Below are 57,671 nucleotides of genomic sequence, written 5' to 3' on the forward strand. Positions count from 1 at the left end.
GCCGAGGCCGAGCTGCTCCGCGGCCGCTTCCTGCAGCGCGGCCTCCGCCGTCTTCAGCCGCTGGCTGAGCTTCAGCGCCAGCCCGTCGCCGAACCGCTCGAGGCGGAACAGGCGCTGCAGCATGGAGCGGCGGTCCTTGCCCGTCAGCGACAGAAACTCCGCGAACTTCCCTTGCGGAAGCACGACCGCCCGCGTGAAGTCCTGCATGTTGAGCCCGATCCGCTCCTCGACGCAGCGGGTCACGTCCGCGAGCTTGTCCGCCACGACGACGTCGCCGCCGTCCGTCACTTCCACGAAGCGGCTCAGCGTATTGCTGACGGACACGTCCCCGCCGCGCTTGAACTGCCGCTCGACGCGGTACCGCTTGCGCTCCCCGCCTCCGGCCAGATCGAAGGTGAACGCGACGGCCAGCGTCTTCTCCGCCTGGTTCATGATGCCCTGCGTGCCGCCCGCGGCGCGCTCCACTTTGCCGTAGAGCGCCAGCGTCACGGCGTCCAATATGCTCGACTTGCCGCTGCCCGTCGGCCCGAAGATGCCGAACACGCCCGCTTCGCACAGCCGTTCGAAATCGACCTCCTGCGCTTCGCGGTAGCTCTGCAGGCCGCTTAATTTCAACAAGATCGGCTTCATGCCCGCTCACCTCCCGCTTGTACCGCGCCGGCCGCTTCCCCGTCGCCGGCATCCGGCGCGTCTTCCTCTTCGGCAATCAGCTCCAGGAACAACCGCACCGTCTCCGCGTCCGGTTCCGCGCCCCCGGTTTGGCGCGAGAAGAAGCGGCGGAACAACTCCTCGGCCGGCAGCTGCTCCCGCGCGCGCGCGTCGAGCGCCATCGCCTCCGCCGTCTCCGGATACACCGGCCGGATATGTACGAGTCCGTCGTGCATGCGGCGCAGCTGCTGGATATGCTGCAGCGTCATGGCATCCGTCATGTGAATGCTGAGATCGATCCAAGCCCGGGCGTCCCGGCCTTCCTCGAGCCAGCCGGTCACCTCGGCGATGCCGCCCTTGGCGTTCCACTTGACGACCGGGCGGCCGCAGCCGAGCAGCACCTCCCGCGGCTCGACGGCCAAGCCGGGCTTCGCGTCGAAGACGACGACCGATTTGGCCTGTCCCGCTTCCGAGAAGCTGTACGCGAGCGGCGAGCCGCTGTAGCGCATCGTCTCGTCCCCCGCCACGCGCTGCGGACGGTGCAGGTGGCCGAGGGCCACGTACTGCGCGCCGATCCGCAGCGCGGAGGGATCTACCGTATACGCGCCGCCGATCTGGATCGGGCGCTCCGAGTCCGTTTCCAAGCCTCCGAGCACGTAAATATGGCTCATCGCCAAATTAACGGTATCGGGGCGAAACGCCGAGCCGAGCCCGGTCATCAGCCGGCCGACCCGCTCCGAATAGGCGCTGCGGAGCAGCCCTTCGTCGGTCTCTTCGCTCAGCAGCTCCCGCAAGCGGGATTCCGACGGGTACGGCAGCGCGGCGATGACCGCCCGTTCCCCGGTGCGGGCGACGTCGACGGCGAGCGGCCGGTCCGTCGGCATGCCGACGAGCCGGATGCCGCTGCGCGCGGCGAGCGGCGCGGACGCCGCCACCCGGTCGGGATGGTCGTGGTTGCCGGCGATGACGGCGATCGTCCGCCTGCCGCCGTCCGCGAGCCGCGCGACGGCCTCGTAAAACAACGCTTCCGCCGCCGCGGGCGGATTGACGGTGTCGTACACGTCGCCGGCAAGCAGAATAAGGTCGATCGCTTCGTCGTTCGCCAGCGCCGCCAGCTCGTCGACGAAGGCCGCCTGTTCCTCCAGCCGGCTCCGGCCTTCGAGCGTCCGCCCGAAGTGCCAGTCGGCCGTATGCAATATCCGCATGATTGTTCGTTCCCCCGTCCCATGAATTAAAACAGCTTGACGGTCTTGCCTCCGTCCAAGAAAAACACGTAGCACTCGTCGACCTTGCCGCCGATGGCGGACGCGATCGCCTCCGCGTAGAGCGTCAGCTGAAAGCGGTGGCGTTCCGCCGCTTCTTCCCACCTGCCGAGACGGACGCGGTCCGTCTTGTAATCGAGCAGCACGAGCCCGCGGTCGTCCCGGAACAGGCAGTCGATCACGCCTTGAATGAGCACCGGCTCGCGCTCGACGCCGGACGGCAGGTCCGGGTAGACGCGGGCAGCCGGCAGCGTGCAGCTGAACGGGGTCTCCCGGCGCACCCACGGCGCGGCCAGCAGCCGGCGGCCGACTTCTTCCCCGAAGAAGGCCGCCGCGCCCGCCGCGTCCACGGCCTCGGCCTGCTGCGCCGTCAGCATGCGCCGCTCCACGAGATTCGCGATCGTGGCGGCGACCGTCGCCTCCGTCACGCCGCCTTCCCCGTCCAGCGGAAGATGCTGCATGACGAGGTGGCTGACCGTCCCCCGTTCCGCGGCCGTGAGCGACGCTTCCTCCATGAACCGCGGCCGGCGCAGCCGGAAGGTCATTTCCCCGCCTGCCGCCCGTTCGGCCGCCGCGCCGGCCGGCTTCCCGATCGCCGCGCGGCCGCTCGCCGGTCCGTGCGCCGCCTCGCCCGTCGCGGCTTCCGAAGAAGCGTCGAAGTCGAAGCTGAGCTGCTCCGGACCGTCGGCATCGTTCGCTGCGGGCGGTGCTTCGTCCGCGGCGCTTTCCCCTAACCGATCGGCTGCTCGGATATCCCCGAACGGCGCATCCCCGTCAGAGTCCGTGGACGACGGTGCCGCGTTCTCCAAACCGGCCATGCCGTCCTCGCCGGCCGCTTCGGGAAGCAGAAGCGCATCCTCGTCCCTGTTCAATTCGGCGTGGAGCCGCTTCATTTCCGTCACCGACGTTTTGGCGGCCGTGGCCGCCGCCGCGGCGAACGGGTACGTCCAGCCGAGCCGCCGGCCGATCTCGGCCGCCTCGGCGGGATCGGCCTCGTCGTCGACCGGCGCGAGATGCTGAACGGCGAGCATGCGCGCCTCGAAAGCGGCCTGCGCCGCGTCGCCGGCCTCCGCTCCCGCAGCGGCTTCCAAGCCGAGCAATCCCGCGGGAACGACCGACGTGCGCCAAGTGCCGAACGGCACGACGACGCAGCGCGCGTCGCCGGCCGGATCCCTTCTATCATCGCTATCCGGCATGGCATGCGACGATTCGGCGTCCGGCATGCGCGAGGACTTGTCCGCAGCCGCGGCTTCAGCCCCCGCAGGCATGTTTTCCGCGCCGTCCGGCTTCGCTGCCGCCGCGATGCCGGACGATTCATTCCCATGTCCGGTCGGCGCGTCCGTCGGCGCGTCCGATCCCGCCTCGCAACCGGCTTCCGTCTCCGCCGCTTTCGCGACCGACATCGGAAGGCCCGCGCTCAGGGCGAGCGGACCGAGCCAGTCCAGGAACCGGGCCGCGCCCGCGATGCGAAAATCCGGCAGCCGCCCGTCCGCGTCCAGCGCGGACTGCCAGCGCTGCAGCTGCTTGGCCGCGTCGCCGACCGTCCCGACGAGGAACATTTTTTCCTTCGGCCGCGTGAGCGCGACGTACAGAATCCGCATCTCCTCCGCCAGCGATTCCATGCCGAGCCGGTGGCGGATCGCCAAGTACGGCAAGGTCGGGTAGGTTACCCGCAGTTCCGTGTCCACGTAGCGGGGACCGAAGCCCAGCTGTTTGTGCATAAGGAACGGGCTGTTCAAATCTCTCCGGTTGAACGACTTGCCGAGGCCGGCCGCGAACACGACCGGAAACTCCAGCCCTTTGCTCTTGTGGATGGACATGATGCGCACGACGTCCTCCTGCTCGCCGAGCGCCCGCGCGGTGCCGAGATCGCCGCCGCTGTCCCGCATCCGGTCGATGAAGCGAAGGAAGCGGAACAGCCCCCGCAGCGTCGTCGCCTCGTACTGGCGGGCGCGGTCGTGCAGCGCGCGCAGGTTGGCCTGCCGCTGCAGCCCGCCGGTCATCCCGCCGACGAGATCGTAATAGCCTGTCTCCCGGTAGATCCGCCACAGCAGGTCCGCGAGCGAGCCCTGGCGGGCTTCGCCGCGCCACGTCTCGAGCGCCTCCAGGAAGCGGCCGAGCTTCGCCCGCGTCTCATCCGGAACGGACGAATCGGCCTCCGCCGACCGGACCGCCTCGAAATACGAGACGCGTCCGCCGGCGATGCGGACGAGCGCCAGCTCTTCTCCCGAAAGGCCGACGATCGGCGAACGCAGCGCGCCCGCGAGCGGAATGTCCTGGTACGGATTGTCGACGACGCGCAGCAGCGACAGCATCGTCTCCACCTCGGTCGCTTCGAAATACCCGCTGCTCAGCTCGGCGTAAGCCGGTATGCCGTGCTGCTGCAGCTCCTCGATGATGACCGGCGCCCACTGCTTGTCCGCGCGCAGCAGAATGACGATATCCCGACATTCGAGCGGCCGCTTGCGGCCCTTCCTGCCGTCGTAGACGAGGAACGGTTCCTCCGTCATGCCGCTGTCCGCCGCCGCTCCTTTCAGCCGGAGAATCCGGCTTGCGATCCAGCGCGCTTCCAGCTGAACCGTCTGGAGATCCTCCGCGCTTTCGGCCGGCGGCTCGCCCGCTTCCGCGGCTTCGCCTTCGGACGCCGCGCCGCTTCGCTCCTCGCCGTCGTCGCCTCCGCGGTCCAGCACGGCGAATTCCACCGCGTACCGCTTCGGCGGACCGCCTTCGTCGGACGGCGGATACGAGGCGCCGCAGACGAGCTCCGCGCGCGCGTCGTAATCCATCTCCGCCGCCTTCTCGCGCATGATGGCCCGGAACACTTCGTTGACGCCGTCCACGACCTCCTGCCGGCTGCGGAAATTCCGCGCCAGGTCGATGCGCACGCCGTACGCCGGTTCGTCCCCGTCCGGCTCCTCCCCGGCGGCGATTTCCGCGAGCGCCGGCAGCAGCGCCTCGCCGTACGGTTCGACGGCCGGTTCCTCCGCTCGGGCCGGCAGCAGGATCGCTTCGCGGTTGCGGGGCGTCTTGGCTCCGGGCAAACCGTCCGCGCCGCCGGCATCCGGCAGCACGGGCGCTTCCTCGGCCGGAACGAACGACTTGTATTTGCGCAGGAATAAGCCCGGCTCCGCCAAACGGAACCGGTAAATGCTCTGCTTCACGTCCCCGACCATGAACCGGTTGCCTCGGCCCGAACGGCCGATCAGCGAGACGATCGCTTCCTGCACCATGTTCGTGTCCTGATACTCGTCGAGCAGAATCTCCTCGAACTGCTGGCGGTACTCCAAGGCCGCCGGCGACGGCAGCAGCCGCTCCGGCGTCGAAGCCGGGTCGCGCAGGATGCGCAGGCAATAATGCTCCATGTCGCCGAAGTCGATCAGGCCTTTCTCCAGCTTGGCCGCTTCGAACCGTTCGCCGAACTGCTCCACGAGGCCGGCGAGCGTCTCCATGTAAGGCGCCGATTCCCGCAGCTCCGCCGCGAACTGGTCCGGCGTCCGCACGAACAGCTCGTCGTTCAAGCTCCCGATCATGTCCTTGGCCCGTTCCCGCAGGTCCTTAGCCTGCTCCTGCAGCCCCTTGTCCGCGTCGCCGCGCTGGCTCTTCAGCTTGCCGAAGCCCGCTGCCGCGAACGCCTCGTGCCATGTTTCCCAGGGCTCGTTATCCACGCGGGCAAGCAGCGCGCGTACGACCGCCAGATCGTCATCGAACGTGGCGGCGTACGCGTCCGGCCCCGCCGGCTGCCGCGCGATGTCGAGCGCCTGCCCCAGCAGGCTCTGCGCGCCCTGCAGCGTCAACGCGACGACGGCGCCGAGGCTCGCCACCCATTCCGAGCGTCCCAGCTCCGCCGCGTCCCCGACGCGGAAGGAAGCCGCCGTCTGCCGCAGCCACGCGTTCGGCCACGGATGGCTCCGGGCGAAGTCGTACAGCTTCAGCACGAGGGCGTACAGCGGCTCGTCGCCGCGTTCGCCGCCGAACCGGTCCGCGAGCGCGAGGAAATCCGCGCCTTCCGCGCCTTCCGCGCCTTCCGCGCCGTTCCCTTCCGCCGCCGCGTACCGTTCCTCGAACAGCTCGTCCAGCACGTCCATGCGCAGCAGCTCCGCTTCCGTCTCGTTGGCGATCCGAAAGCCGGGATCGAGGCCGATCAGCGAATAGTACCGCCGGATGACGTCGAGGCAGAAGGAGTGAAGCGTCGTGATCGACGCCCGGCCCATCAAGGCGAGCTGCCTGCGGAGATGATCGGAATCCGGGCGCTTGTCCAGCTCCTTCTCGAGCGCGATCCGGATCCGCTCCTTCATCTCGGCTGCGGCCGCCTTGGTGAACGTCGCGACGAGCAGCCGGTCGACGTCCGTGTCGTTCGCGATTTTGCGGATGATCCGCTCGACGAGCACGGCGGTCTTGCCGGAGCCCGCCGCCGCGGCGACGAGAATATTGCTGCCGCCCGTCACGATGGCGCGCCATTGATCGTCCGTCCATGTGCTTCCGGCCGGTTTGGCCGGCATTGTTTGCGCCGTCGTCATGCCTCGTCATCCTCCTTTCCTTCCGGTTTCGCGTTGCCCGCGGCATCGTTCGTAACCCGTTCCGTCTCTTGATCCGACTGCTCGTCCCCGGCCGACAGCAGCTTCCATACGTCGTCCTTGCCGGTCTTCTGCAGCTTGTTGTAGTCGTTGCCCTCGATCAGCGGATCGAATTGGCACACCGGCTTATAGTCGCAAAACTCGCACGGCGTCTTGCCGCCGAGCCGGTAAGGCGCGATCGACACGTCGCCGCTCGCGATCCGGTCGCCGATCTTGCGCAGCGTGCCGCGAACGGAACGGCGCAGCGTGCCCCACTGCTCGTCCGAGACGACGGAAGAGCTGCTGTAGAACCCGCCGTCCCGCTTCAAGGCGATCGGAAGCAAATCGGAGTAACCCGTCGACAGCGCGCCGTCCATCAGGCGGACCGTCTCTTCGTCCGCCAGCACGAGCCCTTTGAGCTTGAACCGTTTCAGCATCTCCGCCCGCGCCTTCGCCGGCGGCAGGCCGTTGGACGAAGCCAGCATCGGGTTATGCACGTGGAAATAAAGCGCGCCCGCCGCCTTCGCCGGCTGGCCGAGCCATTCCGGCGCGTGCGTGAGCAGCACGTCCAGATACGTCAGCATCTGCAGCGCCATGCCGTACGCCACTTCTTCGAGCCGCAGCTGCTTCGCGCTCGACTTATAGTCGATGACGCGCAGCAGCAGGCCGTCGGCCGTCTGCGCGGCGTCCACACGATCGATCCGGCCGGCCATCTCCAGCGTCCGCCCGTCCGACAGCGGAATCGTGACCGGCGGCAGCGGCCCGTCCGGCCCGAAGCCGATTTCAAGCCCGACCGGACGGAACTGCGCCCGCCGCGCATGCTCGCCGAGAATGACCGCGGCCTGGCCGATGATGTCGCGCAGCTTGCGCGCCACGAATTGGTGGCGGCTGCTGCTGAACAGGATTTGCGACTGCAGCCTCGTCGCCAGCTCGCCGACGATCGCCGCGCAATGCTCGCGCAGCTCCTCCGGCGTCAGCGACCCCCAGCGGTCGCCGAGCGTCTCCGTCAGCCGGCTGAGCGCGGCATGGAACAGCTGCCCGATGTCCGGCGCGGCCAGCTTGTACTGCGCCCGTTCGCGCAGCCGCAGCCCGTGGATGGCGAAATGCTGGAACGGGCACGAGACGAAGCGCTCCATCCGGGAGACGCTGCCGCGCAGCAGCTTGCCGTACAGCCGGTCCGCCGTCTCGCGGGACAGCGCGGGCTCCTCGTTCGTGTAGCGCAGCGAGCCGGCGAGCCGGTGCAGCTTGTCCTGCCATTCCGGCCGAGCCGCGAACCAATTGTACGTCTCCCACCAGAGCGGGGCGATGGCCGTCCCGTGCCGCCATGCCCGCAGCTGCGTCACGAGGTACGAGAGCGTCCGTTCCGGACGGGCCACGAACGAGCGCTGCTCGTCCGGGCTCATGCCCGGCACGGGTTCCATGGCGGCGCCCGTTTCCGCCAGCCCCGGGAACAGCCCTTTCACGTGCCGGATGACCTCGGACGGCAGCAGGCTCTTGCCCTCTTCGTCGGCCAGCGGCCAGCTGATCCACAGATGCCGGCTCGGTGTCGTCAGCGCGTTATAGATCATGAACCGCTCGTCCAGCAGCTTCCGGCGGACGCCGGGCGCCATGACGAGGCCGCCGCTCTCCATCGTTTCCCGCTCCTGCTCCGTCAGCACGCCGTCCTCCTGCATCCGCTGCGGCATGACGCCGTCGCTCGCCCCGAGCAGGTAGCAGACGAGAATGTTGCCGGAGCGCGTCCGGTCGATGCTGCCGATCAGCACCTGGTCGAGCGACGGCGGCACCGAAGCCAGCTTCAGGCTCTCGAGCCCGGTCTCGACCATGCCGGCGAACAACTCGAGCGGCAGCGCCTCCGCGCCGGTCATCTCCGTCAGCTGGTCGAGCAGATCCATCACGCCGTCCCACAGCTGCCGGTGCTCCCGCGCGCGCAGCGGACGTCCCGCGGCGATCTCCCCGCGGCTCCACCGTTCCAGCCGGTCCGGCGCGTCGACGGCCATCAGCAGCCGGTACAGCGCCTCGCACATGCCCCGGACGTCCCGCGCCTTCTTCAGCTCGCGGACGAATTTTCGCAGGACGGGAACGACGGCTTCGCGCGCGGCCATGACCGCTTCGAATTCGCGCCGCTCGCGTTCGCCCGCCTCCGCCGGCTCGCCTTCGAGCGTGTCGCGCGTCAGCGGCCTCCACTGGCTGGCCGTCAGCCATTTGTTGCCGTTCATGCCCGTCGCGAGGGCGAAGTTCTCCAAGAGATCGAACGTCTCCCGCGTGACGCTCCCGTCCTCCGGCAGCAGCAGCTCCGTCTTGACGCAGCGGAACACCGCCTCGAACCGCCAGCCGTACGACGCGATCTCGAGCGACGACCGGATGAATTCGACGAGCGGATGATGCAGCGCGGCATTCTTCTGGTCGAGGAAGAACGGAATGCCGTAATCGGCGAAGACCGCCTTGATATAGTCGTTGTAATCCGGCGCGTTCCGCACCATCACCGCGAGATCGCGGTAGCGCAGCCCTTCGTCGCGCACCCGGCGGACGATGTCCCGGGCCGCGGCCTCCACCTCGGCGCGCCGGCCGGAAGCGGCGCGCAGCGAAATCTGCCCGTCCGCCAGCGTCTCCGCCGGCAATTGCAGCGGCGTCCGGCCGCCGCGGCCGTAATGCCGCTCGACATGGGCGAGCATCGGGCTCTCCTTGAACCGCCACGGCGTGCCCGCCAGCAGCAGCGGCTCTTCGACGTCGACGCCGTTGTTCGCCGCCAGCTCGCGAAGCTTCAGGAACGTCTCCGCCGTCGGGCGGAACAGATCCAGCTCGTGCGGCAAGTCCCCGGCGCCGTAATGCTTGTCCAGGCACAGCGTGACCGTCATGTGCTTCGCGTGCTTCATGAGCGCTTCCAGCGCCTCCAGCTCCTTCGGCGTGAACCCGTGGAAGCCGTCGACCCAAATCTCGCAATCGCGCATGGACGGCGCCTCGCGCAGCCCTCTCGCCAGCCAGCCCAAATAATCCTCCGCATCTATGTACAAGCCCGCAAGCTCCCGTTCCAGCCGGTCCGCGATGAGCTGCAGGTCGCCGAGCTTCCGCCCCAGCAGCGAATGGCGCGACCCCGCGAGCCCCTGGTCCCCGAACGCGCGCAGCGCCTCGGCGTCGATGCCGTACCGCTTCCATTCCGTCATCAGCTCGCCCAGCCGTTCGATGAACCCGTGCTGGCTCTCGCTGCCCTCGAACAATTGCAGCTCGCCCTTCAGCCGGGAAACGATCTTGTAGAGCAGCATGTTTTTGCCGTCCTCGCCGATCGGCGTCAGCGCCGTTCCTCCGGTCTCCTGCATGACCCGGAACGACAGCCGCCGGAAGCTGAGCGCCTGCGCCCGGATCGTCCCCTTCAAGGGCGATTCCGGTCTGCCGAGCAGCGCGTACTCCGTCTGGAAGGTCGCCTGCTCCGGCACGAGCATGACGAGCGGCGGTCCGTCGGGCTGCTCCTTGATCCGGCTCGTAATGGCCGAGAGGCAATGATGGGTTTTCCCCGCGCCCGAACGGCCGAGGACAAAACGAAGCGCCATGCGCCCACCTCTTCTTTCTCGCAATCGATTCTACTATCGGTTGTTCTATTCTAGCATACCGGATGCGGTCCTTTCACCCCGAAAGGCGAATATTTGTTCGTTTCGGCCGCAGGTAAATCCTGCTCGGCGCCGGCTTGACCCGGATTCTCCCGCGAACGCGAAAAAAGAGCGGCCCATGGGGACCGCTCTTGCTCGCATGCCGACTCTCTGATCTTGCCGCGCCTCGCCGCCTGCCGTTTCCGCGTCAAACGGAGCCCGCCGCTCCTTTCGGAACCCGCGTCTTCCCCGCTCCGCGCATCCGACGCTGCTTCGGCCGTTCGGCGCCGCCGGTTCCTTACTTGCTCCGCACCTCGAAAATGGCAAACTTCAAGTAATGGCCTTCGCCCACGCCGAGAATTTGCGGATGGTCCTTGCCCGCCGCGCGCCATTCAATGAGCCGCAGCGTCTTGCCGGCATCGGCCGCCGCCGCCTGGATCGTCTCCAGGAACAGCTCGGGCCGCATGTGGTACGAGCAGCTGGCCGTCACGAGATAGCCGCCTTCGTTCACCAGCTTCATGCCCTGCAGGTTGATGTCTTTGTAGCCTCTGACCGCGCCCTCGACCGCGTGCTTCGTCTTCGCGAACGCCGGCGGATCGAGGATGACGACGTCCCATTTGCGGCCCGTCTCCCCGCTCAGCGGCTTCGACGTGTCGACCTTCGCGCCGCTGCCGGCAGCGGCGGCCTTGCCCCGCTCCATCCGCTCCTCGATCCCCTTCGCCTGCGCACGCAAATACGCGAACGCGTCCGCGACCACGAATTCGACGCGGTCCGAGAACCCGTTGCGCTCGACGTTGCGCTTCGCCGTCTCCACGGCGTGGGCGGAGACGTCCAGGCACGTCACCTTCTTCGCCCCGTATTTGCACGCGTGCAGCGTGAAGCTGCCCGTGTGGGCGAAGCATTCCAGCACCGTCGCGCCGTCCCAGTACGGGAAGGTGACGACTTTGCCGTTCGCGTTGACCGGAACGGGCCGGCGCTCCTCCAGCTCGGCAATCGTGCCGGTATCGTCGGCCTCCGCGGCTTGGTCGTCCGCGGGCTGTTCGACGAGCCGGATGCCGCTGCGCGCGCCCCATCCCGTCATGAGCGGCGCGATCGACGCGCGGTTCTCGCGCTGGTCGAAGAAATAGCCCGTTTTTTGCCCTTCGACGATGTCGACCTCCAGCTTGAGGCCGTTCTCCGTAATCTCCACGATGCGCGAGCATTCGCCGTAGAGCACGCCGGTCCGTTCCTCGAGCCCTTCCAGGGCGCGCACGGATACGTCGCTCCGTTCGTAGATGCCCTCAGGCGCGAACACGGCGACGAGCGCCGCCACGAGCGCGTCCCGGTGCGCTTCCATCCCCAGCGTCAGCAGCTGGACGACGAGCACGCCGCCGAACCGGTCGACGATGAGCCCCGGGAGAAAATCCGCTTCGCCGTACACGAGCCGGCAATCGCGGCCGTTCACGAAGCGCCGCCGATGCTGCTCGCACTGCCGGAACCGTTCCGCGAAAAACGCCTCGTCCATCGCCTCGACCGGCCGGTGCGCGACGACGCGTACCGCGATTTGCGAGGCCGGGTTCCAATAGCCCGTCGCCAAATACCGGCCCTGGTGATTGACGACGTCCACCAGGCCGCCGGGCGCGCCTTCGCCTTCGATCCGCTCGATCTCGCTCGCGAAAATCCACGGATGGCCGCCTTCCGTTCTTTTCTTGCGTTCCTTCTTCAATACCGCTCTTGCGCGTTCCATCTCTGCTTCCGCCTCTTTCGCCCCTGAAATGCTTGTCATGCTTGTCTCGCCGTTCGCATATGTATCGTTACCTGATAAACCGCCGGATTGAATCGCGTCGTCGAATCGGCTTGCCGCCGTCCTTCGTTCGCCGCATTCCCGCCGTAAAGGAGCTTGCCCGATTATGCTGTTCACCATCGCGCTGCCGATGCTCGGCGGCTTCGTCTTATTCCTCTCCGGCATGCGGACGATGGAGCTCGCCCTGCATCGTTCCGTCGGACGCAATCTACATCGCCTCCTGGAACGGTTCACCTCCACGCCCCTGCACGGCTTGTTGGTCGGAACCGCGGCGTCGGCCGTCCTGCAGAGCAGCACCGCCGTGACGGTGATGGCGATCGGCATGGTCAATGCCGGCCTGCTGACGTTCCCGCGCACGCTCGGCATCGTGCTCGGTACCAATATCGGCACCTGCCTGACCACGGAGCTGATCGGCTTGAACCTGAGCCGCTTCGCCCCGCCGCTGCTCGCCTGCTCGCTCGCCCTCTGGCTGCTGACCGCGCTCTTCGGCGAAATGGAATTCGGCCGCGGCAGCGCGGCAATGCGGCGCATCGGACGCGCGATCGTCCCCTTGCGCACCGGCGCCGTCGTGGCCGGCGGCTTCGCCCTCCTGCTCGTCGGCATCGCGATGATGCAGTCGATCGCGCCGGCCATCCAATCGACGCCGTTCTTCGGCGCCTTCCTGCGCCATGCGGAAACGAGCGTCCTCTGGGGCCTCGCGGCCGGCGTGGTGCTGACCGCCGTCATTCACAGCGGCGCGGCCGTCATCGGCATCGCGATGGGCCTGGCCGAATCCGGCGTCATGCCCGTCGAGGTCGGCATCGCCATCGTGCTCGGCGCCAACGTCGGCACCTGCGTCACGGCGGTCATCGCCGCGATCGGCGGCACGCCCTCCGGCCGGTTCGTCGCCTGGTCGCACGTGCTGCTGAACGTCGGCGGCGCCGCCTTGTTCGCCCCGTTCACGGCGCAGCTCGGGCAGGCCGCGGCTTGGATGACCGCGTCGCCCGCCGCCCAAATCGCCCACGCGCAAACCATCTTCAACATCGTCTGCTCGCTGCTCGCGCTGCCCGTCTGCTACCATCCTCGGCTCCGTCGGTTCCGAGCCGGATGACGGACGCGGCTCCCGCGCCCTCCAGAGCCTGCTTTTTAGTTAATTGCCGTCCATGAACGTAAACCCGAGCAGACGCAGCGCCCCGCCCAAAATCCGGTCGTTGTTGTTGTAGCCGGACTGCTTCTGCCTGCGCCACGCGTCCGCCGGCTCGAACCATTCCACGCCGCGGATTTCCTCCACTTGCGCCTGCAGCTTGCCGCCGACGGCTTCCACGAGGTAATAATGGACTTCTTTGTCGACGAGACCCTTGGCCTCGTGGCTGTACCGATACTTGATCTGATCGATCGGGGACACGATCTTGCCTTGGATTCCGGTCTCTTCCGAAATTTCGCGCAGGGCCGTTTGCTCCACGGTTTCGCCTTGTTCCATCTTGCCCTTGGGCAGCGAGATTTTGCCGTAGCGGTCTTGAATAAGCTGAATTTGAAGCTCGCCGTTCACCCGGCGAAATACGACGCCGCCTGCTGAAATTTCTTTCATATGTGTCTCCCCTCCGCCATCTCGGAATCGGCTCGGTATGTAGAGCAAGGATTCTTGCCCGCCTCGGGGGCGGGGACAAGAATCCTTGCGGGTAAACCTGTTCGGTTCGTTAGGCTTGCAGCGCCTGCGGCAGCGGCTTGCGTTTGGCTTCCCCGGCCCGCACCGCGCTGGCGGCGCGTTCGGCCGGAGCCGTATGCTCCTCCAGCACGCGGACGAGCACGCCTTGGCATTCGTTGACCCCGGCTGCCGTAATCTTCACCCGGCACAGCTGGCCGATGAGCGATTCGGTCCCGTCGAACGCGATTTGAATGTAGTTGTCGGAGTAGCCCATGACGCGGCTTTCGCCGTTCGGCCCCTGGAGCTCGCGCTCCGGAATGACGTCCAGCACCTGGCCGACGTATTGCTCCGCGTATTTCAACTGCATGCGCTCCGACAAGTCGATGAGCTGATGAACGCGCTCGTTCTTCACCTCATCGTCGACCTGGTCCTCCATCCGCGCAGCCGGGGTGCCCGTGCGCTTGGAGTACGGGAAGACGTGCATTTCGGCGAAGCCGAGCTTCTCCATGAAGTCGTAGCCGTTGCGGAACATCGCTTCCGTCTCGCCCGGGAAGCCGACGATGACGTCGGTCGTGATCGCGACGCCCGGCATCGCTTCGTGCAGCAGCCGGATTTTCTCCGCGAACTCTTCCACCGTGTATTTGCGGCGCATCCGCTTGAGCACGTCGTTATGGCCCGCTTGGAGCGGAATGTGCAGGTGGCGGCACATTTTGGCGGACTTGCTCAGCACTTCGATCATCTTGCCGTCGATTTGGCTCGCTTCGATGGAGCTGATCCGGATCCGTTCCAGCCCTTCGATGGCGTCCAGGTCCCAGAGCAAATCCGACAAGCGGTAGTTTTCCATATCGTCGCCATATCCGCCCGTATGAATACCCGTGAGGACGATTTCCTTGTACCCGGCGGCCACGAGCTGGCGCGCCTGGTCGAGCACGCTCTGCGGATCGCGGCTGCGGGACAGCCCGCGGGACCACGGAATGATGCAGAAGGTGCAGAAGTTGTTGCAGCCCTCCTGAATCTTCAGGAACGCGCGCGTGCGCTCCGCGAAATCCGGCACGTCGAGCTCTTCGAACTCGCGCGTCTTCATGATGTTGCGGACGGCGTTGACCGGCTTGCGTTCATTTTGCAGGTCCTGAATATAGCCCATCAGCTTGTCCCGGTCCTGCGTCCCGATGACGAGGTCGACGCCTTCGATCGCGAGAATCTCGGCCGGCGACGTCTGCGCGTAGCAGCCCGTCACCGCGATGATCGCGTCGGGATTGCGGCGGATGGCGCGGCGGATGATCTGCCGGCTCTTCTTGTCCCCCGTGTTCGTCACCGTGCACGTATTGATCAAATACACGTCCGCGGTCGTCGTTTCGAAATCCACCTGTTCGTAGCCTTCGTTCTTGAACAGCTGCCAGACCGCTTCCGTGTCGTAGAAGTTCACTTTGCATCCCAATGTATAAAAAGCAACCGACGGCATGTCGTTAGACGCCTCCCATTTCTCCTGATTCGTACATGAGGCAGGCGAGTCCCACCATCGCGGCGGTTTCCGTGCGCAAAATTCGCTTGCCCAGGCCGACGACGACCGCGCCGGCTTCTTCCGCTTCTTCGGCTTCGCGCTCGGTGAAGCCGCCTTCCGGGCCGACGACGAGCAATACGCTGCGCGCCCCGTCCCAACCGCCGTCCCGCGCGCGAGCGGCCACGGCTTCTCTCAAGCCCTTGCCGCCGCTCTCCTTCTCGTAGCAGAACAACGCCAAGTCGTACGACGGAATCCGCGCGACCAGCCGCTTCCACGACGCCACGGCCTCGATCGCCGGAATGCGGCTCCGATGCGCCTGCTCGGCCGCTTCCTTGGCGATCTTGGCCCAGCGCTCCAGCCGCTTCGCTTCCTTCTTCCCGTCGTACTGCACGATCATCCGCTGGGATTCAAACGGCAGAAACGCCGCCGCCCCGATCTCGGTTCCCTTCTGGATGACCAATTCCATCTTGTCGCCCTTCGGCAGGCTCTGCGCGACGGTCACCGACCAGAGCGGCTCGCCGCCCATCGGCAGCCACTCCGCGGCATCCGCCTCAACACGGCCCGGCGACACGGCCGCGATTCGCGCCTCCGCCACGCGGGAGACGCCGTCGCTGACGACGATGACGTCGCCGGCCTCCATGCGCATGACGCGCGTTATGTGATGAGCATCGTCCCCGGCGAGCACGATTCGGCTCCCTTCGATCTGCTCCGGCGTTACAAAATATCGCTGCATCGGTGTTGAACCTTTCCTATCGAATCGCGGGCCGCCGGCCGGCAGTCCGCGTGAACGCTCCAACCTTCATCATACACGTTTTGAACCCGCTTCGCCAGCGGGCAAAAGATTTACCAGCGGGCTCGCGGATTACATGGAACTCGCAAAAAAATCGGTCCAAAGAAGCGGCCAATTCACGGGATCGAAAACAAGCTCGCACCTGCGGCAAACGAACAGGAAGATATCGACCCAGAACGAAAATAACGGATCCAGCGTATTGCTCCGCAGCGCGGGAATGAACACGATCAGCAGGAACAGAAAGATGCCCCAGTGGGCCAGCTGGTCCATCCGGTACCTGACCTGAAGCGGAACGAGATCCTGAATGATCCGGTAGCCGTCGAGCGGCGGAACCGGGATCAAGTTGAACAGGAACAGCAGGATGTTAATCGTAATGAGATAATAGGAGAAATGCCCGATCGCTTGCTGCACGCCGTGCGAGGCCGTGCTCAGATAGCCCGTTTCGTTGACGATATAGACCGCGATGATGCCGAGGACGGCAATCAGCAGGTTGCTGAGCGGTCCGACCGCCGACACGACGATACCCATCAGCCGGGGGTACTTGAACTTCCCCCGATTGACCGGAACCGGCTTCGCCCAGCCGAAGCCCGCGACGAGCAGCAGAATCGTCCCGAGCACGTCCAGATGCGCTCTCGGATTGAGCGTGACGCGCCCCGCGTCGTACGCCGTCCTGTCGCCGAACTTATATGCGCTGAACGCATGCGCGAATTCATGGACCGTGAACGCGATCATCAGAACGAGAAAAATAAAGGGCAGATCCTTAAGCGGGTACCACAAAAATTGCGACACGCTTCAGCCTCCTAAATCGATCGATTCGCTTAGCCGCGCAGAGCGACGACGGAAGCGTTTCTTGGCAGGATAATAGACGGGCGGGTTGAAATTTCGAATGTCGCCCGCCCTCTGTTCCCTCGACAAGTCTTTCTATCCGCTTACCCTTTACGCCCTTACTCCGGCTTCTTCGCCACGAACGCGATCCAGTCCTGGTCGCGCTGGCGGTCGACGATCGCGAAGCCCGCGGCTTCCAGCCCTTCGGCCACCGCTTCTTCCTTGTTCTTGAAAATCCCGGACGCGATGTACGTGCCGCCCGGCTTAAGCGCCGCATAGACGTCGTCGATGAACAGGAGGATGATCTCCGCGAGAATATTCGCGACGACCAGATCGACCGGCACCGTCACGTTGAGCGATACCCCGTTCCCGCCTTCTTCCTGGCTTTTCAACACGCCGAGCAGGTCGCTCAGATGCACCTGAACGTCGTTCTCCAGCCGATTCAACCGGCTGTTCTCCGTCGCCGAGGAGACGGCGATCGGATCGAGATCGAGCGCCAGCACGCGCTTCGCCCCGAGCAGCATCGCGCCGATGGCCAGGATGCCCGAGCCCGTGCCGACGTCGATGACTTCCTCGCCGCCCCGGATGACGGATTCCAGCGTCCGCAGGCAAAGCGCCGTCGTCGGATGGGTGCCCGTGCCGAACGCCATGCCGGGATCCAGCTCGATAATGCGTTCGTCCGGGGATGGGACATAGTCCTCCCACGTCGGCTTGATCGTCAACCGTTCCGTCACGCGGATCGGCTTGAAATACTGCTTCCACGCGTTGGCCCAATCCTCTTCGTCGACGAGCGCCGTCGTGATCGCATAGTCGCCCGGATCGATGCCGAATTCCCGCAGCTCGTCGATGCGCGGCGGAAGCTGCGCGACAAGCGCGTCGACGTCCGCGTCGAGCTCGGAGAAATACCCTTTGATGACCGCCCGTCCTTCGGGAATGTCGTTCAGCGGATGCTCGTACCACTGGCCGAGCGACGTGTCGCGCGGTTTGTTGAGCGTGCCCGATTCTTCAATGGATACGCCGTCCGCGTCCATTTCATGCAGGAAGTTGGAAATCATTTCGATTGCCTCTTCCGTCGTATTGATCGTCAATTCATGCCATTTCACGCGTTCCGTTCCCCCTGAATATCATCGGTATGCTGCCTGCGTATACGCAAACCTATGACGTCTATTCTACACTAGTTGCCGCTTCTTCACAAAACAGGCCTTCCCGCTCCGATGATGATAGGCGGCGGTCCCCGAGGCGCCCCGAACGAAAAAGCCGGATGCCCGGACCGCTGGGGTCCGAACATCCGGCTTTCGCGCTATCGCGTATGGGTTACAGCTCGACCGTGCCGCCGGTTTGGCGGACGAGATGAATCGCGCGCTCGACGAGCTCGTCGTCGAGCGTCGCGGTCCAGGAGGTGCCGTCGGAGCTTTCGTCGATGCCGTCGACGCGCAGAAACTGCAGCTTATGCTGCGCCTCCCGCGCCCGGCCGCCGTCGTCGAACGTCGCGCGGATCGTCGTCATGGCCGCTCGCCCGCCCTACAGCAGGCGCTGCGCTTGCTGCGTCGATTTCGCCTGCGCCCGGGCGTCCGCTTCTTCCGCGCGCTTCATCGCGATGCGGTCGGCATCGTCCGCCTGCTCCTCCGAAAACTCCACGTCTTCGTTTTTGCCGATCGGCAGGTCGCCGAAATTTTGCTTTTCCAGGTTTTCGCTCATCGTCGTCGGGCTCCTTCATGCGTGAAATGAAATGAACACGAAGGTTAGCATAAACCAACGGGCGCGATTCTATGCCTGGCGCCGCGCGGCGTCAGTCGCCGCGGAACGCTTTTTTCATTTTCTCGAAAATCGTCTCGTGGTGCTCGTGCTGCACCTCGCTGACGCCGCCCGCGCCGCCGGCCAATTGGCGGAACAGCTCCTTCTGCTCTTCGCTCAGGCTGGTCGGCGTCACGACCGTCACCTTGACGTGCTGATCGCCCGTGCCGTAGCCGCGCAGGCGCGGAACGCCTTTGCCCTTGAGGCGGAAGTATGTCCCCGTCTGCGTGCCGGCCGGAATCTTCAGCTTCACTTTCTCGTTCAGCGTCGGAATTTCGATCTCGTCGCCGAGCGCCGCCTGCGCGAACGTCAGCGGCACCTCGCAGTAGATGTCATCGTTCTCCCGCTCGAAGAAATCGTGCGGCTTGACGCGAATCACGATGTAGAGGTCGCCGGCCGGGCCGCCGCGCGTGCCGCCCTCGCCTTCGCCGGACAGGCGGATTTGCGCGCCTTCGTCTACGCCCGCGGGAATTTTCACGTTGATTTTGCGCGTTTTCTTGACTTTGCCCGCGCCGTGGCAGGTCGGGCATTTGTCCTTGATGACTTTGCCCGTGCCGCTGCAGTTCGAGCATGCCCGGCGGTTGACCATGCGGCCGAACGGCGTGTTCTGCACGACTTCCTGCTGGCCGGTGCCGCGGCAGACGGAGCAGGTTTCCGGCTTCGTGCCCGGCTTGGCGCCGGAGCCCGCGCACGTGTCGCAGTTCTCGGTGCGCGGAATCGTGATCTCGGTTTCTTTGCCGAAGACGGCTTCCTTGAATTCGATGGTCATCGTGTACTGCAGATCGTTGCCGCGCTGCGGCGCGTTCGGATCGCGCCGGCCGCCGCCGCCGAAGAACATGTCGAAGATGTCCCCGAAACCGCCGTTGAAATCCGCGCCGCCTCCGCCGCCGAAGCCCTGGTTCGGGTCGACGTGCCCGTACTGGTCGTACGTCGCGCGCTTGGAATCGTCGCTCAGCACGTCGTACGCTTCCTTGACTTCCTTGAACTTCGTTTCCGCGTCCGCTTCCTTGTTCACGTCCGGATGGTACTGGCGAGCCAGCTTCCGGTACGCCTTCTTGATTTCGTCTTCGTTCGCGCCTTTGTCTACGCCGAGCACTTCGTAATAATCCCGTTTAGCCAAAAATCCGTCACCCCGTCTCCTATTTCCGCTGGTTGCCCACTCCTGAACGGCAGGCGCTCCGCCGATCGCCGTGCGCGCGCCTCGTCCGGGCGCCGCCATGAGCGCGCGTTCCCCGCAACCTCCCGTAATCACACGAAAAACGGCTGCGCCGTCCGTGATTCAAGGACGGCGCACCGTTTACGCTAAGCCAACCGCATTCGTATTGTCGCGAAGCTTATTTCTTGTCGTCGACGACTTCGTAGTCGGCATCGACCACGTTGTCTTTGCCGCCGCCTTGCGCGCCGCCCGCTTCCGGACCCGCGCCTTGCGCGCCGCCGTCCGCTTGGGCTTGCTCGTACAGCTTCACCGACAGCTGCTGGATAATCTCCGTCAGCTCTTGCGCGGCCGCGTTGATTTGCTCCACGTCGTCCGTCGCGAGCGCCGTGGTCACTTTTTCCTTCGCTTCGTTCGCTTTCGCGATTTCGCCGGCGTCGACTTTGTCGCCGAGATCTTTGATCGTCTTGTCGACGGAGTAGACCAGCTGGTCCGCGCTGTTCTTCGCTTCGACCAAGTCGCGGCGCTTGCGGTCTTCTTCCGCGTTCAGCTCGGCATCTTTCATCATACGATCGATTTCTTCGTCCGACAAGCCGCCGGAGGACGTAATCGTGATTTTTTGGCTCTTGCCCGTGCCTTTGTCAAGCGCGGATACGTTGACGATGCCGTTCGCGTCGATGTCGAACGTGACTTCGATTTGCGGCACGCCGCGCGGCGCCAGCGGGATATCGCCCAGCGTGAAGCGGCCCAGCGTCTTGTTGCCGGCGGCCATTTGGCGCTCGCCCTGCAGAACGTGAATCTCGACGCTCGGCTGGTTGTCCGCGTACGTGGAGAACACTTGCGACTTCGACGTCGGGATCGTCGTGTTGCGGTCGATCATCTTCGTGAACACGCCGCCGGCCGTTTCGATGCCGAGAGAGAGCGGCGTAACGTCGAGGAGCACGACGTCTTTGACGTCGCCCGTCAGGACGCCCGCTTGCACCGCCGCGCCGAGGGCGACGACTTCGTCCGGGTTCACGCCTTTGTGCGGCTCTTTGCCGATCAGCTTCTTCACGGCGTCTTGCACGGCCGGAATCCGCGTGGAGCCGCCGACGAGGACGACCTTGTCGATGTCGCTCGGGGACAAGCCCGAGTCGCTAAGCGCTTGGCGCGTAGGGCCGAGGGTGCGTTCCACGAGAGCCGCGGAGAGCTCTTCGAATTTCGCGCGGGTCAAGCTCAGCTCCAAGTGCTGCGGCACGCCGTCGACCATCGTGATGAACGGGAGGGAAATCGTCGACGTCAGCACGCCGGACAATTCCTTCTTCGCTTTCTCCGCCGCGTCTTTCAGACGCTGAACGGCCGCTTTGTCCTTGGACAGGTCGATGCCGTGCTCTTTTTTGAACTCGGACACGAGGTAATCGATGATGACTTGGTCGAAGTCGTCGCCGCCGAGGCGGTTGTCGCCGCTCGTCGCTTTGACTTCGAAGAAGCCGTCGCCGAGCTCGAGAATCGAGACGTCGAACGTGCCGCCGCCGAGGTCGTAGACGAGAATCGTTTGGTCTTCTGATTTTTCAAGGCCGTACGCGAGCGCGGCGGCCGTCGGCTCGTTGACGATCCGGAGCACGTCGAGGCCGGCGATTTTGCCCGCGTCCTTCGTCGCTTGGCGCTGGCTGTCGTTGAAGTAAGCCGGCACGGTGATGACCGCTTGCGTCACCGTTTGGCCGAGGTAGGCTTCGGCGTCGGCTTTCAGCTTCTGCAGGATGATCGCGGAAATCTCTTGCGGCGAGAAGTCCTTGCCGTCGATGACTTCCTTGTGGTTCGTGCCCATGTGACGCTTGATCGAGATGATCGTGCGGTCCGGGTTCGTGATGGCTTGGCGCTTCGCGGATTCGCCGACGATGCGCTCGCCGTCCTTCTTGAAGCCGACGACGGACGGCGTCGTGCGGTTGCCTTCCGGGTTCGGGATGACGACGGCTTCGCCGCCCTCCATGACCGCGACGCAGGAGTTGGTGGTTCCAAGGTCGATACCGATTACTTTGCTCATAACTAGAAATCCTCCCTTATACTTAGGAAATGAATAGAGGCAGCCGGCGCTTACCCGCTTACTTTCACCATTGCGGGACGCAGGACTTTATCTTTCAGCATGAAGCCCTGTTGGACTTCTTCGACGACGATGCCTTCTTCGTGCTCGTCGGACTCCACCTGCATGATCGCCTGGTGGAACTCGGGATTGAACGGCTGGCCGACGGCGTTCATCGGCTTCAAGCCTTCGGCTTCGAGCACGCCTTCCAATTGGCGGAAGATCATCTCCACGCCTTTGGAGAACGACTCCACGTCGCCGCCCGCTTTCGCGGCTTCGATCGCGCGGCCGAAGTTGTCGACGACCGGCAGCAGCTGGCCGACGAGCTTCATCGACGCGTACTGCGCGAGCTCTTCCCGTTCTTTCGCGGTGCGGCGGCGGAAATTGTCGAAATCCGCCTGCGCGCGCAAATAGCGCTGCTGATTCTCGTCGGCGAGCTTCGTCAGCTCGGCGATGCGTCCGTCCGCCTCGCCGGCATCCGGAATATCGACTTCCGGCGCCGGCTCGCTTGCGGTTTCCTGTTCCTCCGCCGAAGCGGCGTCCATCTCTTGCTTAGGTTCCTCATCCGTATGCCGTTCATGCACAGACACGCGAGTTGACACCTCCTATTAAAATCCATCCTCGTGATTTGGCTCGGTCCGCCCCGCCGGATGGCGAAGCGTTACTTGTACCAGCGGCCGAGCAGCACGGCCATGTCCTTCGACAAAATGTCCAGCAGGCTGATGACCTTGCCGTAATCCATCCTGGTCGGTCCCAAAATGCCGATCGTGCCCAGCGATTTGCCCTCGACGGAATACGTCGCCGTGATCAGGCTGCAGTTGTTGATCGCCTCATGCGTATTTTCCGTCCCGATGCGGACTTGAATACCGCTTGGAAGCGCATTGAACATCTGCATGATCGTAGGCGTTTCTTCCAGCAAATCCAGGAGCGTCTTCACTTTGTCGACGTCCTTGAATTCCGGCTGGGTGAGCATGTTCGTCGTGCCGCTCATGAAGACGCGGTGATCGTTGTCGCTCGTCATCGTCTCGTCGAGAATGCCGAGCAGCCGCTCGAACTGGTCCGCGTAGCGGCCGAGCTCCTGACCGACTTCCGAGTGCAATTTCGATTTCAGGCGGACGAGCGGAACGCCGACCAGCTTGGCGTTCAAGATGTTCACCGCCTGCTGCATTTCTTCCATATTCATGTCGGGCGGGAGCGAGATGGTGCGGTTCTCGACGTGTCCGGTGTTCGTGACGATGATCGCCACGGCCGAATCCTCGCTGAGGGGCACCAGTTGAAAATGCTTCAGCGACGTCGTGAACGTCTCCGGTCCGAGCACGATGCTCGTATAATTCGTCATGTTCGACAGAATCATCGCCGCGTGCTGAATGATTTGCTCCATTTGGTTCATTTTCTCGGTAAAATACGAGCGGACCAAATGCAGCTCCCGTTCGGACACTTCTCCCAGTTTGACGAGATGGTCGACGTAATACCGGTAGCCCTTGATCGAGGGCACCCGTCCTGCCGAGGTATGGGGCTGTTCGAGGTAGCCGAGCTCCTCCAAATCAGCCATTTCGTTGCGAATCGTCGCCGGGCTGTAGCTGACGTCGCTTCGCTTCGAAATGCTGCGCGAACCGATTGGCTCCGCCGAGCGGATATAATCGTCGATGATGACGTTCAAAATCATGCGCTGCCGATCCGATAACATCGCAGTCCCTCCTATTCGCAGTGCAAACCGCCATGCGGCGTCCGGTCTTCGTCGTTCTCGCCCTCGTTAGCACTCGATAGCGTTGAGTGCTAATCATTACTACAAAAATACCAAACCAACTTGGCAATTGTCAAGTCAGTTCAGCATTTTGAGCACCGCTATTTCGTCGCACGCATGCTGCTTCGGGCAGTTCACGCAGTCGGTCCAAACCTTCTCCGGGAAAATTTCCTTGTTCACGACGGCGAAGCCGTTCTTCTCGAAAAACCGCACCTCGTACGTCAATGCCATGATCTTCGGAATCCCTTGCCGCTTCGCTTCGTAAATCAGCTGATCCACCAGCTTGCTGCCGATGCCGAGCCCCTTGTAGCCCTCTGAAATGCCGAGCGAGCGGACCTCGACCAGGTCGGTTCCGAGCCGCGTCAGCGACCCGCACCCGACGATTTCGTCCCCGATTTCGGCGACGACGAAGGTGTCGATCTGGCGCTTCAGCGTCTCGCGCGAGCGCGGCAGCATAATTCCCTTCGCGGCGTAGCCGGCTATCAATTCCGCCAATGTGTCTATATCGTCCTCGGTCGCTCGTCTGCATACCGCTTCAATCGCTTTTGCTTCCATCGCTCTTGCAACACCCTCTCGCCATGCCAATTTCTGCAAGGATTTAATACGAATAAATATACAACAACGTGCATGGATAAACAAGACCTATTTCAATGGAAAACGCGCGCCCCGGAATCGGCTTCGCCTACGCCAGGAACGCGCCGAACACTTCGTTGCCGAGCGGGATGCCCGGCTTGGACAGCCGGTAGCCTTGTCCGCCGTCTTCCTCGATCGTTTCGATCAAGCCTTGCTTCAACAGCCGCCGAATGGCCTCGCCGAAGACGCCCTCGATCGTCCGCCCCGGAAACTGCAGGGCGAAATCGTTCTCCCGCACGCCCTTCAGCATGCGCAGGCCGACCATCATGAAGTCTTCCATCGCCTCATCCTCGGACACGCCGTTCGTCTCGAGCCGCGGAAGCCGGGCCGCCGCCGCGTCGAGATACGGCTGGATGCCCTTGATGTTGACGTGGCGCTCCCCGCGCGCGTAGCCGTGGGCGCCGGCGCCGAGGCCGTAATACGGCTCGTTGCGCCAATACGTGATGTTGTGCCGGCTCTCGAAGCCCGGCTTCGCGAAATTGCTGATCTCGTAGTGGCCGTAGCCCGCGCCCGTCAGCCGCTCGATGAGCAGCATGTACATCGCGAGCTCGTCCTCCTCCGGAGGCAGCGGCAGCTCGTTGCGTTCGTACAAGGCGTGGAACAACGTGTTCTCCTCGACCTTCAGGCCGTAGAGCGAATAATGCGGCAGCCCGAGCGCCAGCGCCTTCGAAACGCTGTCCGACAGAAGCTCGACCGTCTGGCCCGGCAGGCCGAACATCAGGTCGATCGACAGATTGTCGACGCCGGCCGTCCGCGCGTTCTCGATGCTGCGGTAGACGTCGTCCGCGTTATGGATCCGGCCGATCCGTTCCAGCAACCCGTTGTCGAACGACTGGACGCCGAAGCTGATCCGGTTCACGCCGCCTTCGCGCATCGCCTGCAGCTTCTCCAAATCCGTCGTGCCCGGATTCGCTTCCATCGTGAACTCCGCGTCCGGCCGGATCGGGAAATGCCGCTTCACCGACGCCAGGAACCGCTCCATCTGCGGCGGCGTCAGCACCGTCGGCGTCCCGCCTCCGACGAAGACCGTCCGGATCTCCTCCGGCGCCAGCGCCTCGGCGGTACGGACCATCTCCTGCTCCAGCGCGTCGAGATACGCATCGACGGGCTGTCCTTTCAGCACGTAGGACGTGAAATCGCAATAATGGCACTTGTTCGTGCAGAACGGGATATGAATGTAAAGCGCCCTCGGCGCGTGCATCAGCATAATGTCTTTCCTCCAATGCTCACATCTTACCTAATTAAGCTTTCTTTTAAGGCTTCCTTGAAAAATAAAAACAAGGGAGCTCAGTTGCTCCCTTAAGAAGGCTGCGTTGAGTTGGGCCGGAGGCCGGCAAGGAGCTGCGGCATGGCAAAGGCTTGCGATGCAGGCGAACGCTGCGTTCCTCGTCCTCCGACAATGCACGCAAGCCATTCACCTGAAGCGGTCGCCTTTGTCGGCGGATTTCCGCTTCGAATCGCGCAGATCGAATGAATGACATCCGCCTGCGAAAGCGAGCGGAGACCCTTACCGGCCGCAAGCTGGCTCTTCGACGCCGCATTAATCCTCGTCGATCTTCAGCACCGCCATGAACGCTTCCTGCGGCACCTCGACGCTGCCGACCTGCTTCATCCGTTTCTTGCCTTCCTTCTGCTTGTCGAGCAGCTTCCGCTTCCGGCTGATGTCGCCGCCGTAGCACTTGGCGAGAACGTTCTTCCGCATCGCCTTGACCGTCTCGCGGGCGATGACCTTGTTGCCGATCGATGCCTGGACGGGCACCTCGAACATTTGGCGCGGAATGAGTTCCTTCAGCTTCTCGCAGATGATCCGGCCGCGGTTGTAGGCGCGGTCGCGGTGCACGATGACGGACAGGGCGTCGACCTGCTCGTTGTTGAGCATGATGTCCATCTTGACCAGCTTCGATTGGCGGTAGCCCGACAGCTCGTAATCGAAGGACGCGTAGCCCTTCGTGCTGGACTTCAGCTGATCGAAGAAGTCGTAGACGATCTCGGACAGCGGCATGTCGTACGTGATGGTGACGCGGTTCGTGTCCAGGTACTCCATGTTCACGAACTCGCCGCGCTTGTTCTGGCAGAGCTCCATGATGGCCCCGACGTAATCGTTCGGCACGATGATGGCCGCCTTGACGTACGGCTCCTCGACGTATTCGATCTTGCCGACCTCCGGATAGTTGGACGGGTTGTCGATCTCGAGCACGTCGCCGTTCGTCAGCGTGACGCGGTAAATAACGCTCGGCGCCGTCGTGATGAGCGGAATGTTGAATTCCCGTTCGATCCGCTCCTGGATGATCTCCATATGCAGCAGGCCGAGGAAGCCGCAGCGGTAGCCGAAGCCGAGCGCCGTCGACGATTCCGCCTCGTAGCGGAGAGACGCGTCGTTCAGCTCGAGCTTCTCCAGCGCGTCGCGCAGATCGTTGTAATCCTGCGTTTCGATCGGGTACAGGCCGCAGAACACCATCGGGTTGATCTTGCGGTAGCCTGGCAGCGCTTCGGGCGCCGGCCGCTTCGCGTCCGTGATCGTATCGCCGACGCGCGTGTCCTTCACGTTCTTGATGCCCGCGACGACGAAGCCGACGTCGCCGACCGCCAGCTCGCCGACGATGCCCATGCGCGGCATGAAGGCGCCGACCTCGATGACTTCGAACTCCGCGCCCGTCGCCATGAAGCGGATCTTCTTGCCGGCCTTGATGCTGCCGTCGATGACGCGCACGTAGACGATGACGCCCTTGTACGGATCGTAATGCGAGTCGAAAATGAGCGCCTTCAGCGGCTCGTCCGGATCGCCCGCCGGTGCCGGCACTTTGGTGACGACCTGCTCCAGGATGTCCTTGATGCCGATGCCGGCCTTCGCGGAAGCCAGCACCGCGTCGCTGGCGTCGAGGCCGATGACGTCCTCGATCTCCTGCTTGACGCGCTCCGGCTCCGCGCTCGGAAGGTCGATCTTATTAAGCACCGGGATGATCTCGAGATTGTTGTCGAGCGCCAGATAAACGTTCGCCAGCGTCTGCGCCTCGATGCCCTGCGCCGCGTCCACGACGAGCAGCGCGCCTTCGCAGGCCGCGAGGCTGCGGGAAACCTCGTATGTAAAGTCGACGTGCCCCGGCGTGTCGATCAAATTCAAAATATACTCTTCGCCGTCGTCGGCTTTGTAGCCGAGCCGGACGGCCTGCAGCTTTATCGTAATGCCGCGCTCGCGCTCCAGATCCATCTGGTCGAGCACCTGCTCCTGCATTTCCCGGGACGAGAGCGCGCCGGTATATTCGAGTATCCGGTCGGCCAGCGTCGATTTGCCGTGATCGATATGGGCAATGATGGAGAAGTTCCTGATTCGTTTTTGTCGTTCGCGTACGTCAGACATGCTTAACCCCCAGAGGTACCTAAATGCTAATCATCATTGTATTATACCAGTTCGGGCCAAGCCCATCAATCCGTCACCTTCTCGAAAAACGAGACGACCAGGCGAATGCCCTTCGCCGAAATGGACTGCAGCACGCCGGCCGTGCCGTCGGCGACCTGGTTGACGGTCGATTGGCTTCCCGCCGCCGGCAGGCCCGGCAGCCGCTTGGCCAGCTCCTCCTGCAGCTTCCGCTCGTATTCGCGGCGGATCTCCTCTTCCGTCCGGCCGTGCTGCGCGTCTTGAACCGTCATCTGCGGCACAGGCGCGATCACGACATCGCGCTCGGGCAGCAGGGCATCGCCCTGTGCTTGGGACCGGTCCTCCCCGTATGAGCCCGACAACCCCGTCGTCCCCGTCGCTCCCGACGTGCCCGTCGCTGCCGTCATGCCCGGCAGCGCCGACCGGATCGTGTCCACGGGACCGTTGATGCGCTCGATGCCGCTCGTCGCGATGTCGATGCCGAACAGGACGATCAGCGCGACCGCGCCTCCGACAAAGGCCGTTTTGATGGTTTGCCGACGCATAGCCTTTTCCCCCTTCTCGAATCCGCTTTATTTGTTCGCCGCCGCGGGCGGAGCGATGACTTTCTCGTCCTTCCAGTACAGGTCCGCGATGACCTTCGCGAGCGCGTCGACCGTCCGGTACGACTCCTTGAGCGTATTGTCCACGCCGCCGATCTCGATCAGCACGCTGTCCGCCGCGAGGGACTGGTTGTATTCGCCGTTCCCGTTGGCCGTCGTTTTGCCCCAGATGCCGCGCGAGAGGCCGGGATACTTTTTCTCGAGCGCTTCGTGAATCTCGCTCGCGAACGCCTCGTTCTTCTTCCAATCCGCATTGCCGTGCCCGATGATGAAGAACACCTGCGCGTAGTCCAGCCCGTTGATCGTCGCGGTCGTTTCCTTGCGGTGCTGCGAATCGCGATGAATATCGAAGAAAAACTTCAGGTTCTTGTTGGACGACATCGCCGTGAGCACCGACTGCTTCGAATATTTATAGGATAGGAGCCAATTGTAGTTTTTAACCGCGGTCGGGTAATCCGTCGCGGAATGGAGCGCGCCGACGCCCAGCTTTTCGAGCTGGTCGGCAAGCCGCGAGCCGAGCATCGTAATGTTCCGGGTCGAGGATTCCGCCGTCTTCTTGCTCTTGATCTCCGGGAACCACGACTCCCGGGCATGGGAGTGGTAAATGAACACGACGTTGCGTCCGCCGGTCGTCGGCTTCGCCGGATCTGCCGGCACTGCCGGGGCGTCGCCCCCGCTCCCGGCATCCTCCGCCGGATCCGCGCCGCCATCGCCCGTCGCGCCGCCGTCCGCGCCGCCGATGTCGCCCGGATCGTGATCCGGCCGGTCGGCGTCGGACAACCCGTCCGGCGCGTCGTCCGCCCCTTCGGCACCGGCGCCTTCGCTCGCCGTTACCGTCTCGTGATCCTCGGGTCCGACCGACGCGTCCGTGCCGGATCCGCCCTGAAGCAGGGTCGTCTTCTCCCCCTCCAGGCCGGGATACTGGCTGGCCAGCAGGCTCTTCGGATCGTCCGGATTGATGTCCGTCAGCAGCCGGACGAGAAAGCTGCCGATCTGATGGCCGGAGATGGCCGGCTGCACGTCCGCTTTGGCGGTTCCGGGCATTTCCATCGCGAGCATGTCCGAGAACAAGCCGTTCGAAACCGACGCCGCGAATCCTTTCATGGACGCGACCGGCGAAGTCGAGGCGCGCTGCTGCACGATGACGCCGACGCCGACAACGAGGACAAGGACCATCGATCCTAATGACAGCAGGGCAAAGGTGCGGCCGGCCACCAGCAGCTGCCTGAGCCGCAGGCTGCTTCGTCCGATATTGAGCGTCATTATGATACGTTTCATTGCGTTCGTTCCTCCCGGTTCCCGTTTTCGGTGCATCGCCCGTTTTCAAGCCTGATTCCATCTTATGAGGACGAGCGGATTGCTAGAACCGGAAGTTTAGTAGACGCTAGATTACCCGCGAGACTGCGAGACTGCTAGCTTGCTAGATTCGCGGGCGCCGTCCCGCGCGGAAAAGCCCTCCGGCGCGAGGCCGAAGGGCGGATGGCGGTACGTTATGCCGGCGGCCGGCCCTCCTCGCGCATTCGGCGCAAGGCGGAGCCGGTCAGTGCGTGTAGGCGGCCACGTTGGACTTGTCGACGGCTTCGTGAAGCGCCGCGTTCAAACCGCTCGCCACGATGTTGGCGATGTCCTCGATGAACTGGTCGATTTCCTTCGGCGTGACGAGCAGATCGTGGCCGAGCGGCCCGAGCGCTTCGCGGACGAGCAGCAGCCGCTCGTTCTCGTCGATGGAGTCCAGCAGCCCCATGAATCCGTCCGTCGCCTGATTGGCGTGCTTCTTCAAGTGCTCCCGCATGAGGTCGATGCTGTTGCTGACGATCGTCGAGGCGTACAGCACGGTGGGCACGCCGATCGCCACGACGGGCACGCCGAGAATGTCCTTCGTCAGCCCGCGCCGCTTGTTGCCGATGCCGGAGCCGGGATGGATGCCGGTATCGGCGATCTGGATCGTCGTGTTGACCCGCTCGAGCGCCTTGGACGCCAGCGCGTCGATGGCGATGATGAGGTCGGGCTTCGAGCGGTCGACGATGCCCTGCACGATGTCGCTGGATTCGATGCCGGTAATGCCGAGCACCCCGGGCGCGACCGCGCTGACGTTGCGGTAGCCGGGCGCGACCTCGTTCGGCATGAGCTCGAAAAAGTGCCGGGTCACGAGCGTGTTCTCGACCACGATCGGCCCGAGGGCGTCGGGCGTCACGTTCCAGTTGCCGAGGCCGACGATGAGCACGTTGGCGGTCTTCGGCACGTTGATGCGCTCCAGGAACGCCGCGAACTCCTGCGCCAGCTTCGTCGCGACCCGGTCCTGCAGGCCCGTGTCCTGCTTGCGCAGCTCGGGCACTTCGAAGGTGACGTAGTGGCCGATCATTTTCCCCATGATGCGCGAGCCTTCCTCCGTCGTGACGTCGAGCCGGGTAATCTTGATGCCGTCATCGTCCGACACCTCGGACACGACGCCGGGGATCGGCCCGTTGCCGGCCGATTCCGCAAGCTCCTTCGCTTCCAGCGCCAAGTCGATGCCGACGTTAAAGCGTTCCAAATCCAGGTCATCCATGCAATAAGGGCGCTCCTTCCATTTTCGAATGGTCTTAGTTTGCGGAAGCCCGGGAAAAATTATGCGGTTCGGGAGCCCCCGGAGAGGCGAACAAGCCCGAGCGCGCTATTGCATTTTGTCCCTGCCCATGATAAACTATGTCAAGTTGTGTTTGTTACAAAGGGGTTTCCCTTTTTTACGGGAGGTGAATGCAATGCCAAACATCAAATCCGCTGTAAAACGCGTGAAGACGATCGAGAAACGCCGCGCTCTGAACGCTTCTCAAAAATCCGCGCTTCGCACGGCCGTTAAAGCTGCCGACCAAGCTGTCGTCGCTACCGATGTGGAAGCTGCCAAAGCAGCTCTGATCGTCGCTACGAAAAAGCTGGACAAAGCCGTAACGAAAGGCCTGATCCATAAAAATGCAGCTGCTCGCAAAAAGTCGCGTCTGGCTAAGAAGCTGAACGCGCTGAGCGCTCAAGCCTAATTCAAACCCATAAAAGTCCTGCCCGCTCGCTTCGGCGAACGGGCAGGACTTTTTTAACGTTTCCGCGCAAGCCGCCAACGCCGCATACCGGCGGGCTTCGATCCGCCGGTACCGGCCGCCGCGCTCGCCGCCGGTTACGCGGCGAGCGACAGCAGGAACAGCTCCAAGCCGAGCGTTTTGTCTACCCGGCCCGTCTTCATGCCGTAATCCAGCTCCGCCAGCTTGCTCAGGTGTCGGCCCAGCGTTTGCGCGGAGAAGCGCCTCGCTTTCTCGGCCGCCAGCTTGACGGCGTACGGGTGCAAGCCGATCTGGCCGGCCATCTGCTGCTGCGAGTAGTTGCGCTGCTCCAGCTCCTTCACCTGCAGCATGACCCGGAACTGCCGGGCGATCAGCGCCGCGATCTTGATCGGCTCTTCCCGGCGCAGCAGCAATTCGGCGTACAGCTTCAGCGCCTTCTCCACGTTCAGCGACGCCATCGCGTCGATCAGCGCGAAGACGTCCTCCTCGACCGTCGACGCGATCAGCGCTTCGACGTCCGCGCCCGAGATGGCGCCGCCGTGGCCGGCGTGCAGGCAGAGCTTGTCCACCTCGTGCGCCAGCTGCTGCATGTTCGTGCCGGTGCGGGCGAGCAGCAGCTGCGCGGCATCGCGATCCAGCGAGCGGCCCTGCTCCTCCGCGCGCTTGACCGTCCATTGAAGCAGCTCGTTCTCCTGCAGCTCCTGGAAGGCGATCAGCGCGTCCTGCTCCTTCAGCAGCTTCACGACCTTGCGGCGCTCGTCGAGCTTCTCCGCCATCACCTGGAACACGAGAACGCTCGTCTCGCAAGGCTGCTTCAGATACGCGACCAAGGCCTCCGTGCCGTGCTCGAGCTTCGCTTCCTTGCCCTGGGCCGCCGCAAGCACGGACGCATCCCGTACGAGCACCAGCTTGCGCGACGCGAAGAACGGCAGCGTATCCGCCTCCGCGACCGCTTCCTCGACCGGCGTCTCCGACATGTCGTACTTCACGATGCCGAGCTCGCGCTCTTCCGCCGGCAACAGCTTCTCCGTCAGCGCCTCGACGAACTGCCGCATCCGGTAGCGGTCTTTCCCATATAACACGTAAACGGGCCGGAATCGCCCGGCTTTCCATTCCTTCGCGGCTTCCTTCGCGTCCATCCGCTCGCCTCCTCCGTACCGATCATGTTAACGATAGCGCCATTCCGGCTAAAACGCAACAAAGGGATGGGGCCGCTTCGCCCCATCCCTTTGTCCCCGAACATCTATATAAACACTCGCGAGCGCGGGTCCATGGTACCGGCTGCGAATGGTCATACGGACGTCAAGGCTTTCTCGATCGTCGCATGACGCTTTCTTCTCTACACCATACGCGAATGTCACGTCATGTGTGCTTGGGTAAATGCATTATTTGCTAGATTGCGTCTGCTCCGTCCCCGTCTTCGGATCGACGGCGAACGTCTTCTTGACGCCGTCCGCGTCGATCGCCGTGTACGTCAGCTTGTCGTCGTTCGACCACTTGAGATCGGCGATGCCGGTCCGTTTGGCGCTCTGGTACTTCAGCTCGCTGTCGCCGACGGTATACACGCTCACCGTATCCCCGTCCACGATGAACGCCTGGTACTGCTTGTCGGGCGAAATCGGCGAAGCCATCACGGGCGGCTCGCTCGAGGCGGATTTGTTGTTATCCGGCGCTAGCGCGGACGCATTGCCCCCGCCATTGCTCGCTTTGTCGGCCGCGACGCCGCCGCCCGCGGCGCTCATGGTCTGATCCGATTCGGCCGCCGGCGCGTTGCCGCCGCCGCTCGCGGTATCGCCCGCACCCGAAGAGCCGGTCGCGTAATTCGGCGAGTAAGACTTATCGGCATCCGCTCCGCCGGAGCTCCGTCCGCCCGTAATCGGCGGCATCGCTTCGCCGTTCGGATCGACGGCGATCTTCTGATCCTTGCGCAGCTCGCCTCCGCCGTCGTTCGCCGCCTTGCTCTTGTCCGCGCCCTGCGTCGAGACGCCCGCGTCGTTCTTCGACGCGGCGCCGCCGTCCGAACCGGCGTCGGCCGCCGCGTCGTTGTCCTTCATGGCATTGCTCATCACCGTGCTATCCGCGCTGGACGCGGTATCGGACGAAGCGGCCATATTGCCGCTGTCCGCGCTGTCGCGCAGCGTATGCGTGCCGTTGCTGCTCAGGAAGAACATGCCGACGATGACGCCGGCCGCGATGACGCCGCCCGCCGCGGACATCGGCAGCCAGCGGCGCCAGCCGTCCCCGCTCTTCTGCGTCCGTCGCGGAGGGTTCGTCCCTTCGCCGGCAACGACGATAGGCGGCGGCTCTGCGGTCCGCGCCTCTTCGGCCGCCGACAGCTCCGCGAGCTTCGGCAAGATCGCGTCGACCAAGCTGTAGCTGGGGGTTACCTTCGGCAAGCTTTCCAATCCCTCGGACAGCCGCTTCAACCGTTCGAACATCGCCGCGCACTCGGAGCAATGCCGCGTATGATTCATCAAGATTTCGGTTTCCCGTTCGTCCAGGTCCCCGTCCAGCTGTCGTTGCATATAGTCCATCACCTCTTGACAATTCATCCTCGGACACCTCCTCTCTGATAGTCGTGCAGGTAGGTCTGCAGCTGCTGCCTTGCCCGGAATAAATAGGATTTGACGGTATTCAGCGGCAAATCGAGCGAATCCGCGATTTCGTTGTAAGAGAAGTCCTGCAGGTACCGCAGCACGACGACCGCCCGGTGATGCTCCGGCAGCTTGTCGATCGCCTTGCGGATATCCTGCGCGGTGTACGACGACATGACTTCGTCCTCGACGGTATGCTGATCCTGAAACACCATCTCGTGTTCCTCGATGGACACGGTCGGTTTGTTTCTCCGGAACTTATCGATGCAAATATTCGTCACGATCCGTTGGACCCAGGTTTTGAACTGCGCCTTTTCCTCGTACGTGCCGATCTTGGTATAAATGCGGATAAGGGCTTCTTGGGCGGCATCCATCGCGTCCTGTTCGTTGTTGACGATATAATACGCGGTACGGTATACGTGATTTTCGATTTGGCGCAACAGAGTAATAAGAGCTTCGCCATCGCCGGCTTGCGCGGCTTTGATCAGGCCTGGCTCTACCACGGAGGATCCCCCCTCTTGCAACATAACAGACGGACGCGTCCTGTCGAATGTTGCACAGCATTAAGATCTTTTTTTATGAAAAATTTAGGTGTCTATGGTCCTAGTCGAATCAAGGCCTAGTACATCAAAAGAATAGCAGAAAATAAAAGGACCGTACACCCTGCCGGAACATTTCCAGGCAGCCGTACGGTCTTGGACGTCGTCCGCCGCTCGCTTCAATATTGCGCGCGCAGGTCGACCAGGTTGCGAACCGGCGCGCCATGCGCGCCGTAATGGGCCAGGTTCTCGAGCACGATCTCCAGCGCGCGGGCCGTGTAGACGTCCGTGCTGCCCGCCTCGTGCGGGGTCAGGATCACGTTGTCCAGCCCCCACAGCGGATGATCTTCCGGCAGCGGCTCCTGCTCGAACACGTCCAGGCCGGCGCCGGCGATGCCGCCGCTTCGGAGCGCCTCCACCAGCGCTTCGGTGTCGGTCGTGCCGCCGCGTCCGATATTCAAGTAATAGGCCGTGGATTTCATGGCGTCGAACCGGGCGGCGCCGATCAAGCCGCGCGTCGCGTCCGTCAGCGGCAGGCAGTTGACGACGTAGTCGCTCCGCGCCAGCACGTCGTTCAAGCGGTCCATGCCGTACATCTCGTCCACGTATTCGGCGGCGCCTTCCGTGCGGCGGATGCCGAGCACCTTCATTTGAAAGGCTTTGGCGATCTTGGCCGTCTCCAGCCCGATCGCGCCGACGCCGAGGATGGCGATCGTCCGGCCGTGCGCTTCCCCGAGCCGCGGCGAGGGCTGCCATCGGGCCTCGAGCTGGCTGCGCACGGCGCGATGCACCCCGCGGGTCAGCGACAGCAGCATGGCGAAGATCGATTCCGAGATTTGGAACGGATGCACGCCCGATGCATTGGTGACGACGATGCCGAGCTCCTTGACGCGGTCAAGCGGCAGATGGTCGATGCCGGCTCCCATGTTTTGCAGCCATTTCAGCGCGATGCCCTCGGTAAAGAGCGTCTTTTTCACGTCCCGGTTCCACCCGAGGATGATCTCGGCGGATTTCAGCAGCTCCCTCGCTTGCGCTTCGCCGAGCCCCGCGGCTTGCACGAACGCATGCCCCGGCAGCGCCGCCCGGATCGCCGCGGCCTGTTCGTCGTCGAACGCGTGAACGGAAACGATGGTTCCCATACGTACGGCTCCCCTCCCTGATTGTCCCTGATTTTGGTTTAAACGTTACCACCCGTCGCGGATTGTGTCAAACGGGAACGATCCGGTTATCTTAATAGCAAGCTGACTATGCGCTGCGGGAGGGTTGAGGATGATGACGAAGGAGCAGTGGAACGGGCGATGGGTCGACGACTACTTGGACTTGTACAATTTCGCGGGGGCGATCGGCGACCGGGCTTGGCAGGCGGAAATCGTGGAAGAGCTGCGGCAGAAGGACGCCGCCTACGACGAAACCGTCCGCGAACGGACGAAGGAACAGCTGTGGCTCCAGTTCAACGCGATCAACTATAAGATGATGGAATTGTTCGCGCTGATGCGCCAAACCGGCAGCACGGAGGAGGAATCCGCCATCCGGGACTTGATCTGGCAGCTGAAGCTGCAGCGGATGGACCTCGCCAAGCAGATCAAGGAGCTGTGCTGACGATCCGCCGGAACGAACCCCGCGCCGTCCGCCGGCAACGCCTGCACGCCGAATAAGCCCTTCCCGCAGCGTCGTCCGCACCGGGAAGGGCTTATTCGGCGTTTCTCGGTCGTACGTCCCGTCAGTCGACGATCAGTTTGCCGACCATGTTGGCGTGGCCCGAGCCGCACATGACCGAGCAGTTGTACGGATGCTCGCCCGCCTTGTCGGCCGTGAAGGTCGCCGTGCCGTTGTTTTCTTTGATGTCGACGTTGAAATCCGGGATCGCGAAGCCGTGGGACCCGGCTTCGTCGACGAGCGTGACCGTGACTTTGTCGCCCTGCTTCACGTGAATTTCGGTTTGGTCGAATTTGAAGTTGGTCGCCTTGACCGTAATGTTCTGCGCGCCCCCGCCGCCCGCGTTCGTGCCCGCGTTCGTGCCCGCGCCGTTGTTCGTACCCGCGTTCGTGCCGCCGTTGTTGGCGGCGTTGTTGTTCTTGTTGCCGCCGCAGCCGGTCACCGCCAGCGCCGCCATGCAGACGAGCGCGGACGTGAGGATGCCCTTGCGCAATCGGTTGTTCATCGGTTATCTCTCCTTATTTGGCTTGTTCCAATTCTTTGACGGGCTGCTGCTTCTCTTCCGTCGCATCATCGATTATGATGCCCTTCGTGGAGTTGCGGAATTCGCGAAGGGTATCGCCGAACGCGCGGCCGAGCTGAGGCAGCTTGGCCGGCCCGAAGACGATGAGCGCGATGGCCAGAATGATGATCAGCCCGGAAACGCCGACGTTGTTGAACATGCGGATGACCTCCTTTCCCGAATCGGATGGTTTAAACATGGATTGCCGCGTCCTCTTACGGCAGCGCCGGCTTCAGCCCCCGTTTCTCCCTTCTCCGGAAGTACCGGATGCTGACGAAGGCGCTGATCTCGAACAGCAGGATGAGCGGAAGCGTCACCGACAGATGCGAGACGAAGTCGGGAGGCGAGATGAGCGAGCCCAGCACCGCCAAGCCGACGTACGCGAACTTGCGGACCTGCTTCAGCTTGCCCGGCGTGAGCAGCCCGATGCGGGTCAGCAGGAGCAGAACGAGCGGCATCTCGAACGCGATGCCCATCGGCAGCAGGAAGCTGACGAGGAAGGAGACGTAATGCTGGATGCCGTATACCTCTTGCGCCCCGATCGACCGGTTGAGCTTGATCATGAACGCGATCATCATCGGCAGGGCGACGAGATAGCCGAACAGCACGCCGCTCGCGAAGAGCAGCACCGACAGCGGCACGTACATCAGCGTCGCTTTGGCTTCCGATTCCGTCATGCCCGGCCGCGCGAACGCCCACAGCTGATAGACGAATACCGGCAGCGACAGCAGCAGCCCGACCATGAGCGCGCATTTCATATAGACGGCCAGCCCGTCGGACAGCGAGAAGACGCTCCATTCCACCTTCACCGAGCCGAGATGCGTCTTGACGAAATGCAGCAAGCGCGGCGAAACGTAGAGACCGGCGGCCAAAGCGAGCACGAACCAGACCGCCGCGACGATGAGCCGCTTGCGCAGCTCCGTCAAATGCGCGATCAGGTCCCGATCCACGGACAGCTTGCCGTTCTCCGCGCCGCTCACGCGAGCGGTCCCGGCTTCGCGATATATTTGGCGATGCCGTCGGCCGCCCGGTACGCGAGCGCCCCGACGGTCGCCGTCGGATTGAACCCGCTGTTATGCGAGAACGCCGAGGCGCCGACGACGAAGACGTTCGGGGCGTCCCACATTTGCAGGTAATTGTTGACGACCGACGTCTTGGGATCGCTGCCCATGATGGCGCCGCCCGTATTATGCGTGGACTGGTACGGCACGATGTTGTACTGCTTGATGGAGTCGTGAATCTCCGTCTTCGTGCCGCCCATTCCGTCGGCGATTTCCTTCGTTTTGCCGGCGATGTATTTCACGAGCTCGCGATCCTGGTCTTCGAAATCGAACGTCAGCCGGATCAGCGGCAGGCCGAGCGCGTCCTTGTAGGTCGGGTCGAGATCGAGGTAATGGTGGCGCCACGGCATGCTGGAGCCCTGCGCCGCCACGGTCAGCACGCGGTTCGCGTAATGAAGCGTTTGCTTCTTGAACTCGGCCCCCCATTTGGCGGTGCCCATCGGCGCGGGCTGGAATTGGATCGGCCTGGCCCCCGTCTGCGTGAACCGGATGTTCGCGCCGTGCAGAAACTTCAGGTCCGCATGGTCGAAATTGTCGCCGTTGTAATCGTCTAGGCTGCTGCCGAGCGCGCCCGCGCCCATCGCCAGGTTGAATTCGCGGTCCTCGTACATGACGTTCGTGCTGGCGCCGTTCACCTGATAGGCGTAGTTGCGGCCGACCGCGCCCGTGTCGGATTGCGGATCGTACGGCCGGCCGAGCTTGGAGTGCAGCAGCAGCCGGACGTTGGAGAACAAGTAGCTCGCGAGAATGACGACGTCCGCCGGCTGGATATACTCTTCGCCGGTCGGCGTGTTGACGTAGCGGACGCCCGTCGCCTTCGTGCCGTCGTGCAGCACTTCCGTCACGGTCGAGTGCGTCCGGAGGTCCAGCTTGCCCGTCTTCTGGGAGACGGGCATGACCGTGACGACGGGATCGGACTTCGCGCCGTATTCGCAGCCGAAGCGCTCGCAGTAGCCGCAGTATTGGCAGGCGGCCCGCTCGATCCCGTCCGGATTCTTGTACTGCTCGGTCAGGTTGGCCGAGGGGATCACGTACGGGTGATAGCCGAGCTTCTTGGCCGATTCCTCGAACAGCTTCATGCCGGGCGTCTTCTTCATCGGGCCGACCGGGAACGCCTTGGACATCTTCCCGACGTTCGGCTGGGTCGTCGGTTCGCCGCCGATGCCGGCCATCTGCTCGAATTTCACGTAATACGGCTCCAGCTCGTCGTAGGTGATGCCCCAATCGCGGATCGCCATGCCGGCCGGAATTTTTTTGGCGCCGTAGCGCTCGATCGTCTTGCTGCGGATCTGGAAATCGTACGGCAGGAACCGGTAATACTGGCCGTTCCAATGCACGCCCGCGCCGCCCAGCCCTTCGCCGAGCAGGAACGAGCCGTAGCTGCGCATCGGCAAAGCCCGCTGCTTGTCCGAGTTGCGGAACGTGACCGTTTCCTTGGATAGATCCTGCATCAGCTCGTACCGGGACGCGTAGCGCAGCTCGTCGTGCACGTGGAAATAATCCTGCGTGTTCCGGCTCTTGCCCCGCTCGAGGCCGACCACGGAATGGCCGGCCTTCGTCAGCTCCGCGGCGATGATGCCGCCGACCCAGCCCATGCCGACGATGACGACCGGCACTTTCGGAAGTTTCGTTGCCATAGTCTGCTTCCTCCTCCTAACCCATTTCCAAATGGTCGCTCAGGCTTAACGGCTCCATTTTGACGAACTCGTCCTTCTCGATGTCGTTGATGTAGCTCATCTGATTGCCCGGGAAGCTGCGCATGCGCCAGCCCCCCATGTTTTTGTTGCCGCCGTATAGCGGATCCGCGTAGACGCCTTCGATCGTCAGGTTCAGGAAGTAATTGAAGAACGTCGATGCCGGCACGCCTTTCAAATGCACCGCGTCCGACTCGAAATCCCCGAGCACCTTGTCCTGCTCCTCCGGCGCCAAATCCGGGAATCCCTTCTGATACTTGTCGTTGCTGTACAAGCTGAGCGCGTCCAGGCCGAGCGCGATCAGCTCCCGCCGCTTGAAGGAGAGCTGGTAGCCCTGCGTCGCCTCCGACTTGTAGAACGGCGGGCTCATGTACTCGCGTCCGTTCAATCCGTAGGAGCTGGCCATCTGATGGTCGATGAAAAAAGCGACGCCGAGCTCCTTCGCTCCGGGACCCGACTCATCCTTCGGATAGATGCGTTCCGCGGCCGCCTCCGCCGTGAGGAATTGGTCTTGATTGAAGTACATCAGCGCTTGGTTGTAGTCCCGGTCCGCCGTCTGCGCCGGTTTATTGGGATCGGTCTGCCCCGCCGGCGGCGTCTCCCCGGTCTTCGTCTGCTTCGCGTTCGCGCCGATCAGGCCGCCGATGACGCCGCCGACCACGACGCCGCCGATCGCGGTGCCCGAATATTTGAGAAACTGCCTGCGCGACTCGTCGCGGGGCTGCCCGGGCGGATCTTGTTTGTTCGCCATGCCATTCGCCTCTCTTCCGAAAGTTGGAGGAATTCCTTGGGGTTAGTGTTTTCCAGCGGACGCAGCATTATCCACGCATAATCGGGAAACTTCCGGCGGCAGGCCGCGGACGGGCGGACGGAAATAATCGGACTGAACGGGGAGGCGGCCGAATAGGTAACGAACAGCGGTTTTATTTCACTGCTCCTAAAGGGAAGGGGTGAGCCGGCAGTGGCTTGTGCGAATTTGGGCGTGGCCAACGATTTCAACGTCTTCGTGCTCGGCAACCATACGCAATCGTTCGTCGACGCCGGCGGACGGGTCGCCGTAGGCGGGAAAGCGACGTACCGCGGCTACGGCATCGGCAGCGCGCTGAACGTATCCGCGACGCGGGCCGACTTGATCGTCGGAGGCAGCATGGACATCATCGGCGGCACGAACTTCAGCGGGAACAGCGTCATCGCGCCGGGCGGAACGATCGTCAATTATACGATGACGAACAATAACGGCGTGCTGCCGCAGCCGCAGACCGGCACGCCGGTCGATTTCGCCGCGGCGGGCCAGTACTTGACGTGCGCGTCCGCTTCCTGGGGCGCGCTCGCGCCGACGGGAACCGTGTCGGTCGCGTTCGGGACGATCACGCTGACGGGCACCGGTCCGACGCTCAACATTTTCAGCCTGAACGGCGCGAACGTGGCCGGCTCCGGCGTCTCGCTCGCGACGGCGAACGGCATCAACATCGTGACGCCGCCGGGTTCGACGGTGCTCGTCAATATCGCGGGCAACGGCGTCGGCTTCGGCAGCTACGCCATGTTCATCAACGGCGGCCAATCCTCGCCGAGCAACGGCGCCGTCATCCTCTGGAATTTCTACCAAGCGACGTCCGCCTTCAACCTGAACCTGTCCATCAAAGGCTCGGTGCTGGCGCCGCTCGCCGTCTGGAGCGCGGTCGGCTTCGGCAATATCGACGGCACGATGGCGGCGCAGTCGTTCGTCAATACGACCGGATCGCTGGAAGCCCATACAATCCCGTTCGTCGGCTGCCTGCCGGAGGTCGCGTGCACGCCGACGCTGACGATCCGCAAGACGGTCAACGGCGGCGCTTCGTTCGCGGGAACGGCCGGAACGCCGCTGACTTATGTGATTCAAGTCATCAACACGGGCGGCGGCGTGCTGACCAACGTGCAGATCAGCGATCCGCTGCTCGGCTTCAGCCAGACCGTCCCTTCGCTCGCTTCCGGGCAGGAAGTCGACTTTACGATCCAATCGCAGGTGCAGCCGGGCACGCCCGGCAGCAGCTACGTCAACACGGCGTTCGTGCAGAGCAATCAGACGCCGCAGCAGTCCGGCTCGGTCACCATTACGATCCAGGGCTTCCTGGACGTCAGCCTGATCAAGACGGCCGACCGGACGAGCGCCGCGCCGGGCGATACCGTCCAATACACGTTCACCGTCGTCAACCCGGGCGGCGCGGCGCTCCAAAACGCGACGCTGACCGACGCGGCGCTCGGGCTCTCGTTGTCCTTCCCATCCTTCGTAAGCGGCACGATCGCGACGGTCCCGTACACGATTCCCGCCAATGCCGTCATCGGCAGCACCTTCGTGAACACCGGCGTCCTGAACGCGTCGAATCTGGCGTCGCCGGTATCCGCGCAGGCATCCGTGCTCATCACGGAAACGCCCTCCGTCCTGCTCACCAAGACGGCCGATCGCGCGACGGCGCTGCCGGGGGATACGATTCAATACACCGTTACCGTGTCGAACGATTCCCAGGTCACGCCCGTCTTCAATCTGCGCGTCACGGATCCGCTGCTGTCGCTCGACCAGATCATTCCGCAGCTCAACGCGCAGGCTTCGTCCGTCTTCAACGGCATGTATGCCGTGCCGCCGGGAACCCCCGCCGGAACGGTCATCACGAACACCTCCGTGCTGCAGTCGTCGCTCGGCACCCAATCGGCGACCGTGCAGGTGACCGTCGCCCCGCTGGCGGCGATTTCCATCGCGAAGACGCCCCGAAGACCGGCCGTGGCGCCCGGGGATACCGTCATCTACGACATCGTCGTGACCAATACCGGCAACGTCCCGTTGACGAACGTCCTCGTGTCCGACCCCGCGCTCTCCTTCTCCACGGCGATCGCGTCGCTCGGGATCGGCGCTCAGAGCGCGTCCGAAGCGTTCTTCACCGTGCCGCCGGGGACGGCGGCCGGCACGAAATTCTTCAACACGGCGTTCGTTCTCTCGGATCAGACCGCCCCCGAGGAAGCGGGCAGCGAAATCATCGTCGCCCCGGTTTACTCGATCTCGATCCAGAAAGCGGCGTCGCCGACCACGGCCGCTCCCGGAGCGACGGTCAACTATACGATCACCGTGACCAACACGTCCAACGCGGCCATCACCGGCGTTGCGGTATCGGACCCGACGATCGGCCTGCAGCAGACGATCGGCTCGATGCCCGCCAATTCCTTGGTCGTGTTCGAGATTCCGTTTACCGTGCCCGCAGGTGCGGCAGCCGGCACGGTGCTCAACAACATCGTAAGCGCCGTCTCCGATCAAACGCCGGTCCGCACGGCGGCGGCGCAAGTGACGGTCGCGGCGGCGCCGGCGATGACGCTGGCGAAGACCGTGTCGCAAGCCGTCGCGAATCCGGGCGATACCGTCGATTTCACCCTCGTGCTTACCAATACGGGCAACATCGCGCTGACGAACGCGGTGCTGGTCGACTCCTTCCTCGGCATCAATCAGTTCATTCCGTCGCTCGCCGTCGGGCAGTCGTTCCAGCTGACGGCGCCGTATACCGTGCCGGCTTCGTCGGCGCCCGGCACGATCATCACCAATTCGGCCGCGGCGGCCTCGAACCAGACGCCGGCGCCGATCTTCGCGACGGCGTCGGTGACGGTGGTCGGGTCGCCTTCCATCGCGCTGACGAAGACGGCAAGCACCGCCGGCGCCGTGCCCGGCCAAACCGTTACGTTCACCGTCAGCCTGACGAACGCCTCGGCCATCGCGCTGACCAACGTGACGATCGAGGACGATTTTTTCGGGGTCGTCGACCAGTTCCCGACGCTGCTCCCGCTCGAGACGAAGGTCTTCACGCTGGATTACGCCATTCCGGCCGGGACGCCGGCGGACACCGTCTTCACGAACGTCGCGGTCGCGCGCTCCGACCAGACGCCGGAGGTCTCCGCGTCCGCGGCGGTAACCGTGCTGCCGGTTCCGGCGATCGCCCTGACCAAAACCGCCAACGTATCGATGGCCGCGCCGGGCGAGATGGTCATCTATACGATCGTCGTCACGAATACCGGCAACGCGCCGCTGCACGACGTGATCGTGACGGACGACAATCCTCCGCTCGATTCGCTCATTCCTGTGCTGAATCAAGGCGTCAGCGCCACGTTCGTCGTGCCGTATATCGTGCCGGGCACCGCGGATCCGGGCTCCGTAATCGTCGACACCGCCACGGCGGTCTCTGCGGAGACGTCTCCCGTCATCGCGAATGCCGGCGTGCTCGTGGCGCCGCTGCCCAGCACGTCCGCCAGCATACGGAAGCTGGTCGAACCCCCGGCCGCACTGCCGGGCGAAGCCGTCACGTACACGATCATCGTGACCAACAATACCGTCGTCACGCTCTTTAACATTCACGTCGTCGATCCTATCTTGGGCGTCGACCAGACGATCGCTTCGCTGGATGCGGGCGAAAGCATTGCGCTGCTCGTCCCCTTCGTCATTCCGGCCGATGCGCCGGCGGGAATCGGCTTCACGAACACCGCCACCGCGACGGTCGCCGGTCTGAGCATCAGCGCTTCCGCAACGGTCGCGATTCTCGCGGAGCCGGTCCTCGCGCTCGCGAAGACGCCGGATACGGCATCGGCGCTGCCGGGAGAAGCCGTCAATTACACCTTGATAGTCACGAACGCGGGCAACGTGCCGCTCACGAACGTCGGTCTATCCGATCCGCAGCTCGGCTTCGCGACGGTGATTCCGGCTCTGGCAGCCGGCGAAAGCCAAAGCTTCGTCGTACCCTTCGTCATGCCGGCCGATCCGCCCGGCACGATCATCGCGAACACGGCGAGCGCCGTCTCCGGCGAGACGCCCGTTCCCGTTCAAGCGACGGCCTACGTGAGCGTGGGGGCAGCGGCCACGATCGCGATCGCCAAGACGGCCGATCCGGCGCAAGGCGCGCCCGGCGACGTGATCGCGTTCACGATTACGATTACCAATACGTCCGCGGTGACATTGACGAACGTCATCGTGACGGACCCGCTGTTCGGCTGGTTCGAGAACGTGCCCTCGCTTCCTCCCGGCACGTCCAAAACCGTCGTCGTGCGTTATGCGATTCCCCCGCTGGCGCCGGCGGGCTCGACCATCGTAAACGAAGCCACCGTCTTCTCCGACCAGACGCTCCCCGCGTCCGCCGAGGCGAGCGTGCTCGTCTTGGCCGCTCCGTCGCTCCTGCTGCGCAAATTTCAGGATAACGTCGTCGTTAACCCGGGGGGCATGCTCATCTATACGCTGGAGCTGACAAATGACGGAAACTCGCCGCTCACCGGCATCCGGCTCATCGATCCGCTCGTCCGTCTCGACGAAACGATCTCGCTCCTGCAGCCGCAAGCGAGGCTCCAACTCACCGCCGTGTTCAACGTGCCGGCCGACGCGCCCGCCGGCTCGCGGATCGTCAACGTCGCGACCGCTTCCTCGGACCAGACCGCCCCGAGGGAGGCGGTCACGCTCATCGAAGTCGTCGGTACATACGCGCTCCAAGTCGCGAAGACGTACTTGACGCCCGCCGCGCTGCCGGGAACGCCGGCCGCCTTCCGGACGGAGATCACGAATGCGTCGAACGATGCCTTGACGAATCTATTCATCGAAGACCCGCTCGTCGGCTTGACCGGGAATGTCGCGTCGCTGGCGCCGGGCGGGACGATCGCCCTCGAGTCGGCCTATACGGTGCCGGAGGACGCGCCGGTCGATTCGCGGATCGTCAACCGGATCTTCGTCTCGTCCGCCGAGACGGTCGTCGTGTCGGCGGAAAGCGAGGTGACGGTGCTTCCGGGGCCAAGACTCCGGCTCGCGAAGCTGTTCCCGTCGATCGGCCTGCCGGGGCAGCGCGTACCCGTCACCTTATCGGTCGTCAACACGGGCAATCTCGCGCTGCATCGGGTCGTGTTGACCGATCCGATTCTCCGCCTGCACGTGGTCACGGCGGTCATGCAGCCGGACACCGTCGTGACGCTGAACGAATTTTTCGTCATCCCGGACGATGCCGTTCCGGGCTCCGCCATCGTCAACAGGGCCGAAGCAACGTCCGATGAAACGGAACCCGCGACGGCGTCGAAAGAGCTGACGGTCGTCGGCCTGCTCGTCGAGAAGAGCGCCGAGGCGGCGGCTGCCGAATTGAAGGGAACCGTCGGGTTCGTCGTCAACGTCGTCAATCCGACGCGTTTGCCCGCCCATGACGTCCGGGTGACGGATCCGCTTGCCCCCGGCACGTCGCTCGTCGCCGGCAGCGTAACGGCGGACGGCAAGCCGGTCCCGGCCGCGAGCCTGAACGAAGGCGTCCCGCTCGGCACGCTGGCCCCGGGCGCGAGCGCGACGGTGACGTTCCGGGTCCGGATCGAGAAGGAGCAGCCGAACGACGCGCTCGTGAACCGCGCGTTCGCCGCCTTCACGTTCGTGACGGACATGGAGCTCCGCGGCACGTCGGCATCCGATCCGGTCAGCGTGGAGATCTACGATAACGAGGAATGATCGCGCGGCTCGGAGGAACGAAGCCGCATGATAAGCATGCGGGCGCACCGCAGGTGCTGATATCGAGGCGCTTGCGATGCGCTTCTTTCATGGGCGGCCTCGCGCCGGATTGCGTCGACGGACGGCGCCAATCTCCGCCGATCCCGGCGCACGGTCTACCGGCGTTCCGGATGTGAAGGCGCCGGCAGCGGGCCCTTGTTAAGGCCGGGCGGCCAAGACCGTCCGCTTGCTTAAGGAGCCGGCCGGGTCGATCCGGAATTGAACTTCCCCGTTCAGATCCGTTCGCGCCGCGGGAATGCCGGCCTCGCGCAGCCGCTCTACGACGGTCGGATGCGGATGTCCGTAAAGATTATTCCGTCCCACCGAGATGACCGCCTGCGCGGGATGCCAGTACGCAAGCCAGTCGTCCGTCGTCGATGTCTTGCTGCCGTGATGGGATATTTTCATGACGTCGACCGGCGCCGACGAGAGCGGGGAAGTCGGCGCCTGCTCCTGGAGCTGCGCCAGCAGGCTGCGTTCCTCGGCGGCGTCCGCGTCGCCCGCGAACAGAAACCGCCGGCCGTACAGATCGAGCAGCAGCGCGACGCTTTCGCCGTTTTGTTCGTCGGCTTCGGGCACCGCGCCCGCCTCCTTCCCGGCTTCAAGCAGCACCGGCGGGGAGCCGACGATCCGGATGCTGGCATGCGGATCGAGGTCCCAGCCGCGGCCGCCTTCCGCGCGATAGAGCGGGATGCCGGCGTCCACCGCCTCCCGCAGCAGGGCGACGGCGTCCGGCGAATCCTTGACCGAGCCGTTCCACAGCACCGCGCGGACGGGGATGGAAGCCATTACCGCGAGCAGTCCCTTGATATGGTCGCTGTCGAGATGCGACAGCACGAGCAGGTCGAGCGCGTGCACGCCCCGCTGCTGCAGCAGCGGCACGACGACCTTGCGCCCGACTTCGAACGGGTCCTTGCGCTGGCGCCAAGGCTCGCGGCTGCCGAATTCGACGGCGCCCCCTCCGTCGATGAGCATGTGCTTGCCGCCGGGAGTCCGAATATAGATGGAATCGCCCTGGCCGACGTCGAGAAACTCGACATAGCCATGACGGTCCAGCGCATCCGGGCAATACGCGAAGAGCGCCAGCCCGGCGAGCGACGCGGCGGCCAGTCCCAGCAGGACGCGGTTCCGCATTAGCAAACCGGGCGAAGTCGCCGGCAGCCGGATAAACGGCGCCGACCAGACGTCTTCGCCGGCAGGGACGGGCGACGCTCCCCGAAGCGGCTGCGTCGGCTCGTCCCCCGTATGCCGCGCTGGCGGCAGCGGCGATCCAGGCGGCACAGAGCCGGCATCGGCCGCTTCCGGCGTGCCGAATTCGGCTTCCTCCTCCGCCCGCTTGGCGGCCTGAAGCCGGCCGAGCGCGCGGAACGCGAGCGCGAGCGCGGCGTAGAACAGCGCGACCCACCACAGCGGCGGCGTCGCCCAGATCAGCCGGAAGCGGTTCAAGCCGCTCAGCTTCAGGACGAAGCCGAAGGTCAGGTCGTTGCCGACCGCCGCGATCGCGGCGGCGAGCGCGCCCGCCGGGTGCCACAGGCCGTCCAGCACGAGGGAAGCGCCGCCGAGCGGCATGACGACGAAGCTGATGAACGGCACGAGCACGAGATTGGCCGCGACGGACAGCACGTGCAGCTGATTGAAGTAATAGATCGTCAGCGGCAGCGACACCGCCTGCGCGACGACCGTGACGGCGAGCAGGTCGCACAGCGACTTGCTCCACCATTTGCGGCCGCGGGGCAGCAAGCCGCGGACCGGCGCCGTGCCGAGCATGAGGCCCGCCGTCACGAGGAACGACAGCTGGAAACCGACGTTGCCGAGCATATACGGGTCCCAGACGAGCATGAGCAGGGCTGCCGCCGCGAGCAAGTGCAAGCCGTCCTTCAGCTTGTGAAGGCGAGCCGCCGCGAGGCCGAGCATCGCCATGATGCCGGAACGGACGACCGACGGCGAGGCGCCCGCGAGGAACACGTAGAATGGCACGGCCGCGATGAGGATGAGGAGCATCCGCTCGCGCGTCATCCGCAGGAGTCGCAGCAGGCCGCCGAGCACGTACAGAAACACGGCGACGTGCAGTCCCGAGATCGCGAGGATATGCGTGAGTCCCAGCTGCGAAAACCGTTGAAACATGTCGGGATCGAGGTCGTCGCTGATGCCGAGGACGAGACCTTTCATATAACCGGCTTGAACGCCGGGGTACAGCGCGTCCATCCGCCGGCCGAGCGAGGCGCGCAGCGCGTCGATCGGCTCCAGCAGCGCGGCCGCGCTCCAGCGCGGGCCGGGCGCGGTTCGCACGGCAGCCGCTCCGTCCGCGCCGAGCAGCCAGTGAATCCGCTGGCCGTGCAAATACGCGCGGTAATCGAAGCCGCCGAAATTGCTTCCCGCGGACGGTACCGACAGCATGCCGGCGACGCTCACCCGCTGCCCGCGGCGCCAGCCGGCCGCGACGGACAGTTCTTGCTCCTCCGCCAGCTTCACCTGCACGAGCAGCCGCTCCCCGCCCAGCGCGACGGGCGCAGATGCGCCGCCATCCTGCAGCGTCAGCCTGCCGCCCGACACGCGAAACTGCACCCGGTCGCCGTCGATCTCCGGCGGCGACGCGATCGTCCCGGCCAGCTCCGCCGCGAATTCGGCGGCGTCCGCCGGCGAAGCCGCAAGCGCCGCGGCATATTGCGCCGGCAGCGCCGCGATGTTGCGGGCATCGGCCCACGACCGCTGCCCGGCGGCCAGCCCGTACGCCGCCAGACAGGCGGCGGCGAGCGGCCAAGAGCTGCGCCGCGTCAGCGCAAGCGCCGCAAGCGCGGCCAGCAGCGCGGCGCCGGCCAGCGCGACGCCGCGCGCCGGCATGCCGGCTGCCGCGGAGCTGCCCAGTACCCAGCAGACCGTGAACCATACGAGCGGCCTTGCCGTCATGATGACCCTCTCCTTTCGATGTTTGCTTGTCTGCCCGGCCTTCCCCGATAACGCAAAAAAACCTCCGGTCCGCCCCGGAAGCGCGTTCCCGGCCGAGGAGGCCGGGGATGACGCTTCTTGGGGGCAGCCAGAGGTTCTTCCTCCTGGTTGCGTATGCGGTCAAGCTACGAAACGACGTTCCTGCTCGCTTGCGCGGGAGGCTCGTACGGCGTCAATTGGCGGAAAACGATGCCTTTGACGTCCATGAGCGCTTCGACCTTCTCGCTATCCTTGTGATAGACGCGATGGTAGACGATCTCCTTCACGCCGCTGTTGGCCAGCATGTTCGCGCACGTCCAGCAGGGCTGGTCCGTCACGTACACCGTCGATCCTTCGCGATCGATCCGGTCGGTGAAAAGCAGCAAATTTTGCTCCGCGTGGATGGTCCGGATGCAGCGCTGCTTCTTGATCATCCGCTCGGCGCCGTCCTCGACCTGCAGCTCGTATTCCTCCACGATCATGCAGCCGTCCTCGGAGCAATCCGCCACGCCCATCGGCGCGCCGTTATAAGCCGTGCCGAGCAGCTTCTTGCCCTGCACGAGCACCGCCCCGACATGCCGCCGCGGGCAGCGCGAACGGGTCGCGGCCATATAGGCGATGTCCATAAAATACGTATCCCAGTCTTTTCTCGCGTTGTCGTATGCTTCCGGTACCATGGCTTGCAAGTCTTCCTTCCTCCGGCTGCCGGCCTCGTGCCTACCGCTGGCTGGCCGCCAATGCTTGTGTTAAATCGTGCAAAATATCGTCGATGCCTTCCGTGCCCACGGACAGGCGGATCATGCCCGGCGTCACGCCCGCGGCGGTCTGATCGCTCTCCTCCAACTGCTGATGCGTCGTGCTCGCGGGATGAATGATAAGCGACTTGGAGTCGCCGACGTTCGCCAGATGCGAGAACAATTGAACCGCGTTGATCACTTTCTTGCCGGCCTCGACGCCGCCTTTGATGCCGAACGTCAAGATGGCGCCTTGCCCCTGCGGCAAATACTTCTGCGCGAGGTCGTAGGACGGATGGCTCTCCAGCCCCGGGTAATTGACCCACTCCACCGCCTCGTGCGATTCCAGGAACCGCGCGACGGCCATCGCGTTCGCGCTGTGGCGCTCCATGCGCAGATGAAGCGTCTCGAGACCCTGCAGCAGGAGGAACGAGTTGAACGGGGAGATCGCCGCGCCCATGTCGCGCAGCAGCTGCACGCGCATTTTGATGATGAACGCGACCGGACCGACCGCGTCCGCGTAAACGACGCCGTGGTAGCTCGGATCCGGCTCGGTCAGGCCCGGGAACTTGCCGCTTCCCTTCCAGTCGAACTTGCCGCCGTCGACGACGACGCCGCCGATGGACGTGCCGTGGCCGCCGATGAATTTGGTCGCGGAATGGACGACGATGTCCGCGCCGTGCTCGATCGGCCGGCACAGGTACGGGCTCGGGAACGTATTGTCGACGATGAGCGGAATGCCGTGCTTATGCGCGATGTTCGCCACCGCCTCGATATCGAGGATATCGCCCTTCGGATTGCCGATCGTCTCGGCGTAGAGCGCTTTCGTGCGGTCCGTGATCGCGGCTTCGAAATTGGCCGGGTTCGACGGGTCGACGAACTTCACTTGGATGCCCAGCTTCGGGAGCGTGTGCGCGAACAGGTTGTGCGTGCCGCCGTACAGGCTCGTCGCGGATACGATCTCGTCGCCGGCCTGCGCGATATTGAGAATCGAATATGTAATGGCGGCTTGTCCGGAAGCGACGGCCAGCGCGGCCGGCGCGCCTTCGAGGGCGGCGATCCGCTTCTCGAACACGTCGCTGGTCGGATTCATGATGCGGGTATAAATATTGCCGAATTCCTTAAGCGCAAACAAGTTTGCCGCATGGTCCGTATCGCGGAAGCCGTAAGACGTCGTCTGGTAGATCGGCACCGCGCGGGAAAGGGTCGCCGGGTCAATTTCCTGGCCTCCGTGGACGGATAGCGTTTCGATGGAAAGCTTTCGTTGTTCGGACATTAGACATTTCCTCCTCGCCTGATTGGAAGGGACGGCAAAGAAGTCCCTATCTCTACCATTGTCGCACAATCATGGACGCAGAACAATGAAAGACTTCATCTTTTCTAGTAGTTTCGGACCAATGCCTTTGACCCGAAGCAGATCGTCCGCGCTCTTGAACGGTCCGTTGCGCTCGCGGTCGTCGGCGATCGCCTGCGCCTTCGCCGCCCCGATGCCGGGCAGCGCGTCAAGCTCCTCCGGCGTCGCGCGGTTGATGTCGACTTTGCCCTCGTCCGCCGCCGAGGTCGAGCCCGCCTCGGCGCCGGTTCCGGAGAGAGCGCCGGCATCGCCCGCGCTCTCTCCGCCCGGAGCTGCCGTCCCGGCATTCCCGCCGGCTTTGCCATCAGCGTTGCCGCCTGCCGCCTGCGTTCCGGCACCCGTCCCGGCCGCGCCGGTTCCGGCGCCCTCTCCGGCCGCGTTCGTTCCGCCGGCCGCCGCGCTTGACTCGCCGGCTCCATCCCCGTACCCGGCCGGCGTCTTGCCGCCCCCCTCGCCTGTCGCGCCCGCTCCGTCCGCTGCCGCCTTCCCCGGCTCCCCGCCCGAAGCGGTCCCGGCCGCCGCGCCGCCGCCATGGGCCGGCGCATCCGCCTTGCCGGCTTCCAGCGCGCCGAGCGCTTCGGCCGCCTGCGCGTTCATCGCGGTCCACTGCGGCGGCCGCGCGGCCGCGTCCCGCTGCATCAGCGCCGCCGCGATCAGCGCGACGGAAGCGGCGGCGCACAGCGCGGCGCCCCAGCGAGCCGCGCCCCAGCGCCCGGCGCGCCATCGATTTTGCCAAACGGGTCGTTTCTTCATACGGATCTCCCCTTCGTCGTTCTACGATCTTTTTCCGAAAATCGGTCATGTCGGCCTTGCCCGCCCGCATAATGTAGTAAGAGCATCTTCGTTTGGGCCGAAAGGCCCATTCGAAGCGTTCGTCAGGCCGCATGGCCATCCAAACGTCTGTTGAAGCTGCGCCTACGAAAGTGGGGCGCATGGGAGGGATTGCAATGAATGTCGGGTTTATCGGGATTGGAAGCATGGGCAGCCTGCTGATCGATGCGTTCATCGGATCGGGCGCACTCAAACCATCGCAAATCACGGCCAGCAATCGAACGCTCGCGAAAGCCGTCTGCCTCGCCGACCGACACCCCGGCTTGCAGGCCGTCCCCATGAATCGCGATGCCGTGATCGGCCAGGACATCGTGTTTCTATGCGTCAAGCCGATGGAATACAAAACGGTGCTCGACGGCATACGCGAACACGTGCAGGCGAGCCAGCTGATCGTATCGATCACGAGCCCCGTCCTGCTGGACCAACTGGAGGACGCCTTGCCCTGCAAGGTGGCCAAGGTCATTCCCAGCATCACCAATTACATGTGCAGCGGCGCTTCGCTCTGCATGTACGGCAACCGGATGACCGAAGCCGACATCGCCCGGCTGAACGGCCTGCTGTCTTATATCAGCGAACCGCTGCCGATCGACGAGTCGCACACGCGCATCGTCTCGGATCTGTCCAGCGTCGGTCCCGCGATCATGTCCTGCCTGCTGCAGCGGTTCATCGACGCGGCGGCCGAGGAGACCGGCATCCCGCGCGAGCAGGCCCGGCTCATCGCGAGCGAAATGCTTCATGGCACGGGGCAGCTGCTGACCTCGGGCGGCATGTCGCCGGAGGAGCTGCAGGCGAGGGTCGTCGTGCCCGGCGGCATTACGGCGCAAGCGCTCGCCCTGCTGAACCGCGAGCTCGACGGGGTGTTCAACCGGGTCATCCGGGCGACGCACGCCAAGTACCGGGAAGATCTGGAGCGCGTCGCCGACAGTTTATACGGCAAAGAGGTGAACGGCCCTTAACGCATGCTTTGCGTTAAGAGGTCGTTCACCTCTTTTCTGTGCCCGCAGGGATTAGCCTACGACGATATTGACGAGCTTGCCTTTGACGACGATCAGCTTGCGGACCGTCTTGCCCGCGATCGCTTCGGCCACTTTATCCGATGCTTTCGCGATCCGTTCCATCTCCGCTTCGTCCGTGTCGGCCGCGATGGAGAGGCGTTCGACGATTTTGCCGTTCACTTGCACGACGATTTCGATCTCCTGATCGACCGTCCACGCTTCTTCGTACGACGGCCATGCCGCGTACGTCAGCGCGTCTTCGCGGCCGAGCTTCGCCCACAGCTCTTCGGCGATGTGCGGCGCGAGCGGCGACAGCATTTGCGCGAAATTCGCCATCGCTTCGCGCGGCAGCGATTCCGCTTTGTACGCGTCGTTGACGAAGATCATCAGCTGGCTGATCGCCGTGTTGAAGCGCAGGTTCTCGTAGTCGTCCGTCACTTTCTTCACGGTGCGGTGCCACGTGCGCTTGAACGCGTCGGAGGAGCCCTCGCCGATCTTCTCGCTCAGCTCGCCGTTCTCTCCGACGAACAGGCGCCATACGCGGCCGAGGAAGCGATACATGCCTTCCACGCCGTTCGTGTTCCACGGCTTCGTCGCTTCCAGCGGGCCCATGAACATTTCGTACATCCGCAGCGTGTCCGCGCCGTAGACGTTCACGATGTCGTCCGGATTGATGACGTTGCCGCGCGATTTGGACATCTTCTCGTTGTTGGTGCCGAGAATCATCCCTTGGTTGACCAGCTTGTGGAACGGCTCCTTCGTGTCGACCACGCCGATATCGTACAGCACCTTATGCCAGAAGCGGGCGTAAAGCAGGTGAAGCACCGCGTGCTCCGCGCCGCCGATGTAGAGATCGACCGGCAGCCATTCCTTCTGCTTCTCCTTGGAGCTCAGCTCCTTGTCGTTGCGCGGATCGATGAAGCGCAGGTAGTACCAGCAGCTGCCCGCCCACTGCGGCATCGTGTTCGTCTCGCGGCGCGCGCGCATGCCCGTCTCGGGATCGACCGTCTCCACCCATTCCGTCACGTTCGCGAGCGGCGATTCGCCCGTGCCCGACGGCTTGATCTGGTCGACGTCCGGCAGCAGCAGCGGCAGCTGGTCCTCCGGCACCGGCTTCATCGTGCCGTCCTCCAGATGGAGAATCGGAATCGGCTCGCCCCAATACCGCTGGCGGCTGAACAGCCAGTCGCGGAGACGGTACGTTACCTTGCCCTGGCCCTTGCCTTCCGCTTCCAGCCACGCGATGGCCTTCGCGATCGCCTCTTCGGTGCCCAGCCCGTTCAGGAAGCCGGAATTGACGTGCGGCCCGTCGCCGGCGAACGCGGCTTGCCCGACGTCGCCGCCCTGCACCACTTCCACGATCGGCAGGCCGAACTGCTTGGCGAACTCCCAGTCGCGCTCGTCATGGCCCGGAACCGCCATGATCGCGCCCGTGCCGTAGCCGGCCAGCACGTAATCGGCGATCCAGACCGGCACGCGCTCGCCGTTGATCGGATTGATCGCGTACGTCCCCGTGAACACGCCGGTTTTGTCCTTCGCCAGATCCGTGCGCTCCAGATCGCTCTTGCGCGCGGCCGTCTCCTGATAGTCCTTGACCGCCGCCGCTTGCTCCGGCGCCGTGATCGCCGCCACGAGCTCGTGCTCCGGCGCAAGCACGCAGTACGACACGCCGAACAGCGTATCCGGACGGGTCGTGAACACCGCGAACGAAGCGTCGCGGCCGTCGATCGCGAACGTCACTTCCGCGCCCTTGGACTTGCCGATCCAATTGCGCTGCATGTCCTTGATGCTCTCCGTCCAATCGAGCTCTTCCAAATCCTCGAGCAAGCGCTCGGCGTATTCCGTGATCTTCAGCACCCATTGGCGCATCGGCTTGCGGATGACCGGGTGGTTGCCGCGTTCGCTGAGGCCGTTGATGACTTCTTCGTTCGCGAGCACCGTGCCGAGCGCCGGGCACCAGTTCACCGGCACTTCCGCGACGTACGCAAGGCCCTTTTTGTACAGCTGGATGAAGATCCACTGCGTCCACTTGTAATAATCCGGATCGGTCGTGCTGAACTCGCGGTCCCAATCGTACGAGAATCCGAGCGACTTGATCTGGCGGCGGAAATTATTGATGTTCTTGACCGTGATCTCGCGCGGATGCTCGCCCGTGTCGAGCGCGTGCTGCTCCGCCGGCAGGCCGAACGCGTCCCAGCCCATCGGATGAAGGACGTTGTAGCCGCGCATTCGTTTATAGCGGGATACGATGTCCGTGGCCGTATAGCCTTCCGGATGGCCGACGTGAAGTCCCGCCCCGGACGGGTACGGAAACATGTCCAGCGCGAAAAACTTCGGCTTGCCCGGATCCTCCGTCGTTTTGAACGTTTTGTTCTCGTCCCAGTGCCGCTGCCATTTCGGTTCGATGGCAAGCGGGTTGTATCCCTGCTGTTCCTGGCGTTCCTGCGTCATGATTCGTGTGCCTCCCTGTTCTTCGGCTTGCGCCTTTCCGCGCAAGCGGCAATAAAAAAACCTCCCGCCCCCAGCGATAGTCGCTAGGGACGAGAGGCATGCGCTCCCGTGGTACCACCCTAGTTAACGGACGGATATGCTTTACCGCCGTTCACTCGTTACCCTTAACGCGGGCGAGACGGCATGCTTTCCCGGATCCGAAACCCGGTTCGCACGCGGCTCCGAGGCGAGTTCGCTTCGCGCTGGTCCGGCTTCCACCACCCGCCGGCTCTCTTGACCTAACGCGGCCCAAGCTACTGCTCCTCTTCAACGCCTTACAAAAAAATGGTTAGTTCGATTATAATGAAGCCGCCCTGCCCTGTCAAGGCGGGATCCGCCCGGATCGGACAAGATTCACTTCACCGCGGCGAAAAACAATCGTTCCGCGTCGCCGTCCGGCGCTTCCAGCTCGAAATCCGCGTACCGGTCCACCTGCGAGAAGCCCGTCGCCAACAGCGCTTCCCGGATCCATTCCGCGTCGTACGCGCGCTGCACGTGCACTTCCTCGATCCGCGCGTACGCGCCGCCGGAACGCTCCGCGAAGATCGTCAGCCGATGCTCGATCTCCATCCGGTCCTCGTCCAGCTCGCTCGTCCAGATGTAGGCGACGTCCGGCTCGTCCAGCACGAACGGCTGCTCCTCCGCGTAGCGAGCCAGCGTCCGCGGCGCATGAACGTCGAACAGGAACACGCCGCCCGGCTTGAGTCCGCGGTACGTCGCCCGGAACGCGTCCAGCACGTCGTCGTCGTCCGTCAAATAATTGAGGCAGTCGCAAAAGGAGACGACGCTGTCGACGGGCCGGCCGACATCCCATTCCGTCATGTCCTGCCGCAGCCAAATCGCCGTCCCGCTTGCGGCGGCATCGTCCTGCTTGCTCCGGGCGATCGCCAGCATGTCGGACGACAAGTCGATGCCGTACACCGTATAGCCCGCCCGCGCGAGCGGAAGGGCGATGCTGCCCGTGCCGCAGCCCAGGTCGACCACGGTCGCGGGCTTCCCGTACCGCCGCCAGCAGGCGTCCGCGAACGCGAGCCACCGCGGATAAGGCATGTCCGCCATGAGCCGGTCGTACACGGCGGCGAATTGCGTATACGCTTCCATCGTCGGCCCCCTACTCCGGCAAGCCTGGCTTCGCGGCCGCATTAGTACCGGCCGCCGGCCTCGCGCCGCCTCCCGGCGCCTCCACGCGCCCGCCGGCCGCATCCGCCTCGGTCAGCTTCGTCCAGCTGCCTTCCTGCGCGACGAGCCCGTCGCGCATCAGCTTCCCGAGCGCCCGCTTGAACGCGCTCTTGCTGATGCCGAACTTCTGCTTGATGATGTCCGCGCCCGTCTCGTCCGAATACGGCATCGCGCCGTTCTGCCGCGCCTTCATGAACGCCAGGATCCGGTCGGAATCCTCGAGCCGGCCGACTTCCTTGCGCTGGTGCATCGACAGGTTCACGCGCCCGTCCTCGCGGACGAACGTCACCCGCGCCTTCACCCGCTCGCCGAGCCGGAGCATCCGTGTCCGGTCGCTCGCCGGAATGAAGCCGAACGCGCCGAAGCCGAGCACTCCGCCGTCGATCATGACGAACGAGCCGATCTTCAGCGTCTTCGTGACCCAGCCTTCCACCCACGCGTTCTGCCAGGACGACGGCGCCCGGAACGCCAGCTCCGCCAGCTCCTCCTCGAACGCGACCTTCGCGACCAGCCGCCCGATCTTGTCGTGCGCGAGAATGACGTGCACCTCGTCGCCGCGGTGCGGACGCAGCTCCTTCAGCTCCGGCTGCTCCGACAGCGGCAGCAGCAGCTGCCGGCCGAGCCCCATCTCCAGAAAAGCGCCGATGCGCGGGTGAATGTCCGCTACCGCGAGCCGCGCCACTTCGCCGAGGGCAATGAGCGGCTTCTTCATCGTGGCGGCGATGCGGTCCTCGGAGTCGTAGAAGAGGAACACGTCGTAAAATTGCCCGATCTGCGGGCGATGGCCGACAAGCTCGGTATAATGCATCAGCACTTCGTTCTCGCCGTCCGTCATGAAGTAGCCGTAAGGCGACACTTCCCGCGCGAGCTTCAGCTTCATCGTCGTGCCGGCTACCAGACTCATGCGAATTCCACGACCTTCGCGTCGGACCACAGCCGTTCGATGCTGTAATACTCGCGTTCGTCCCGATGGAAAATATGCACCACGACGTCTCCGATGTCGACGAGCACCCATCGGCCGGCGTCCGCCCCTTCGATGCCGCGCACGCGCGCGCCGCGCGCTTCCGCCTGCTTGCGGATTTCCGTCGTAATCGCCTGCACCTGCACGTCCGAATTCCCGTGGCAGATGACGAAGTAATCCGCGATGAGCGAGATGTTTTTCAAGTCGAGCGCCACGATGTTATGCGCTTTTTTGTCTTCCGCCGCCGCAACCACTGCCTGCAGCAGCCCTTCGGAACTCAATGTCATTCTTCAGCCTCCCGTAGTCGTAAAATCAAATCGTTGCGCGCCGCGACGGTCAGCGGAAAAATCCGCTTCCCCTGCTGCAGCAAATACGAAATCGTCGAATCGAAGCCGGCGATCAGCGCCTGCTCCAGACTATGCTCGGCCAGCTCCCGGATGTGCGCCACGCCGGGAAATTCCCGGCCGGGCTCCATGTAGTCGGCCAGGCAGACGATCTTGTCCATCCGCGTCATGCCTTCGCGGCCGGACGTATGGTAACGGATCGCGTCCAGGATCTCGGGATCGTCCACGCCGTAATCCCGCTGCGCGACGAACGCGCCGACCGGCGCATGCCACAGCTC

Annotated in this window: 45 protein-coding genes and 1 other annotated feature (1 of these 46 running past the window's edge); of the genes, 5 read left to right on the forward strand and 40 right to left on the reverse strand. The window is 64.1% G+C overall.

All coding sequences use genetic code 11. From position 1 onward, the window contains the following. The 5 genes from I8J29_RS19840 to I8J29_RS19865 all read right to left on the reverse strand — a co-directional run. On the reverse strand, positions 1 to 630 hold a 630-nt coding region (locus tag I8J29_RS19840), incomplete at its 3' end, for an AAA family ATPase (RefSeq protein ID WP_208849251.1). After that, positions 627 to 1,853 carry an exonuclease SbcCD subunit D gene (locus tag I8J29_RS19845; RefSeq protein ID WP_208849252.1) on the reverse strand — a complete coding sequence of 409 codons (1,227 nt, stop codon included), beginning with the start codon at positions 1,851 to 1,853 and terminating at the stop codon, positions 627 to 629. The genes I8J29_RS19845 and I8J29_RS19840, both read right to left, overlap by 4 nt. A 26-nt stretch (positions 1,854 to 1,879) precedes the next feature. Then, positions 1,880 to 6,427, reverse strand: coding sequence for a UvrD-helicase domain-containing protein (locus I8J29_RS19855; protein WP_240546343.1), 4,548 nt, complete (start codon positions 6,425 to 6,427; stop codon positions 1,880 to 1,882). Further along, the gene (gene addB, locus I8J29_RS19860; RefSeq protein ID WP_208849253.1) at positions 6,424 to 10,008 is read right to left on the reverse strand and encodes a helicase-exonuclease AddAB subunit AddB; all 3,585 of its coding nucleotides are present in this window, start codon (positions 10,006 to 10,008) and stop codon (positions 6,424 to 6,426) included. The genes I8J29_RS19855 and addB overlap by 4 nt, the downstream gene beginning before the upstream one ends. A 334-nt stretch (positions 10,009 to 10,342) precedes the next feature. Further along, positions 10,343 to 11,770 carry a class I SAM-dependent rRNA methyltransferase gene (locus tag I8J29_RS19865; protein WP_208849254.1) on the reverse strand — a complete coding sequence of 476 codons (1,428 nt, stop codon included), beginning with the start codon at positions 11,768 to 11,770 and terminating at the stop codon, positions 10,343 to 10,345. 163 nt (positions 11,771 to 11,933) lie between these two features. On the opposite strand from I8J29_RS19865, the gene I8J29_RS19870 reads away from it, so the two are divergent. Beyond that, the gene (locus I8J29_RS19870; protein WP_208849255.1) at positions 11,934 to 12,917 is read left to right on the forward strand and encodes a Na/Pi cotransporter family protein; all 984 of its coding nucleotides are present in this window, start codon (positions 11,934 to 11,936) and stop codon (positions 12,915 to 12,917) included. Between the two features lie 39 nt (positions 12,918 to 12,956). On the opposite strand, the gene I8J29_RS19875 is transcribed toward I8J29_RS19870, so the two are convergent. The 17 genes from I8J29_RS19875 to gpr form a co-directional block, all read right to left on the reverse strand. Then, positions 12,957 to 13,394 (reverse strand): NUDIX hydrolase, encoded by a 438-nt coding sequence (locus I8J29_RS19875; RefSeq protein WP_090638513.1) that lies wholly within the window; start codon positions 13,392 to 13,394, stop codon positions 12,957 to 12,959. 109 nt (positions 13,395 to 13,503) lie between these two features. Then, entirely contained in the window at positions 13,504 to 14,913 is a 1,410-nt protein-coding gene (mtaB, locus tag I8J29_RS19880; protein ID WP_208849256.1) for a tRNA (N(6)-L-threonylcarbamoyladenosine(37)-C(2))-methylthiotransferase MtaB, read from the reverse strand. A 4-nt stretch (positions 14,914 to 14,917) separates the two neighbouring features. Beyond that, positions 14,918 to 15,685: an RsmE family RNA methyltransferase gene (locus I8J29_RS19885; protein WP_208849257.1), complete on the reverse strand. Its 768-nt coding sequence runs from the start codon at positions 15,683 to 15,685 to the stop codon at positions 14,918 to 14,920. A gap of 129 nt (positions 15,686 to 15,814) precedes the next feature. Beyond that, the gene (locus tag I8J29_RS19890) at positions 15,815 to 16,531 is read right to left on the reverse strand and encodes a site-2 protease family protein (protein ID WP_338113239.1); all 717 of its coding nucleotides are present in this window, start codon (positions 16,529 to 16,531) and stop codon (positions 15,815 to 15,817) included. A gap of 155 nt (positions 16,532 to 16,686) precedes the next feature. Beyond that, positions 16,687 to 17,670 carry a 50S ribosomal protein L11 methyltransferase gene (prmA, locus tag I8J29_RS19895; RefSeq protein WP_208849258.1) on the reverse strand — a complete coding sequence of 328 codons (984 nt, stop codon included), beginning with the start codon at positions 17,668 to 17,670 and terminating at the stop codon, positions 16,687 to 16,689. 211 nt (positions 17,671 to 17,881) lie between these two features. Next, positions 17,882 to 18,073 carry a hypothetical protein gene (locus I8J29_RS19900; RefSeq protein ID WP_090638519.1) on the reverse strand — a complete coding sequence of 64 codons (192 nt, stop codon included), beginning with the start codon at positions 18,071 to 18,073 and terminating at the stop codon, positions 17,882 to 17,884. 15 nt (positions 18,074 to 18,088) lie between these two features. Next, on the reverse strand, positions 18,089 to 18,265 hold the full coding sequence (locus I8J29_RS19905; protein ID WP_208849259.1) for a YfhD family protein: 177 nt from the start codon (positions 18,263 to 18,265) through the stop codon (positions 18,089 to 18,091). 91 nt (positions 18,266 to 18,356) lie between these two features. Beyond that, entirely contained in the window at positions 18,357 to 19,481 is a 1,125-nt protein-coding gene (gene dnaJ, locus I8J29_RS19910; protein ID WP_208849260.1) for a molecular chaperone DnaJ, read from the reverse strand. Between the two features lie 214 nt (positions 19,482 to 19,695). After that, on the reverse strand, positions 19,696 to 21,537 hold the full coding sequence (gene dnaK, locus I8J29_RS19915; RefSeq protein WP_208849261.1) for a molecular chaperone DnaK: 1,842 nt from the start codon (positions 21,535 to 21,537) through the stop codon (positions 19,696 to 19,698). 50 nt (positions 21,538 to 21,587) lie between these two features. Further along, entirely contained in the window at positions 21,588 to 22,163 is a 576-nt protein-coding gene (grpE, locus tag I8J29_RS19920) for a nucleotide exchange factor GrpE (RefSeq protein WP_420831138.1), read from the reverse strand. Positions 22,164 to 22,234: 71 nt separating this feature from the next. Continuing rightward, positions 22,235 to 23,260, reverse strand: coding sequence for a heat-inducible transcriptional repressor HrcA (gene hrcA, locus I8J29_RS19925; RefSeq protein ID WP_208849262.1), 1,026 nt, complete (start codon positions 23,258 to 23,260; stop codon positions 22,235 to 22,237). Positions 23,261 to 23,395: 135 nt separating this feature from the next. After that, positions 23,396 to 23,872 carry an N-acetyltransferase gene (locus I8J29_RS19930; protein ID WP_208849263.1) on the reverse strand — a complete coding sequence of 159 codons (477 nt, stop codon included), beginning with the start codon at positions 23,870 to 23,872 and terminating at the stop codon, positions 23,396 to 23,398. Between the two features lie 127 nt (positions 23,873 to 23,999). Next, on the reverse strand, positions 24,000 to 25,157 hold the full coding sequence (gene hemW / locus I8J29_RS19935) for a radical SAM family heme chaperone HemW (protein ID WP_208849264.1): 1,158 nt from the start codon (positions 25,155 to 25,157) through the stop codon (positions 24,000 to 24,002). A gap of 333 nt (positions 25,158 to 25,490) precedes the next feature. Beyond that, entirely contained in the window at positions 25,491 to 27,308 is a 1,818-nt protein-coding gene (gene lepA / locus I8J29_RS19940; protein WP_208849265.1) for a translation elongation factor 4, read from the reverse strand. Between the two features lie 65 nt (positions 27,309 to 27,373). Further along, the gene (locus tag I8J29_RS19945) at positions 27,374 to 27,871 is read right to left on the reverse strand and encodes a hypothetical protein (protein WP_208849266.1); all 498 of its coding nucleotides are present in this window, start codon (positions 27,869 to 27,871) and stop codon (positions 27,374 to 27,376) included. A 27-nt stretch (positions 27,872 to 27,898) separates the two neighbouring features. Continuing rightward, on the reverse strand, positions 27,899 to 29,206 hold the full coding sequence (gene spoIIP, locus I8J29_RS19950) for a stage II sporulation protein P (protein ID WP_208849267.1): 1,308 nt from the start codon (positions 29,204 to 29,206) through the stop codon (positions 27,899 to 27,901). A gap of 262 nt (positions 29,207 to 29,468) precedes the next feature. Beyond that, positions 29,469 to 30,476, reverse strand: coding sequence for a GPR endopeptidase (gene gpr, locus I8J29_RS19955; protein WP_090638542.1), 1,008 nt, complete (start codon positions 30,474 to 30,476; stop codon positions 29,469 to 29,471). A 193-nt stretch (positions 30,477 to 30,669) separates the two neighbouring features. Here gpr and rpsT point away from each other — a divergent pair, with 193 nt between their 5' ends. Next, on the forward strand, positions 30,670 to 30,942 hold the full coding sequence (gene rpsT, locus I8J29_RS19960; RefSeq protein WP_090638546.1) for a 30S ribosomal protein S20: 273 nt from the start codon (positions 30,670 to 30,672) through the stop codon (positions 30,940 to 30,942). A 134-nt stretch (positions 30,943 to 31,076) separates the two neighbouring features. Here the strand turns inward: rpsT and holA are convergent, their stop codons facing one another. The 4 genes from holA to I8J29_RS19980 all read right to left on the reverse strand — a co-directional run bounded on the left by holA (position 31,077) and on the right by I8J29_RS19980 (position 35,232). Continuing rightward, positions 31,077 to 32,099 carry a DNA polymerase III subunit delta gene (holA, locus tag I8J29_RS19965; RefSeq protein ID WP_208849268.1) on the reverse strand — a complete coding sequence of 341 codons (1,023 nt, stop codon included), beginning with the start codon at positions 32,097 to 32,099 and terminating at the stop codon, positions 31,077 to 31,079. Positions 32,100 to 32,345: 246 nt separating this feature from the next. Continuing rightward, positions 32,346 to 33,512 (reverse strand): zf-HC2 domain-containing protein, encoded by a 1,167-nt coding sequence (locus tag I8J29_RS19970; protein ID WP_208849269.1) that lies wholly within the window; start codon positions 33,510 to 33,512, stop codon positions 32,346 to 32,348. Continuing rightward, on the reverse strand, positions 33,509 to 34,057 hold the full coding sequence (locus I8J29_RS19975) for an RNA polymerase sigma factor (RefSeq protein ID WP_208849270.1): 549 nt from the start codon (positions 34,055 to 34,057) through the stop codon (positions 33,509 to 33,511). The genes I8J29_RS19970 and I8J29_RS19975 overlap by 4 nt, the downstream gene beginning before the upstream one ends. Before the next feature lie 215 nt (positions 34,058 to 34,272). After that, positions 34,273 to 35,232 carry a D-2-hydroxyacid dehydrogenase gene (locus tag I8J29_RS19980; RefSeq protein WP_208849271.1) on the reverse strand — a complete coding sequence of 320 codons (960 nt, stop codon included), beginning with the start codon at positions 35,230 to 35,232 and terminating at the stop codon, positions 34,273 to 34,275. Between the two features lie 130 nt (positions 35,233 to 35,362). On the opposite strand from I8J29_RS19980, the gene I8J29_RS19985 reads away from it, so the two are divergent. Next, positions 35,363 to 35,692, forward strand: coding sequence for a hypothetical protein (locus I8J29_RS19985; RefSeq protein WP_208849272.1), 330 nt, complete (start codon positions 35,363 to 35,365; stop codon positions 35,690 to 35,692). 121 nt (positions 35,693 to 35,813) lie between these two features. Here I8J29_RS19985 and I8J29_RS19990 read toward each other — a convergent pair whose 3' ends face one another. Genes I8J29_RS19990 through I8J29_RS20010 form a run of 5 tightly spaced genes read right to left on the reverse strand, consistent with a single transcriptional unit; the run spans position 35,814 to position 39,817 of the window. Beyond that, positions 35,814 to 36,254 carry a cupredoxin domain-containing protein gene (locus I8J29_RS19990; protein WP_240546344.1) on the reverse strand — a complete coding sequence of 147 codons (441 nt, stop codon included), beginning with the start codon at positions 36,252 to 36,254 and terminating at the stop codon, positions 35,814 to 35,816. 13 nt (positions 36,255 to 36,267) lie between these two features. Continuing rightward, on the reverse strand, positions 36,268 to 36,471 hold the full coding sequence (tatA, locus tag I8J29_RS19995; protein ID WP_090638560.1) for a twin-arginine translocase TatA/TatE family subunit: 204 nt from the start codon (positions 36,469 to 36,471) through the stop codon (positions 36,268 to 36,270). 55 nt (positions 36,472 to 36,526) lie between these two features. Continuing rightward, positions 36,527 to 37,291, reverse strand: a complete 765-nt coding sequence (gene tatC / locus I8J29_RS20000; protein ID WP_338113241.1) for a twin-arginine translocase subunit TatC — start codon at positions 37,289 to 37,291, stop codon at positions 36,527 to 36,529. Further along, complete coding sequence (locus tag I8J29_RS20005; RefSeq protein WP_208849273.1) at positions 37,288 to 39,009, reverse strand: GMC family oxidoreductase; 1,722 nt, start codon at positions 39,007 to 39,009, stop codon at positions 37,288 to 37,290. Before I8J29_RS20005 ends, tatC begins: the two co-directional genes overlap by 4 nt. A gap of 16 nt (positions 39,010 to 39,025) precedes the next feature. Then, positions 39,026 to 39,817: a gluconate 2-dehydrogenase subunit 3 family protein gene (locus I8J29_RS20010; protein ID WP_208849274.1), complete on the reverse strand. Its 792-nt coding sequence runs from the start codon at positions 39,815 to 39,817 to the stop codon at positions 39,026 to 39,028. Positions 39,818 to 40,027: 210 nt separating this feature from the next. Here I8J29_RS20010 and I8J29_RS20015 point away from each other — a divergent pair, with 210 nt between their 5' ends. Further along, positions 40,028 to 45,541: a DUF7507 domain-containing protein gene (locus I8J29_RS20015; RefSeq protein ID WP_208849275.1), complete on the forward strand. Its 5,514-nt coding sequence runs from the start codon at positions 40,028 to 40,030 to the stop codon at positions 45,539 to 45,541. 198 nt (positions 45,542 to 45,739) lie between these two features. On the opposite strand, the gene I8J29_RS20020 is transcribed toward I8J29_RS20015, so the two are convergent. The 4 genes from I8J29_RS20020 to I8J29_RS20035 form a co-directional block, all read right to left on the reverse strand. After that, positions 45,740 to 48,487, reverse strand: a complete 2,748-nt coding sequence (locus I8J29_RS20020; RefSeq protein WP_208849276.1) for a ComEC/Rec2 family competence protein — start codon at positions 48,485 to 48,487, stop codon at positions 45,740 to 45,742. A gap of 164 nt (positions 48,488 to 48,651) precedes the next feature. Continuing rightward, entirely contained in the window at positions 48,652 to 49,182 is a 531-nt protein-coding gene (locus I8J29_RS20025; RefSeq protein ID WP_208849277.1) for a deoxycytidylate deaminase, read from the reverse strand. 40 nt (positions 49,183 to 49,222) lie between these two features. Further along, on the reverse strand, positions 49,223 to 50,515 hold the full coding sequence (locus I8J29_RS20030; protein WP_208849278.1) for a homocysteine synthase: 1,293 nt from the start codon (positions 50,513 to 50,515) through the stop codon (positions 49,223 to 49,225). A 69-nt stretch (positions 50,516 to 50,584) separates the two neighbouring features. Further along, positions 50,585 to 51,346, reverse strand: coding sequence for a ComEA family DNA-binding protein (locus tag I8J29_RS20035; protein ID WP_208849279.1), 762 nt, complete (start codon positions 51,344 to 51,346; stop codon positions 50,585 to 50,587). Between the two features lie 194 nt (positions 51,347 to 51,540). On the opposite strand from I8J29_RS20035, the gene comER reads away from it, so the two are divergent. After that, on the forward strand, positions 51,541 to 52,380 hold the full coding sequence (comER, locus tag I8J29_RS20040; RefSeq protein ID WP_090638575.1) for a late competence protein ComER: 840 nt from the start codon (positions 51,541 to 51,543) through the stop codon (positions 52,378 to 52,380). Between the two features lie 51 nt (positions 52,381 to 52,431). Here comER and leuS read toward each other — a convergent pair whose 3' ends face one another. The 5 genes from leuS to yqeK form a co-directional block, all read right to left on the reverse strand. After that, positions 52,432 to 54,870: a leucine--tRNA ligase gene (leuS, locus tag I8J29_RS20045; protein WP_208849280.1), complete on the reverse strand. Its 2,439-nt coding sequence runs from the start codon at positions 54,868 to 54,870 to the stop codon at positions 52,432 to 52,434. 82 nt (positions 54,871 to 54,952) lie between these two features. Beyond that, positions 54,953 to 55,189: a binding site (T-box leader), on the reverse strand. A gap of 74 nt (positions 55,190 to 55,263) precedes the next feature. Further along, positions 55,264 to 56,010 (reverse strand): class I SAM-dependent DNA methyltransferase, encoded by a 747-nt coding sequence (locus tag I8J29_RS20050; RefSeq protein ID WP_208849281.1) that lies wholly within the window; start codon positions 56,008 to 56,010, stop codon positions 55,264 to 55,266. A gap of 10 nt (positions 56,011 to 56,020) precedes the next feature. Next, entirely contained in the window at positions 56,021 to 56,992 is a 972-nt protein-coding gene (locus I8J29_RS20055; RefSeq protein WP_208849282.1) for a CvfB family protein, read from the reverse strand. Further along, entirely contained in the window at positions 56,989 to 57,336 is a 348-nt protein-coding gene (gene rsfS, locus I8J29_RS20060) for a ribosome silencing factor (protein ID WP_090638586.1), read from the reverse strand. The genes I8J29_RS20055 and rsfS overlap by 4 nt, the downstream gene beginning before the upstream one ends. Further along, positions 57,333 to 57,671 carry the 3' portion of a bis(5'-nucleosyl)-tetraphosphatase (symmetrical) YqeK gene (yqeK, locus tag I8J29_RS20065; protein WP_208849283.1) on the reverse strand. 237 nt of this gene lie beyond the right edge of the window, so 339 of the gene's 576 nt are visible here — the last part of the coding sequence; its start codon lies off the right edge, out of view — the gene reads right to left on this strand; it ends in the stop codon at positions 57,333 to 57,335. Before yqeK ends, rsfS begins: the two co-directional genes overlap by 4 nt.

This window comes from Paenibacillus artemisiicola, assembly GCF_017652985.1.
GTDB lineage: Bacteria > Bacillota > Bacilli > Paenibacillales > Paenibacillaceae > Paenibacillus_Z > Paenibacillus_Z artemisiicola.

What these genes read in the sequence shown, in the direction of transcription:
- I8J29_RS19845 (WP_208849252.1), bottom strand. Translation starts at nt 1,853, where the DNA reads ATGCGGATATTGCATACGGCCGACTGGCACTTCGGGCGGACGCTCGAA.
- I8J29_RS19855 (WP_240546343.1), bottom strand. Translation starts at nt 6,427, where the DNA reads ATGACGACGGCGCAAACAATGCCGGCCAAACCGGCCGGAAGCACATGG.
- addB (WP_208849253.1), bottom strand. Translation starts at nt 10,008, where the DNA reads ATGGCGCTTCGTTTTGTCCTCGGCCGTTCGGGCGCGGGGAAAACCCAT.
- I8J29_RS19865 (WP_208849254.1), bottom strand. Translation starts at nt 11,770, where the DNA reads ATGGAACGCGCAAGAGCGGTATTGAAGAAGGAACGCAAGAAAAGAACG.
- I8J29_RS19870 (WP_208849255.1), top strand. Translation starts at nt 11,934, where the DNA reads ATGCTGTTCACCATCGCGCTGCCGATGCTCGGCGGCTTCGTCTTATTC.
- I8J29_RS19875 (WP_090638513.1), bottom strand. Translation starts at nt 13,394, where the DNA reads ATGAAAGAAATTTCAGCAGGCGGCGTCGTATTTCGCCGGGTGAACGGC.
- mtaB (WP_208849256.1), bottom strand. Translation starts at nt 14,913, where the DNA reads ATGCCGTCGGTTGCTTTTTATACATTGGGATGCAAAGTGAACTTCTAC.
- I8J29_RS19885 (WP_208849257.1), bottom strand. Translation starts at nt 15,685, where the DNA reads ATGCAGCGATATTTTGTAACGCCGGAGCAGATCGAAGGGAGCCGAATC.
- I8J29_RS19900 (WP_090638519.1), bottom strand. Translation starts at nt 18,073, where the DNA reads ATGACGACGATCCGCGCGACGTTCGACGACGGCGGCCGGGCGCGGGAG.
- I8J29_RS19905 (WP_208849259.1), bottom strand. Translation starts at nt 18,265, where the DNA reads ATGAGCGAAAACCTGGAAAAGCAAAATTTCGGCGACCTGCCGATCGGC.
- dnaK (WP_208849261.1), bottom strand. Translation starts at nt 21,537, where the DNA reads ATGAGCAAAGTAATCGGTATCGACCTTGGAACCACCAACTCCTGCGTC.
- hrcA (WP_208849262.1), bottom strand. Translation starts at nt 23,260, where the DNA reads ATGTTATCGGATCGGCAGCGCATGATTTTGAACGTCATCATCGACGAT.
- I8J29_RS19930 (WP_208849263.1), bottom strand. Translation starts at nt 23,872, where the DNA reads ATGGAAGCAAAAGCGATTGAAGCGGTATGCAGACGAGCGACCGAGGAC.
- hemW (WP_208849264.1), bottom strand. Translation starts at nt 25,157, where the DNA reads ATGCTGATGCACGCGCCGAGGGCGCTTTACATTCATATCCCGTTCTGC.
- lepA (WP_208849265.1), bottom strand. Translation starts at nt 27,308, where the DNA reads ATGTCTGACGTACGCGAACGACAAAAACGAATCAGGAACTTCTCCATC.
- I8J29_RS19945 (WP_208849266.1), bottom strand. Translation starts at nt 27,871, where the DNA reads ATGCGTCGGCAAACCATCAAAACGGCCTTTGTCGGAGGCGCGGTCGCG.
- spoIIP (WP_208849267.1), bottom strand. Translation starts at nt 29,206, where the DNA reads ATGAAACGTATCATAATGACGCTCAATATCGGACGAAGCAGCCTGCGG.
- gpr (WP_090638542.1), bottom strand. Translation starts at nt 30,476, where the DNA reads ATGGATGACCTGGATTTGGAACGCTTTAACGTCGGCATCGACTTGGCG.
- rpsT (WP_090638546.1), top strand. Translation starts at nt 30,670, where the DNA reads ATGCCAAACATCAAATCCGCTGTAAAACGCGTGAAGACGATCGAGAAA.
- holA (WP_208849268.1), bottom strand. Translation starts at nt 32,099, where the DNA reads ATGGACGCGAAGGAAGCCGCGAAGGAATGGAAAGCCGGGCGATTCCGG.
- I8J29_RS19970 (WP_208849269.1), bottom strand. Translation starts at nt 33,512, where the DNA reads ATGAATTGTCAAGAGGTGATGGACTATATGCAACGACAGCTGGACGGG.
- I8J29_RS19980 (WP_208849271.1), bottom strand. Translation starts at nt 35,232, where the DNA reads ATGGGAACCATCGTTTCCGTTCACGCGTTCGACGACGAACAGGCCGCG.
- I8J29_RS19985 (WP_208849272.1), top strand. Translation starts at nt 35,363, where the DNA reads ATGATGACGAAGGAGCAGTGGAACGGGCGATGGGTCGACGACTACTTG.
- I8J29_RS19990 (WP_240546344.1), bottom strand. Translation starts at nt 36,254, where the DNA reads ATGAACAACCGATTGCGCAAGGGCATCCTCACGTCCGCGCTCGTCTGC.
- tatA (WP_090638560.1), bottom strand. Translation starts at nt 36,471, where the DNA reads ATGTTCAACAACGTCGGCGTTTCCGGGCTGATCATCATTCTGGCCATC.
- I8J29_RS20005 (WP_208849273.1), bottom strand. Translation starts at nt 39,009, where the DNA reads ATGGCAACGAAACTTCCGAAAGTGCCGGTCGTCATCGTCGGCATGGGC.
- I8J29_RS20010 (WP_208849274.1), bottom strand. Translation starts at nt 39,817, where the DNA reads ATGGCGAACAAACAAGATCCGCCCGGGCAGCCCCGCGACGAGTCGCGC.
- I8J29_RS20020 (WP_208849276.1), bottom strand. Translation starts at nt 48,487, where the DNA reads ATGACGGCAAGGCCGCTCGTATGGTTCACGGTCTGCTGGGTACTGGGC.
- I8J29_RS20025 (WP_208849277.1), bottom strand. Translation starts at nt 49,182, where the DNA reads ATGGTACCGGAAGCATACGACAACGCGAGAAAAGACTGGGATACGTAT.
- I8J29_RS20030 (WP_208849278.1), bottom strand. Translation starts at nt 50,515, where the DNA reads ATGTCCGAACAACGAAAGCTTTCCATCGAAACGCTATCCGTCCACGGA.
- I8J29_RS20035 (WP_208849279.1), bottom strand. Translation starts at nt 51,346, where the DNA reads ATGAAGAAACGACCCGTTTGGCAAAATCGATGGCGCGCCGGGCGCTGG.
- comER (WP_090638575.1), top strand. Translation starts at nt 51,541, where the DNA reads ATGAATGTCGGGTTTATCGGGATTGGAAGCATGGGCAGCCTGCTGATC.
- leuS (WP_208849280.1), bottom strand. Translation starts at nt 54,870, where the DNA reads ATGACGCAGGAACGCCAGGAACAGCAGGGATACAACCCGCTTGCCATC.
- I8J29_RS20050 (WP_208849281.1), bottom strand. Translation starts at nt 56,010, where the DNA reads ATGGAAGCGTATACGCAATTCGCCGCCGTGTACGACCGGCTCATGGCG.
- I8J29_RS20055 (WP_208849282.1), bottom strand. Translation starts at nt 56,992, where the DNA reads ATGAGTCTGGTAGCCGGCACGACGATGAAGCTGAAGCTCGCGCGGGAA.
- rsfS (WP_090638586.1), bottom strand. Translation starts at nt 57,336, where the DNA reads ATGACATTGAGTTCCGAAGGGCTGCTGCAGGCAGTGGTTGCGGCGGCG.